This is a genomic window from Streptomyces sp. NPDC002690, from assembly GCF_053592415.1.
Window position 1 is genome coordinate 1 of the sequence record NZ_JBSFVR010000017.1, and the last position, 50,456, is coordinate 50,456.

40 protein-coding genes, 2 pseudogenes and 1 CRISPR repeat array are annotated in these 50,456 nt (G+C 69.1%); of the genes and pseudogenes, 27 read left to right on the plus strand and 15 right to left on the minus strand.

Features of this window, described 5'->3' with window-relative positions:
- The first annotated feature begins 95 nt into the window (after positions 1–95).
- Complete coding sequence (locus ACWD3D_RS04355) at positions 96–1,574, plus strand: extracellular catalytic domain type 1 short-chain-length polyhydroxyalkanoate depolymerase (protein WP_451459407.1); 1,479 nt, start codon at positions 96–98, stop codon at positions 1,572–1,574.
- A 51-nt stretch (positions 1,575–1,625) separates the two neighbouring features.
- On the opposite strand, the gene ACWD3D_RS04360 is transcribed toward ACWD3D_RS04355, so the two are convergent.
- Together ACWD3D_RS04360 and ACWD3D_RS04365 are read right to left on the minus strand one after the other, a co-directional pair.
- Positions 1,626–4,568, minus strand: coding sequence for an FAD-binding and (Fe-S)-binding domain-containing protein (locus ACWD3D_RS04360; RefSeq protein ID WP_451459408.1), 2,943 nt, complete (start codon positions 4,566–4,568; stop codon positions 1,626–1,628).
- A gap of 163 nt (positions 4,569–4,731) precedes the next feature.
- Positions 4,732–5,175, minus strand: coding sequence for a MarR family winged helix-turn-helix transcriptional regulator (locus tag ACWD3D_RS04365; protein WP_451459409.1), 444 nt, complete (start codon positions 5,173–5,175; stop codon positions 4,732–4,734).
- Between the two features lie 270 nt (positions 5,176–5,445).
- On the opposite strand from ACWD3D_RS04365, the gene ACWD3D_RS04370 reads away from it, so the two are divergent.
- Both ACWD3D_RS04370 and mltG read left to right on the plus strand, forming a co-directional pair.
- Positions 5,446–7,251 (plus strand): ABC transporter ATP-binding protein, encoded by a 1,806-nt coding sequence (locus ACWD3D_RS04370; protein WP_451459410.1) that lies wholly within the window; start codon positions 5,446–5,448, stop codon positions 7,249–7,251.
- Positions 7,252–7,506: 255 nt separating this feature from the next.
- Positions 7,507–8,373 carry an endolytic transglycosylase MltG gene (gene mltG / locus ACWD3D_RS04375; RefSeq protein ID WP_451459411.1) on the plus strand — a complete coding sequence of 289 codons (867 nt, stop codon included), beginning with the start codon at positions 7,507–7,509 and terminating at the stop codon, positions 8,371–8,373.
- 37 nt (positions 8,374–8,410) lie between these two features.
- On the opposite strand, the gene ACWD3D_RS04380 is transcribed toward mltG, so the two are convergent.
- Positions 8,411–9,520 carry an NAD(P)-binding domain-containing protein gene (locus ACWD3D_RS04380; RefSeq protein ID WP_451459443.1) on the minus strand — a complete coding sequence of 370 codons (1,110 nt, stop codon included), beginning with the start codon at positions 9,518–9,520 and terminating at the stop codon, positions 8,411–8,413.
- A gap of 141 nt (positions 9,521–9,661) precedes the next feature.
- On the opposite strand from ACWD3D_RS04380, the gene ACWD3D_RS04385 reads away from it, so the two are divergent.
- The 3 genes and pseudogenes from ACWD3D_RS04385 (at position 9,662) to ACWD3D_RS04395 (ending at position 11,081) form a co-directional block, all read left to right on the plus strand.
- On the plus strand, positions 9,662–10,084 hold the full coding sequence (locus ACWD3D_RS04385) for a secondary thiamine-phosphate synthase enzyme YjbQ (protein WP_451459412.1): 423 nt from the start codon (positions 9,662–9,664) through the stop codon (positions 10,082–10,084).
- A 42-nt stretch (positions 10,085–10,126) separates the two neighbouring features.
- Positions 10,127–10,594: pseudogene (locus ACWD3D_RS04390) on the plus strand (recombinase family protein); the annotation flags it as partial.
- A gap of 325 nt (positions 10,595–10,919) precedes the next feature.
- On the plus strand, positions 10,920–11,081 hold the full coding sequence (locus ACWD3D_RS04395) for a hypothetical protein (protein ID WP_451459445.1): 162 nt from the start codon (positions 10,920–10,922) through the stop codon (positions 11,079–11,081).
- A gap of 271 nt (positions 11,082–11,352) precedes the next feature.
- Here ACWD3D_RS04395 and ACWD3D_RS04400 read toward each other — a convergent pair whose 3' ends face one another.
- A complete protein-coding gene (locus ACWD3D_RS04400) occupies positions 11,353–13,962 on the minus strand; it encodes a beta-glucosidase (RefSeq protein ID WP_451459413.1) in 2,610 nt (869 codons plus the stop codon).
- 502 nt (positions 13,963–14,464) lie between these two features.
- On the opposite strand from ACWD3D_RS04400, the gene ACWD3D_RS04405 reads away from it, so the two are divergent.
- Positions 14,465–14,929 (plus strand): MarR family winged helix-turn-helix transcriptional regulator, encoded by a 465-nt coding sequence (locus tag ACWD3D_RS04405; RefSeq protein WP_451459414.1) that lies wholly within the window; start codon positions 14,465–14,467, stop codon positions 14,927–14,929.
- A gap of 24 nt (positions 14,930–14,953) precedes the next feature.
- Positions 14,954–15,358: a PPOX class F420-dependent oxidoreductase gene (locus ACWD3D_RS04410; protein ID WP_451459415.1), complete on the plus strand. Its 405-nt coding sequence runs from the start codon at positions 14,954–14,956 to the stop codon at positions 15,356–15,358.
- A gap of 497 nt (positions 15,359–15,855) precedes the next feature.
- Here ACWD3D_RS04410 and ACWD3D_RS04415 read toward each other — a convergent pair whose 3' ends face one another.
- Positions 15,856–16,305, minus strand: a complete 450-nt coding sequence (locus ACWD3D_RS04415) for a MarR family winged helix-turn-helix transcriptional regulator (RefSeq protein ID WP_451459416.1) — start codon at positions 16,303–16,305, stop codon at positions 15,856–15,858.
- Between the two features lie 175 nt (positions 16,306–16,480).
- On the opposite strand from ACWD3D_RS04415, the gene ACWD3D_RS04420 reads away from it, so the two are divergent.
- Together ACWD3D_RS04420 and ACWD3D_RS04425 are read left to right on the plus strand one after the other, a co-directional pair.
- Positions 16,481–17,437, plus strand: a complete 957-nt coding sequence (locus ACWD3D_RS04420) for an ABC transporter permease (RefSeq protein ID WP_451459417.1) — start codon at positions 16,481–16,483, stop codon at positions 17,435–17,437.
- A 124-nt stretch (positions 17,438–17,561) separates the two neighbouring features.
- Complete coding sequence (locus ACWD3D_RS04425) at positions 17,562–18,437, plus strand: LLM class flavin-dependent oxidoreductase (RefSeq protein WP_451459418.1); 876 nt, start codon at positions 17,562–17,564, stop codon at positions 18,435–18,437.
- Positions 18,438–18,534: 97 nt separating this feature from the next.
- Here the strand turns inward: ACWD3D_RS04425 and ACWD3D_RS04430 are convergent, their stop codons facing one another.
- Positions 18,535–19,338, minus strand: coding sequence for an SDR family NAD(P)-dependent oxidoreductase (locus ACWD3D_RS04430; RefSeq protein ID WP_451459419.1), 804 nt, complete (start codon positions 19,336–19,338; stop codon positions 18,535–18,537).
- A gap of 243 nt (positions 19,339–19,581) precedes the next feature.
- On the opposite strand from ACWD3D_RS04430, the gene ACWD3D_RS04435 reads away from it, so the two are divergent.
- From ACWD3D_RS04435 to ACWD3D_RS04445, 3 genes are all read left to right on the plus strand, one after another.
- Positions 19,582–20,655 (plus strand): alkene reductase, encoded by a 1,074-nt coding sequence (locus ACWD3D_RS04435; RefSeq protein ID WP_451459420.1) that lies wholly within the window; start codon positions 19,582–19,584, stop codon positions 20,653–20,655.
- 149 nt (positions 20,656–20,804) lie between these two features.
- Positions 20,805–21,320 carry a MarR family winged helix-turn-helix transcriptional regulator gene (locus ACWD3D_RS04440; protein WP_451459421.1) on the plus strand — a complete coding sequence of 172 codons (516 nt, stop codon included), beginning with the start codon at positions 20,805–20,807 and terminating at the stop codon, positions 21,318–21,320.
- 66 nt (positions 21,321–21,386) lie between these two features.
- The gene (locus ACWD3D_RS04445; protein WP_451459422.1) at positions 21,387–22,040 is read left to right on the plus strand and encodes a TetR/AcrR family transcriptional regulator; all 654 of its coding nucleotides are present in this window, start codon (positions 21,387–21,389) and stop codon (positions 22,038–22,040) included.
- 75 nt (positions 22,041–22,115) lie between these two features.
- Here the strand turns inward: ACWD3D_RS04445 and ACWD3D_RS04450 are convergent, their stop codons facing one another.
- The gene (locus ACWD3D_RS04450) at positions 22,116–22,571 is read right to left on the minus strand and encodes an SRPBCC family protein (protein WP_451459423.1); all 456 of its coding nucleotides are present in this window, start codon (positions 22,569–22,571) and stop codon (positions 22,116–22,118) included.
- A gap of 540 nt (positions 22,572–23,111) precedes the next feature.
- Here ACWD3D_RS04450 and ACWD3D_RS04455 point away from each other — a divergent pair.
- Together ACWD3D_RS04455 and ACWD3D_RS04460 are read left to right on the plus strand one after the other, a co-directional pair.
- Positions 23,112–24,641: an MFS transporter gene (locus ACWD3D_RS04455; protein WP_451459424.1), complete on the plus strand. Its 1,530-nt coding sequence runs from the start codon at positions 23,112–23,114 to the stop codon at positions 24,639–24,641.
- A 29-nt stretch (positions 24,642–24,670) separates the two neighbouring features.
- Positions 24,671–25,522 carry a pirin family protein gene (locus ACWD3D_RS04460; RefSeq protein WP_451459425.1) on the plus strand — a complete coding sequence of 284 codons (852 nt, stop codon included), beginning with the start codon at positions 24,671–24,673 and terminating at the stop codon, positions 25,520–25,522.
- A gap of 196 nt (positions 25,523–25,718) precedes the next feature.
- Here the strand turns inward: ACWD3D_RS04460 and ACWD3D_RS04465 are convergent, their stop codons facing one another.
- From ACWD3D_RS04465 to ACWD3D_RS04475, 3 genes are all read right to left on the minus strand, one after another.
- Positions 25,719–26,048 carry an esterase gene (locus ACWD3D_RS04465; RefSeq protein ID WP_451459426.1) on the minus strand — a complete coding sequence of 110 codons (330 nt, stop codon included), beginning with the start codon at positions 26,046–26,048 and terminating at the stop codon, positions 25,719–25,721.
- 89 nt (positions 26,049–26,137) lie between these two features.
- Entirely contained in the window at positions 26,138–26,362 is a 225-nt protein-coding gene (locus tag ACWD3D_RS04470) for a hypothetical protein (RefSeq protein ID WP_451459427.1), read from the minus strand.
- 35 nt (positions 26,363–26,397) lie between these two features.
- Positions 26,398–26,643, minus strand: coding sequence for a hypothetical protein (locus ACWD3D_RS04475; protein WP_451459428.1), 246 nt, complete (start codon positions 26,641–26,643; stop codon positions 26,398–26,400).
- 430 nt (positions 26,644–27,073) lie between these two features.
- Here ACWD3D_RS04475 and ACWD3D_RS04480 point away from each other — a divergent pair, with 430 nt between their 5' ends.
- The 3 genes from ACWD3D_RS04480 to ACWD3D_RS04490 all read left to right on the plus strand — a co-directional run bounded on the left by ACWD3D_RS04480 (position 27,074) and on the right by ACWD3D_RS04490 (position 29,574).
- Positions 27,074–28,324, plus strand: coding sequence for an IS256 family transposase (locus ACWD3D_RS04480; protein WP_451459429.1), 1,251 nt, complete (start codon positions 27,074–27,076; stop codon positions 28,322–28,324).
- On the plus strand, positions 28,321–28,716 hold the full coding sequence (locus ACWD3D_RS04485; RefSeq protein WP_451459430.1) for a hypothetical protein: 396 nt from the start codon (positions 28,321–28,323) through the stop codon (positions 28,714–28,716). Before ACWD3D_RS04480 ends, ACWD3D_RS04485 begins: the two co-directional genes overlap by 4 nt.
- A 111-nt stretch (positions 28,717–28,827) precedes the next feature.
- The gene (locus tag ACWD3D_RS04490) at positions 28,828–29,574 is read left to right on the plus strand and encodes a DNA-methyltransferase (protein ID WP_451459431.1); all 747 of its coding nucleotides are present in this window, start codon (positions 28,828–28,830) and stop codon (positions 29,572–29,574) included.
- Positions 29,575–29,670: 96 nt separating this feature from the next.
- Here the strand turns inward: ACWD3D_RS04490 and ACWD3D_RS04495 are convergent, their stop codons facing one another.
- On the minus strand, positions 29,671–30,441 hold the full coding sequence (locus tag ACWD3D_RS04495) for a DUF5655 domain-containing protein (protein ID WP_451459432.1): 771 nt from the start codon (positions 30,439–30,441) through the stop codon (positions 29,671–29,673).
- A 161-nt stretch (positions 30,442–30,602) separates the two neighbouring features.
- Here ACWD3D_RS04495 and ACWD3D_RS04500 point away from each other — a divergent pair, with 161 nt between their 5' ends.
- The gene (locus ACWD3D_RS04500; RefSeq protein ID WP_451459433.1) at positions 30,603–34,256 is read left to right on the plus strand and encodes a tetratricopeptide repeat protein; all 3,654 of its coding nucleotides are present in this window, start codon (positions 30,603–30,605) and stop codon (positions 34,254–34,256) included.
- Positions 34,257–34,283: 27 nt separating this feature from the next.
- Positions 34,284–34,664, plus strand: coding sequence for a hypothetical protein (locus ACWD3D_RS04505; RefSeq protein ID WP_451459434.1), 381 nt, complete (start codon positions 34,284–34,286; stop codon positions 34,662–34,664).
- A gap of 170 nt (positions 34,665–34,834) precedes the next feature.
- On the opposite strand, the gene ACWD3D_RS04510 is transcribed toward ACWD3D_RS04505, so the two are convergent.
- The 4 genes and pseudogenes from ACWD3D_RS04510 to ACWD3D_RS04525 all read right to left on the minus strand — a co-directional run.
- A complete protein-coding gene (locus tag ACWD3D_RS04510; protein ID WP_451459435.1) occupies positions 34,835–35,431 on the minus strand; it encodes a DUF6262 family protein in 597 nt (198 codons plus the stop codon).
- Positions 35,428–38,052 carry a tyrosine-type recombinase/integrase gene (locus ACWD3D_RS04515; protein WP_451459436.1) on the minus strand — a complete coding sequence of 875 codons (2,625 nt, stop codon included), beginning with the start codon at positions 38,050–38,052 and terminating at the stop codon, positions 35,428–35,430. The genes ACWD3D_RS04510 and ACWD3D_RS04515 overlap by 4 nt, the downstream gene beginning before the upstream one ends.
- Positions 38,049–39,227: a tyrosine-type recombinase/integrase gene (locus ACWD3D_RS04520; RefSeq protein ID WP_451459437.1), complete on the minus strand. Its 1,179-nt coding sequence runs from the start codon at positions 39,225–39,227 to the stop codon at positions 38,049–38,051. The genes ACWD3D_RS04515 and ACWD3D_RS04520 overlap by 4 nt, the downstream gene beginning before the upstream one ends.
- A gap of 120 nt (positions 39,228–39,347) precedes the next feature.
- Positions 39,348–39,575, minus strand: a pseudogene (locus ACWD3D_RS04525) (hypothetical protein); the annotation flags it as partial.
- Positions 39,576–40,917: 1,342 nt separating this feature from the next.
- On the opposite strand from ACWD3D_RS04525, the gene cas3 reads away from it, so the two are divergent.
- The 7 genes from cas3 to cas2 all read left to right on the plus strand — a co-directional run bounded on the left by cas3 (position 40,918) and on the right by cas2 (position 48,768).
- Positions 40,918–43,134 (plus strand): CRISPR-associated helicase Cas3', encoded by a 2,217-nt coding sequence (cas3, locus tag ACWD3D_RS04530; protein WP_451459438.1) that lies wholly within the window; start codon positions 40,918–40,920, stop codon positions 43,132–43,134.
- 151 nt (positions 43,135–43,285) lie between these two features.
- Positions 43,286–44,047, plus strand: coding sequence for a type I-C CRISPR-associated protein Cas5c (gene cas5c, locus ACWD3D_RS04535; protein WP_451013770.1), 762 nt, complete (start codon positions 43,286–43,288; stop codon positions 44,045–44,047).
- A gap of 2 nt (positions 44,048–44,049) precedes the next feature.
- Positions 44,050–45,810, plus strand: coding sequence for a type I-C CRISPR-associated protein Cas8c/Csd1 (gene cas8c, locus ACWD3D_RS04540; protein ID WP_451459439.1), 1,761 nt, complete (start codon positions 44,050–44,052; stop codon positions 45,808–45,810).
- A gap of 69 nt (positions 45,811–45,879) precedes the next feature.
- Complete coding sequence (gene cas7c, locus ACWD3D_RS04545) at positions 45,880–46,788, plus strand: type I-C CRISPR-associated protein Cas7/Csd2 (RefSeq protein ID WP_451459440.1); 909 nt, start codon at positions 45,880–45,882, stop codon at positions 46,786–46,788.
- Positions 46,785–47,447, plus strand: a complete 663-nt coding sequence (cas4, locus tag ACWD3D_RS04550) for a CRISPR-associated protein Cas4 (protein ID WP_451459441.1) — start codon at positions 46,785–46,787, stop codon at positions 47,445–47,447. Before cas7c ends, cas4 begins: the two co-directional genes overlap by 4 nt.
- Positions 47,444–48,478 carry a type I-C CRISPR-associated endonuclease Cas1c gene (cas1c, locus tag ACWD3D_RS04555; RefSeq protein ID WP_451459442.1) on the plus strand — a complete coding sequence of 345 codons (1,035 nt, stop codon included), beginning with the start codon at positions 47,444–47,446 and terminating at the stop codon, positions 48,476–48,478. The genes cas4 and cas1c overlap by 4 nt, the downstream gene beginning before the upstream one ends.
- Positions 48,478–48,768, plus strand: a complete 291-nt coding sequence (gene cas2 / locus ACWD3D_RS04560) for a CRISPR-associated endonuclease Cas2 (RefSeq protein ID WP_451459444.1) — start codon at positions 48,478–48,480, stop codon at positions 48,766–48,768. The genes cas1c and cas2 overlap by 1 nt, the downstream gene beginning before the upstream one ends.
- A gap of 133 nt (positions 48,769–48,901) precedes the next feature.
- Positions 48,902–50,398: direct repeats of the CRISPR family, unit length 37 nt; unit sequence GTGGCGGTCGCCCTTCGGGACGACCGAGGATCGCAAC.
- Positions 50,399–50,456 lie beyond the last annotated feature (58 nt).

The following is a 50,456-nucleotide window of genomic DNA, read 5'->3' on the forward strand; positions in this document are numbered from 1 at the left end:
CTCCAACGGCGGTTGCGACCTGATCGCGGAGTACGCGATGCTGCTGCCCGTCCGGGTCCTCGCCAGCGACGGCTCGCGCCCCCCGGAGGTACTCCGTGCGCCGCCCCACACTTCTCGGCCGCCTCGCGCGGCGGATCGGACGCCTCGCCGTCTCCGGTCTGCTCCTCGCAGCCGCCGGAACCACCGTCCTCACCCACCCGGCCGCCGCCGCCGGCCTGACACCGGTCACCGGCTTCGGCTCCAACCCGGGCAACCTGTCCATGTACACCTACGTCCCGGCGGGCCTTCCGTCCGGTGCGCCCCTCGTCGTCGCCCTGCACGGCTGCGCCCAGACCGCCAACGACTACTACGCCAACAGCGGTTGGACCAAGCTCGCCGACACCTACCACTTCGCCGTGGTGTTCCCGCAGACCAGCTCGGCCAACAACCAGCTCTCCTGCTTCACCTGGTTCAGCCCCTCCGACACCTCGCGCGGCCAGGGTGAGGCGGCCTCCCTCGCCCAGATGGTCACCAAGGCCGAGTCGCTGTACGGCTCGGACGCGGACCGGGTGTACGTCACCGGTCTGTCGGCCGGCGGCGGCATGGCGGCGAACATGCTCGCCGCGTACCCGGACGTGTTCGCGGGCGGCTCCGTCGCCTCCGGTCTGCCCGCGCAGTGCGCCACCAGCCAGACCGCCGCGTCCACCTGCCAGTACGGCAGCCTCAACCTCACCCCGGCCCAGTGGGGCGACAAGGTCCGCGCCCAGTACCCGGGTTACGCCGGACCGTGGCCGCGCGTCGCGATCTGGCAGGGGACGTCCGACTACACCGTCTATCCGGTCAACGCGACCGAGCTGCGCGACCAGTGGACCAACGTTCACGGCATCTCGCAGACCGCGTCCAGCACCACGACTCTCCCCGGCTCCACCACGCTGACCAGCTACGACGACGCCTCCGGGAAGCCCGCCGTGCAGCTCTACCAGATCAGCGGAATGGGCCACGGTCTCGCCGTGGACCCGGGCTCCGGCGCCGAACAGTGCGGTACGGCGGCCGCGTACTTCCTCGACACCATCTGCTCCAGCTACTACACGGCCAAGTTCTGGGGGCTCGACCAGCAGGGCGGCGGCGGAACCGACCCGGGCGAGGGCGGCGAGAAGCTGCCCGCACCGGCCGGACTCGCGGCCGGCACGACGACCGGCACCACGGTCCCGCTGACCTGGTCCGCCGTCCAGGGCGCGGCGTCGTACCGCGTCTACCGGGGTGGTACACAGGTCGGCACGCCCACCACGACCTCGTTCACGGACACCGGACTGACGTCGGCGACTTCGTACACGTACACCGTCGCCGCGGTCGCCGCCGACGGTACGGTCGGCACCTCCTCCGCGGCGGTCACCGCCACCACCTCGGGATACACCCCGACATGCACCACCGCCAGCAACTACGCCCACGTGACGGCGGGCCGGGCCCACACCAGCGGCGGGTACACCTACGCCAACGGTTCGAACCAGAACATGGGGCTGTACAACCTCTTCGTCACGCACACGCTGAAGCAGACGGCCGCGGGCACCTACGTCATCGCCGACTCCGGCTGCTGACCCCGCGCGCCCGTCCGGCCGACCCGCCCGGAGCCCGCGAGGCCCCAGAGGTCAGCCGGACGGGCGCGTCGCCCGCTCCAACTCCGCCAGGACGGAGCGGTACGGGTGCCCGGTGGCCCGGGTCATGCCGATCTCGCACATCCGGTTGGCGGAGACGTAGGCGTCGTGACTTCGGCCGTCGACTTCGGCGGCCTCCTTGGCCGTCGCCGAGTCGGTCAGCTCCTTGTGCAGCATCCCGCGGTCCCCGGCGAACCCGCAGCACTTCGCGTCGTCCGGCAGGAACACCTCCTCCGCGCACGCCCCGGCGAGCGTACGCAGCCGGTCGACCAGTTCCAGATGCTCCATCGAACATGTCGGGTGCACGACGGCCGACCCGGTCCTGCGCTCCACCGTGAGCCGGGGGAGCAGCTCGTCGGCGGCCCAGACGAGGGAGTCCACGACCGTCAACTCCCGGTGCAGGGAGCGGTTTTCACCGGTGAGGTACGGGACGATCTCCCGCGCGATGCCGAGGGTGCAGGAGGTGGCGTCGACCACCAGCGGCAGAGCGCCGCCGCCCGTCCAGCCCCACGCCGCCTCCACGACGCGGTTGGCCATCACGGCGTTGGCGGCGTCATACCCCTTGGAGTGCCAGATCGTCGCGCAACAGGTCCCGGCCACGTCGTCCGGAATCCACACCGGCTTGCCCGCGCGGGCGGAAAGGGCGACGAGGAAGTGCGCCAGTGACGGCTCCCGCTCCCCGGCCGGGCCGGCGAAGATGCGGTTCACGCAGGCCGGGAAGTACACCGCGTGCGCCCCTGCGCGCACGGTGGGCGGCAGCCTGCGGGAGGCCGCCGGCGGGATCTCGGGCAGCCATTCGGGCACCAGGTCCGGGCGGACCGCCTTGCGGGCGAGCCGGGTCACCGCCGTCAGCAGCGGGTCCCGCATCCGGTCTCCGAGCCCGTCCGCCGCTGCTACGGCCAGACGGGCGACGGACTCCACCACCCGGAAGTGCCGAGCCGTCAGCGTCGCGATCCGCTCCTCACGGGGCGAATGCCGCAGCGAGCGGAAACCCTTCATCATCGCGCCGGTGTCGATGCCGACCGGGCACGCCAGCATGCAGGTGGAGTCGCCCGCGCAGGTGTCGACCGCGTCGTAGCCGTACGCGTCGAGCAGGGCGTCCTCGACGGGGGAGCCGTCGGGCTGGCGCAGCATCTCCCGCCGCAGCACGATCCGCTGGCGCGGGGTGGTGGTGAGGTCCTGGCTGGGGCAGGTGGGTTCGCAGAAGCCGCACTCGATGCACGGGTCCGCGACCGCCTCCACGGAGGGGATCGTCTTCAGACCGCGCAGATGCGCCCGGGGATCTCGGTCGAGGACCACCCGGGGTGCCAGCACCCCGTCCGGATCGATCAGTCTCTTCGTACGCCACATCAGCTCGGTCGCCCGAGGGCCCCATTCGCGCTCCAGGAAGGGGGCGATGTTGCGGCCGGTGGCGTGCTCGGCCTTCAGCGAACCGTCGAACCGGTCCACCACCAGCGTGCAGAACTCGTCCATGAACGCGGCGTACCGCTCGACGTCGGAGGGGACACCCGCGTCGAAGGCGAGGAGGAAGTGGAGGTTGCCGTGGGCCGCGTGACCGGCCACCGCCGCGTCGAAGCCGTGGCGCGCCTGGAGTTCCAGCAGCGCCTCGCAGGCCTCCGCAAGCCGGGACGGCGGGACCGCGAAGTCCTCCGTGATCAGTGTGGTGCCGGCCGGGCGCGAGCCGCCCACGGCCGTCACGAAGGCCTTGCGGGCCTTCCAGTACCCGTTGATCGTCCCCGGGTCGCGGGTGAACGCGTTGGTGACCGACGCCGCCGGGGCGACCAGGGGGAGCCCCGCCACCACCTCGGCCGCCGCGCGCTCGTACGCCTCCTGGGCCGCCTCGTCGGGGGCCCGGAACTCGACCAGCAGGGCCGTCGTCTCCCGGGGGAGCGCCGACCAGTCGGCGGGCACGCCCCGCACGCTGACCGAGGCGCGCAGGGTGTTGCCGTCCATCAGCTCCACGGCGAGCGCTCCCGCCGCGTTGAACAGCGGTACGGCGGTGGCGGCGGCGGTCAGTGAGGGGAAGAAGAGCAGCGCCGTGGAGGTCCGCCGGTCGAGCGGCAGCGTGTCGAAGACGATCTCCGAGAGAAAGCCGAAGGTGCCCTCGGAGCCGACCATCAGCCCGCGCAGGATCTCCACCGGCGTCGCACCGTCCAGGAACGCGTCCAGCCGGTAGCCGTTGGTGTTCTTGATCTCGTACTTGGCGCGGATGCGCGCGGTCAGTGCCTCGTCCGCCCCGATCTCCGCCTTCAGCGCCATCAGGCCCGCGCAGAGGTGGGGCTCCGCGTGCGCGAGGAGCTCGTCGGCGGCCGGGTCGGCGGTGTCGACCATCGTGCCGCCCGGCAGGACGAAGGAGAGGGAGGAGACCGTCCGGTAGGAGTTCCGGGTGGTGCCGGCGGTCATCCCGGAGGCGTTGTTGGCGACGACACCGCCGACCGTGCAGGCGATGGCACTGGCCGGGTCGGGGCCGAGCACCCGGCCGTACCGGGCAAGGGTGGCGTTGGCCCGGGCGATCGTGGTGCCGGGGCGGATCCTTGCCCGCGCGCCGCCGTCCAGGACCGTCACTCCGGACCAGTGGCGGCGGACGTCGACCAGGATGTCCTCGCCCTGGGCCTGGCCGTTCAGACTGGTGCCGGCGGCCCGGAAGACGACGTTCCGCCCTTTGCCGTGCGCGTACGACAGCACCGCCGAGACGTCGTCCACGTCCTCGGCGACCACCACGACCCGGGGCAGGAAGCGGTACGGGCTGGCGTCCGAGGCGTACTTCACCAGGTCGGAGACCTTCCAGAGCACCTTCCCCGCCCCCAGCAGAGCGGTCAGCTCCGAGCGCAGAGGCTCGGGGGTGCCCGCCGCACTCCGGTCGGAGACGCGGTCGGGGGCCGCCCCGCGTGTCCCGCCCGGGCGGAGGGCCTCCGGGTCCGGCTCCAGCAGCGGCATCCGGGGCATCCCTTCGAACGGCCGGACACGGTCCTCCCGTGTCCGGGTACGGCGACGGCTGGGCAGCGACGGGGATCAGTGCCGACACCGCTCGGCGCCGACGAATCCGCGTCGACACGGCTCGGCGCCGACGAATCAGCAGCGACGCCCCGGCGCCGACGAATCAGCAGCGACGCCCCGGCAGTCCGTCGACCAAGGCGGTCAGCAGCCCGCCGAGCACCTCGCGCTGTTCGGCGGTCAACGGTGCCAGGATCTCCTCCGCGGCGGCTCGGCGCGCGTCGCGCAGCGACCCGAGGGTGGCCCGGCCCGTGTCGGTGATCTCGATGCGGACCACGCGACGGTTCGCCGGATCGGGCGCCCTGCGCACCTGGCCGACCGACTCCAGACCGTCCACCAGGCTGGTCACGGCACGCGGGACGACCTCCAGCCGCTGGGCGAGATCGGCCATCCGGGGTGCGGAGTCGTACATCGCGACCGCGCGCAGCAGACGGAACTGCGCGGGCGTGATGCCGATCGGCTCCAGCTGGCGGCTCTGGATGCGGTTGAGCCGGCGGGTGAGCCGCAGGAGCTGCTCGGCGAGGTGGCCGTCCGATTCGGGGGAGTCCATGCCGGAACAATATCAGGACCTGGTTCATTGTGAGTATAGGTAACAGTGAGGTACGCTCTTCGTGGTTCGGAATCGCCGCCCTGTGGTGGCGCCCGTCCCGCCCTCGCTCGCCTGCTCGCCCGTCCGTGTGTCCGGGGACCTACGGACGGCCGTCCCTCCGCTCCCGCGGAGGCCGGGTCCGCGCCCGCCGGTACGCCACGCGGGGGCCGCCCGTCCCTCTGTGCGCGCCCTCCCCTCCCTCCGTACCGCCGCACCCCCGTGAAGGAGCCCATGAAACCCGACGGACCCACCTGGACGCCCCCGCCCAAGGACGGCAGTCAGCCGCCCGCCGAAGTGGGCCGCATCCTCCGCCTTTTCCGCCCCTACCGAGGCCGTCTCGCGCTGGTCGGGCTGCTGGTCGGCGCCTCCTCGCTGGTGTCGGTCGCCTCCCCCTTCCTGCTCCGCGAGATCCTCGACACCGCCATACCGCAGGGGCGCACCGGCCTGCTCACACTGCTGGCGCTCGGGATGATCGCCACCGCCGTGATGAACAGTGTCTTCGGCGTCCTCCAGACCCTGATCTCGACCACGGTCGGCCAGCGCGTCATGCACGACCTGCGCACCGGCGTCTACACGCAGCTCCAGCGCATGCCCCTGGCCTTCTTCACCAGGACGCGTACCGGTGAGGTGCAGTCCCGCATCGCCAACGACATCGGCGGGATGCAGGCGACCGTCACCTCCACCGCCACGTCCCTGGTCTCGAATCTGACCGCCGTCGTCGCCACCGTCGTCGCGATGATCGCGCTCGACTGGCGGCTCACCCTCGTCTCGCTGCTCCTGATGCCCGTCTTCGTCTGGATCAGCCGCCGTGTCGGAAGCGAGCGGAAGAAGATCACCACTCAGCGGCAGCGCCAGATGGCCGCGATGGCGGCGACCGTCACCGAATCCCTCTCCGTCAGCGGCATCCTGCTCGGCCGCACGATGGGTCGTTCCGACTCGCTGATCAAGGGCTTCGCGGAGGAGTCGGAGCAGCTGGTGGACCTGGAGGTCCGCGCCAACATGGCGGGACGCTGGCGTATGTCGACCATCGGCATCGTCATGGCCGCCATGCCCGCCGTCATCTACTGGGCGGCCGGCCTGACCCTGAGCTCCGGCAGCACGGCCGTCTCCATCGGCACCCTCGTCGCTTTCGTCTCGCTCCAGCAGGGGCTCTTCCGGCCCGCGGTGAGCCTGCTCGCCACGGGCGTCCAGATGCAGACGTCCCTCGCGCTCTTCCAGCGCATCTTCGAGTACCTGGATCTCAAGGTCGACATCACGGAGCCCGCGAACCCCGTGCGGCTGGAACGCATCCGCGGGGAGGTCGCCTTCGAGCACGTCGACTTCGGCTACGACGAGAAGAGCGGGCCCACCCTCGACGACATCGACGTGAAGGTGCCCGCGGGCAGCAGCCTGGCGGTGGTCGGCCCCACCGGATCCGGCAAATCCACCCTGAGCTACCTCGTGCCCAGGCTGTACGACGTCACCGCCGGCCGTGTGACGATCGACGGCGTCGACGTACGGGACCTCGACTTCGACTCCCTCGCGAGAGCGGTCGGAGTGGTCTCGCAGGAGACCTACCTCTTCCATGCCTCCGTCGCCGAAAACCTCCGCTTCGCCAAGCCCGACGCCACCGACGAGGAGATCGAGGCGGCGGCGCGTGCCGCGCAGATCCACGACCACATCGCGTCACTCCCCGACGGCTACGACACCCTCGTCGGCGAGCGCGGCTACCGCTTCTCCGGCGGCGAGAAGCAGCGCCTCGCCATCGCCCGCACCATCCTGAGAGACCCTCCGATCCTGGTGCTCGACGAGGCGACCAGCGCCCTCGACACCCGCACGGAGCACGCCGTCCAGGAGGCGATCGACGCCCTCTCGGCCGGCCGCACCACGCTCACCATCGCGCACCGCCTCTCCACCATCCGGGACGCGGACCAGATCGTCGTACTGGAGGGCGGCCGGACCGTCGAGCGAGGTACACACGAGGAACTCCTCGCGCGGGACGGCCGCTACGCCGCCCTCATCCGCCGTGACACCCGACTGGCACCCGCGGCGGGCTGACCCGCCCGCGCCGGGTTCCGGCCGCCTCGGGTTGCGGGCGTACGGCGTTCCGCCTGTCCGGGGGCGCCGGGCGCGGACGGGTTCCGGCCGTCCTGGACTCCATCGCGGGTGGTGGCCTCACGCCGCCCCGGATTCGGCCGCGGGCGGATTCCCGGCCATCCTGGAAGGTGGTCGCCCATCACCCGGCAGCAGGGTTACCGGGTGTCGAGCGCCGATCCCGCGGAGCCGAGGCATTTGTACGGTTATCGTGCCCGCATGGTGAACGAGCCCGGTACTTTCCGGCACCGCCGGAGGCTGCGCCCCACACGACGGGGCAAGGCGGTGTTGCTCCTCGCAGGCGCGCTCGTGGCCGCCGCCACGGTCGCGGCCCCCTTGCTGGTTCTGAAGGACGGTCCGGAGGAGGGCGTCGAGGAGGCCGCCTCCCTGGTGATTCCCGAGGGGTGGCGGGCCGGCCAGGTCTACGCGGCCGTCGACCACGCTCTCGCAGTTCCGCCGGGCACCACCGAGAAGGCGGTGCCCGGGGCGGGACTGCCGCTGCCGGCGGCCGCTCACGGCAATCCGGAGGGGTACCTCTTCCCGGCCACCTATCCCATCCGCTCCGACACGACCCCACGGAGTCTGCTCCGCTACATGGTGGCCACGGCGTCCCAGCGTTTCGGGAACGACCGGATCGCTGCCGGAGCGCCTCACAACGGCATCTCCGCCTACCAGGCGGTGACGCTCGCCAGCGTCATCCAGGCGGAGGCGGACACCACCGTGGACATGGGGAAGGTGGGCAGGGTCGTCTACAACCGCCTGCGCCGGGACATGCCCCTGCAGATGGACTCGACGCTCAACTACGCCCTGCGGCGCTCCACGCTGGACACCACCAGCGAGGACACCAGGATCGACAGCCCCTACAACACCTATCGGCGCAAGGGGCTCCCGCCCACCCCCATCGGCAACCCCGGCGAACAGGCGATGCGGGCCGCCATCGGTCCTGCCCCCGGTCCATGGCTGTATTTCGTGACGGTCGGACCGGGGGACACGCGCTTCACCGAGAACTACGCGCAGCATCAGCGGAACGTCGTCGAGTTCAACCGGAACCGGGAGAACCGGGAGAGCGCCGCATCCGCCGGATGACGGTCCGAGGCAGCCCGTCACGGCGCTCAGGCCCGGCTCAGGCCGCACTGCCCGTGACGACGGGCGTCGCCGCGGGACTCCCCGCCAGCAGCCGCACGACCGAACGCACCGCGGTGCGCCCGGCGCGATTGGCGCCGATGGTGCTGGCGGAGGGGCCGTAGCCCACCAGATGGACCCGCCCGTCCCGTACCGCCCGCGTGTTCTCCACCCGGATGCCGCCGCCGGGCTCCCGCAGCCCCAGCGGTGCCAAGTGGTCGACGGCGGGCCGGAATCCGGTCGCCCAGAGGATCACGTCGGCGTCGACGTCGGCGATCCGTCCGTCGTCCCAGGCCACCCCGGTCGGGGTGATGCGGTCGAACATCGGCAGCCGGTCGAGAATCCCGCGCGCCCGCGCTTCGCGGACGGCGTCGTTGAGCGGCAGGCCGGTCACACTCACCACGCTCCGGGGTGCCAGCCCCCGGCGTACCCGCTCCTCCACCAACGCGACGGCGGCACGGCCCTGCTCAGGTCCGAACGGACCCTCGCGGAAGACGGGCTCGCGCCGGGTCACCCAGTACGTGGCCGCCGCTGAGTCGGCGATCTCCATCAGGTGCTGCGTACCGGAAGCCCCGCCGCCGACCACCACCACCCGCAGCCCGGCGAACCCCTCCGGTCCTGGGTAGCCGGACGTGTGGAGCTGGCGCCCGAGGAACGTCTCCTGCCCCGGGTAGCGCGGCCAGAACGGCCGGTCCCAGGTACCGGTCGCGTTGATCAGCGCCCGTGTCGCGTACGTCCCTTCGGACGTCTCGACCAGCAGCCGCCCCCCGCCGCCCTCATCGGTCGCCTCCCTGACCGCTCTGACGTCCACCGGCCGGTGCACCCTGAGCCCGAAGCGGCGCTCGTACGCGTCGAAGTACGCGCCGATCACCTCGGAGGAGGGCCGGTCCGGGTCGGCACCGGTCAGTTCCATGCCCGGAAGTGAGTGCATCCCGTGCACCTTGCCGTACGTCAGAGAAGGCCAGCGGAACTGCCAGGCGCCACCCGGACGCGGTGCGTGGTCGAGCACGACGAAATCGCGGTCCGGCTCCAAGCCGACCCGCGCCAGGTGGTGGGCGGCAGCCAGCCCGGCCTGCCCCGCGCCGATCACCACCACGTCCGTCGCCCGCACCATCCCGGAATCGTTCACGCTTCTACCAACTCCGGAGGTGCGCATCCTCTTCCCGCTTCTCCCGGAGCGGGCGACGCCCGCCCGGGGCCGCCGACCGACCGCCATGGGGCGCCCGGCGGCCCCGGGCGGGAGGATGGCACCATGCCTGATTCCTTCACCACGCACGTCCTGCACCTCACGACCGGGAACACGGAGACGGTCACCGACCTGACCCACGACTGCGAACAGTTCCTGTCCCGTGCCGCCGCCGGCCGGGACGGGCTGCTCAACATCTTCGTGCCCCACGCGACGGCCGGAATCGCAGTCCTGGAGACCGGCGCGGGCAGCGACGAAGACCTGCTGGCGGCCCTGCACACCCTGCTCCCCGCCGACGACCGCTGGCAGCACCGCCACGGCACCCCGGGCCACGGCCGCGACCACGTCCTCCCCGCCCTCGTACCGCCCCACGCGACCCTGCCGGTGATCGCCGGCCGCCTGGAACTGGGGACCTGGCAGTCGGTGTGCCTGGTGGACACCAACATCGCTAATTACAACCGTCAGGTTCGTCTGAGCTTCCTGGGCTGACCAAGATCGCTTCCAGGGGTGCTGCCGCCGATTCTCCGTACCATGCGTGCGCGAACGGAGAGAATCTTGCACGGTACGACCCCGCCTGTGATCGAACGTCCCTACGACGGATGTGGCAAATGCCTGCTCGGAGTGCGGCGTCTGTCGCGCGTAAAGCTGGCGATCTCGTCCCCTGAGCGCCAGCGGGAGGATGTGCTTGCGGCTGCCGCATCCGTGGGCGCGCACATCATCGGCTGGGCAGACGACTGGGAAGTTTCGGGCGCGACCGACCCCATGACCCGTCCGAGGCTCGGTCCTTGGCTCCGTGACGAAAGGGGCCCCTACGACGGGCTCGTTTCAGCCGCCGTCGACCGGCTGGGCCGAAGCGTCGTCGACTGCCTGAACACCGGTTACAAGATGCGGGACGAGAAGCGGATGCTCGTCACGTACGGGCACGACGGCCCGTGGGAGTTGGACGACCCGGCTGACGAGAACCGTTTCACCATGGAGGCGTGGGGCGCGCAGATGGAACTGCGTGCGATCCAGCGCCGCAACCGTGACGCCACGGTCAAGATCAGGGCAGCAGGCCGGCCGAAAGGCAAGCCGTCCCACGGCTTCCAGTACGTGCGGAAGGTCATGGGGGGCAAAGTCGATCACGTCGAGCCGCACCCGCATGCCTCGGAGGTATTGCAAGAGGTTGCGCGTCGTATCCTGGCCGATCCCGAGAAGGTCACCGTCAGCAGCCGAGGCGGCGCGTCTCAATCGTGCGGGGGAGCCTTCGCCCGCAGACCACCTGGCCACGATGTATGGCAAGCCGGCCGGAGGCCGGCCGTGGTCCCCGCAGAGTCTGAAGAACATGCTCCTGTCCGAGGCCACGCTCGGCTACCTGATGCACCAGCACAAGCCGGTGCTCGGCAAGGACGGGAACCCCGTACGGCTGTGCGAGGGGCTGTGGGACCGCGCGACCCACGAAGCGCTGAAGAAGGCGATACTGAATCGGCGGCCGTCGCGACGGTAGCCGGAGCCGGTCGCGACGATGACGGTCTGGCGTGTTGGACGGTGCCAGCCGCGTCGGTCAGGAGCTTGACGGGCTGGCCGGTGAGGTCGACGGCGCTTATGTCGCCGTTGATCATTTGTGCGTCGAACTTCTCAGCCTGGGTCCGCATCCTGCTCATCAGGTCGGGCCGTCGGGGAAGCCGGGAAAGTCTCGACCTCGGTGGTGGTGCCTGTGCATGACGGCGGAGTTCTCCCTGGGTGGCTGTGAGGCAGGGAGAACTCCGCCGGGCTGGCTATCGGCCGGTGCCGGTCAGTCGGATGTCGCGGGACGAGGCTCCGACGTAGATGTTTCGGCGGCCGGTGGTGCGGACCCAGTGGGAGCGGGCGGTGTCCCAGTAGGAGAGCTGCCGCGCGGTCGCCTTGAGGGTGATGCGGCGGGAGGCGCCGGGGGCGAGGTCGATCCAGTCGAAGGCGGCCAGGGCGCGTACGGGGAGTTCGACGGGTGCGCCCTGGGGTGAGCCCAGGTAGAGCTGGGGAACCTCGGCCCCTCTGGTCCGGCCTTCGTTGGTGAGGGTGAAGGAGATACTCAGGCCGCCGTCCCGGGTGGATTCCACGGAGAGGTGGCTGTACCCGAAGCGGGTGTAGGACAGGCCGTGGCCGAAGGGCATGAGCGGGGTGATGCCGGCCTTGTCGAAGCCCCGGTAGCCGGTGAAGACGCCTTCGCTGTAGGTGACGACGTTGTCGATGCCCTGGTAGCGCTCCGGGTGGGCGGGGTCGTGGACGGGGTGGTCGGTCAGTTTGTTCGGGTAGGTGACGATGACGCGTCCGCTGGGGTTGGCCCGGCCGAGGAGGAGGTCGGCGACGGCCCAGCCGCCTTCCTGGCCGGTGTATCCGGCGTGCAGGATCGCGGCGACCTTCTTGCGCCAGGGCAGTTCCACGGGGCCGCCCACGGTGAGGACGACGACGGTGCGGGGGTTGGCGTTCGCCACGGCCGTGATCAGGTCGTCCTGGTGGGAGGGAAGGGCGAGCGATCCGGTTTCGGCGGCAGAGCCGAAGGAGCCTCCGGTTCCGTTGAAGGCGAAGACGACGGGGGTGTGGGCCCGGCGGGCGAGGGCGACGGCGGCCTTGACGTCGGCGGCGGCCTGCTCGGGGGTGACCCAGGCGAACCGGACCTGGACCGGACCCCGGTCGGTGACGGTCTCGGCCCATGCCGTCGCGGTGATCTTCACCTGGTAGGAGCGGCCGCCGGTGAGGACGCCGGTGGTCTGGCCGTTGTCCAGGCCGTCGGTGGTGGGCACGATGCTGGACCACTTGCGGGTGAACGCGTCGCGGACCGAGGCGGCGGTGGCGATCTGGGTACCGTCGAGCGAGAGCGACAGGGAGGCGCCCCAGCCCTGGATCTTGAGGGCGTACTCGCCGGTGGACGGGGGCACCAGGGTGCCGGTCCAGGTGGCGGTGGTACCCGCGTCGAAGGCGTGTGCGCCGGTGAAGTCGACGGTGTGGTCGGTGGACGTGGCGCCGGAGGCGTCCGTACGGGTCAGGCCCGAGGGGAACGCCGAGGCGGGGACGGCTCTGCCGGTGAGGTCCAGACCGACCTCGTAACCGATCCGGGCGTTGCGGGCGGTACGGCGCAGGGCGTCCAGGGGGCCGACCATCCGGTCCTCGAAGCCGTAGGCGCGCTCGCCCGCGACGGTGACGGCGACCTGCCCGGCGGTCGGTCCGATGAGCGCCAGGTTCGCCAGCGCGGCTCCGCTCAGCGGGAGTCCGCCGTTGTTGGTGAGCAGGACGGCGCCCTGGGTGGCGACCTCGCGGGCGACGCGGGCGCCCTCCGCCACGTCGACGGCCTTCGGCGCCTTCTTGCGGCTGCCGTCCAGCAGCCCGAAGGCGTCGTAGCGGCCGAGCAGCCTGCCGACCGCCGTGTCGACGGCGGACTCGGGGATGCTGCCGTTCAGCACGGCCGCCTTGAGCGGGTCGCCGAAGTAACTGCCGTTGGGCATCTGCATGTCGAGGCCGGCCGCGATCGACGTGCTGTGGGTGGCGCCCCAGTCGGAGGTGACGAAGCCCTCGAAGCCCAGCTCGCCGCGGAGGATGTCGGTGAGGGTTGTGGCGTTGGAGCCGTTCCACTCGCCGTTGATGTGGTTGTACGCGGCCATCACCGAGGCGACACCGGCCTGGATCACGGCCTCCCAGGCGGGCAGGTAGATCTCGTGCAGGGTGCGCTCGTCGATGACGAAGTCGGAGGTGTTCTGCCCGACGGACTGGTTGTTGGCGAGGAAGTGCTTCGCCTGGGCGAACATGCCCTGCGCCTGGATGCCCTGGACCTGTGCGGCGCCGATGACGCCGTTGAGGTACGGGTCCTCGCCGGACTGGTCCTTGTTGCGGCTCCACAGCGGCGAGCGGGACAGCTCGATCTGCGGGGCGAGCAGTACGTCCATGCTCAGTGCCCGGCCCTCGCGGCCCATCACTGCGCCGTACTCCTGGGCGAGTTCGCGGTTGAAGGTGGCCCCGAGCGTGGAGACCGGGGGCAGCCCGGTCGCGGACCGTGCCACGTTGACCCCGGCGGGCCCGTCGGTGAGGCGCAGCTCGGGGATGCCCAGGCGGCTGATGCCCGGCAGGTAGCCGGCCTGTCCGAGGCGCTGGGGGTCCGTCGCGCCGTGGACGAGGGAGAGCTTCTCGTCCAGCGTGAGCTTGCGCAGCAGTGCCGCGACGCGGTTGTCGCGGGTGCGGGAAGCGCCGGTGGTGGGCGATGCCGCTGCGGCGGGGGAGGAGGAGAGCGGGCCCGCGGCGGCGATGAAGGCGAAGGCGGCGGCGGTACCGCCCAGCCTCTGCAGGATGGCGCGGCGGGTGTGCTCGGCGGTGGTGGGCCGGGACTCGGACGGGGTGAGGAGCGGGTCGCCTGACATGGCTGTGGCCCTTCCGGTGAGGGTTCGCCACGCGCCTCGGGAGTGCGGGTCTCCCGGCGGACGCGGCGTGGAAAGCCGGGTCCCGCAACCCGGCCTTGGACGCACCGCACCGAGCGGGATCGCGACACCGGCCCTGACGTGCCGGTGTTGCTCTTCGCTTCGATGCGAGTACGGCGTGAGTCTCAGCCGGTGCCGCATATGCCGTCAAGACTTCGGTGCACAGGTCTTTTTCGTACACCTTCGAGTTCACTACTTGAAGGACCGCAGCCCGGAGGCAACCGTGTGTGTGCGCTGTGAGTCGCCTGTGAGAGATGCCGCGGCCCGGAGTGATGCCGGGAGGATGCGTCGTGATCGTTGCCGTGCCCGCACCTGTTTCGCGCGGCTGCGCCGCAGGTTGGCCGGGGGTGAACTCATCGGTGGCGGGTCTCGCGTAACTGCTGCCTAGGCAGTACTTTGGTCGTGGTGGGAGCCGTCCCGCCGCTTCGTTCGGAAGGGTGGTCGTGTGCCGGGACTGACGACGCCGGAGGACAGCCCTGGCTTTCTTCTGAACCAAGCGGTCCTCGCGCTCAACGGCGCCCATGAGAAGGCTCTGGCACCGCTGGGTGTCACCGGTGCGCAGTGGGCAGTGATCTACCTGCTGCACGAGGGGCGCGCGCGGACGGTCGGGGAGATCGCGAGGGCGATCGGCGTGGACGGCGGAGCGACCTCACGCCTGGTGGGCCGCCTCGTCGAAAAGGGTCTGGTGGTCCGCGTCGGCGAGCCGGGTGCCGGCAGGCGGGCTCCGCTCGCGCTGAGCGACCAGGCGATGCGCGGCTACTCCGACATGCGGCTCACGGTCGCCCGCACACTGGCTGAGCTGACCGCGGGCATTCCGCAGGAGAGCCTGGCCCACCTCAGCCGCACCTTGCAGATGCTCATCGAGAACGCCAGTGCCCGGCCCCCGGCCGAAGAGCAGAAGCAGTCGTGACGATCGCCTGAGAAGGGAACCACCATGAGCGTGTTCACCGAAGCCGAGCAGTCCTACCTCGACAGTCAGCCTCTTGGCCGGCTGTCGACCCTCGGGCCGGACAAGGGCCCGCAGACACGTCCGGTCGGGTTCTCCTACAACCGTGAACTGGACACCATCGACGTGGGTGGTCGCAACCTGTCGGCCAGTCAGAAGTTCCGCAACATTCAGGCCGACGGGCGCGTCTCGATCGTGATCGACGACCTCGCCTCCGTCGACCCCTGGAGCCCGCGGGGCATCGAGATCCGAGGAGTCGCGGAGGTCCTCACGGCGGATCCGCTGCGGCCCGGGTTCACCCCGGATCGCATTCGCATCCGCCCGGCCCGCGTGCTGGCATGGGGCCTGGACACGGACGCCTACGCCCCGCCTCACGCCCGCAACGTGCAGTAGGGGGCCCGGGCCGGCGGGCGGCCCCACCCGTTCCCGAGCGGATTCCACCGGAGACAGCCCGCCTGGGTCAGGGTGGACGGGACGTTCGTGATCCGCGCGTGCGGCGAGCCGCCGTCCTGAGGCGCCCGGCGGCTGCGGGTGTGCGACAGCCGCCCGATTGTCGCCGGGGTGACGCCATTGGGCATGCGGTCGCGGAGAAGACCGAGGGGGAAGCTTTCATCGGTCACCGGCCGCGACCGCCGCGGCGTTCATGGGTGCCGCGACCATCGACCCCGCCGACCGGGCACCCGCTGCCTTCGGCGCCCGGCAGAGTTCCCCGGCCTGGGCCTTGCGTGAGCGCCGCCTCGCTGCTGTGGCGCAGGCATCGGTACTGTCGAGATCACCCTGCCCACCCTGCGCCCCCGAGTGGGCATCAGTCGGCGGCCGTGCTGGTGGAGTACCGGTGGACGCGTCCGGGTCCTTGGCTCCGGCCGGCTCTCGCGCGGCTCGCTTTGCGGTCAGGCCGTGTGGTTGCCCATCGCTGACGGGTTGAGGGACTCCAGCAGTTTCAGCAGGGTCGAGTGGACCTGTTCCTGTTCCTGTGGCGTCAGCGCTTTCAGGGCTTCCGCGTGGGTGACGTCCAGGGCTTCCCTCGCCTCCGCGGCGAGCCGTTCTCCGGCCTCCGTGGCGTGCAGTCGTTGCGTGCGCCGGTCGGTGGGGGTGGTGCGACGTTCCAGCAGCCCGCGCTCGACCAGGCCGTTGACCGCGCTGCCCATGGACTGCGGGGTGATCGCCGCTCGCCGGGCCGCGGTCGCGCTGGAGACCCCCGGATCGAGCACGGCCTGGGCCAAGGCGCTGTTCTGCGCGAGGGTCAGATGGAAGGGACGCAGAGCGCGCTCGATCCGGGACGCCATGATCTGGCCGATCTGCCAGGCGACATAGCCGGTGCGCCGGTCGGGACGGTTCACGCGCAGACCCCTTTGGTAAGGCAACTGATTATGATGGTACAAATAATATCAGTTGCCTTCCAATCTAGGAATCACGTTGTCCCAGCACGTCACCACCCGCCCCCCTCATGAGCACACTCTGGACGAGTCCCCTCCGCGCCCCCGACCGGGAAATACGCGCGCCGTCCTGCTCCCCGTGGCAGTCGTCCTGCTGATCGGGACCGTGTTCGTCAGCGTCTACCTCGCCGCCTTCCACGCACCGCATCCCCACCAGCTCCGCGTGGGCACGACGGAGACCGGGACGCGGCAGGAGCAGTTGCGGCAGGAACTCGCGCGAGCCGTGCCGGGTGGCTTCAGCCTCACGACCTACCCCGACGAGACGTCCGCCCGTGACGCCGTGCAGGACAGGTCCGTGTACGCGGCCTACCTCGGCGAGGGAAACCTCCTCTACGGAAGTGCCAACGGGTCCGCCGTCACCGCGACGGTGACCACGGCCTTCGGAGCCGTGGCGCAGGCCGAGCACCAGGGCCTCGCACTCCGGGACGTGGCTCCGGCAGCGGCGGGCGACACCCGCGGCCTCTCCGTCTTCTACGCGGCGTTCGGCCTGGTGCTGGCCGGCTACCTGTTCGGGATGACGACGTACCAGCTCGCTCCCCGGCTCCAGTACCGCTGGCGCATGCTCAGCCTCGCCCTGTTCGGAGTCGTCGGCGGCATTCTGGTCCCCGCGATCGCCGGAGGAGCCGGCTTCGGTGCTCTGCCCGGCTCCTTCGTCCCCCTCGCCGTCGTCGTCGCCCTGATGGGTGCCGCCGTCGCCGCCACGACGATGGTGCTGCTGCGGGTCTTCGGGCCGGCGGGGGTCAGCCTCGCCTCGATACTCATGCTGATCCTCGGCAACAGCAGCAGCGGCGGCATCATGCCGGCGGCCTACCTCCCCGGCTGGCTGCGCCCGCTGTCGGACATCCTGCCCGTCGGGGTGGGTGTCCGCGCGATGCAAGGCATCTCCCGGTTCCAGGACGATGGTTTCGTCCGCGCCCTGGTGATCCTGCCGGTGTGGGTGCTCGGCGCCGCGCTGGTGCTGTACCTGAAGGACGTCTACCGCCGTATCCCCGCCGCACCCGTGGGGCCGGGCGAGGGGCTGCCTGCCGCCGGCTGAACCGGGCGCCCCGCGGCGAGCGCGCCTACGCTGGTCGGGTACGCGTGATGGTGGCGCGGCCGTGCGCCGCCTCGCGTCAGGACACTCGGACCGGTGCGCGCGAGCCGGCCAGCAGGGAGCCGCTGTGTCTCTTCCCGTGCTGTTCGGAGCCAACGTCGATCCGGTGTGGGCCGACCCGGGGCAGCCGCTCCGGGTGGCCCGGCAGGTCGAGGAGGCGGGACTCGACCTCGTCACCGTTCAGGACCATCCGTACCAGTCGGCCTTCTACGACGCGTGGACGCTGATCAGCTATCTGATCGGCGCCACGCGGAAGGTCGCCTTCGTGCCCACGGTCGCCAACCTGCCGCTGAGGCCGCCCGCGATACTCGCGAAGTCCGCGGCCAGCCTCGACGTCCTGGCTCCCGGGCGCATCCAACTCGGTCTGGGAACAGGGGCCTTCTGGGACGCGATCGCCGCCATGGGCGGCCCGCGCAGGGAGGCCGGGGATGCCGTGACCGCGCTCGACGAGGCGGTGGAGATCACCCGGCTGATGTGGAGCGGTGAGCGCTCGGTGCGTTTCGAGGGCGAGCACTACTCGGTCGCCGGACTCCACCCCGGGCCCGCGCCCTCGCCCGGACTCGGCATCTGGCTCGGCGCATACGGCCCCCGGATGCTGGCGCTCACCGGCCGCAAGGCGGACGGCTGGATTCCCTCGTACGGGTTTTTCGGCCTGGACCGCCTGGCGGACGCCGTCGCACGGATCGACGCGGCAGCACGGGACGCGGGCCGTGACCCGGCGGCACTGCGCAAGGTCTACAACCTCAACGGGATGATCGGGCCCGTCGAATCCGCCGAGCCGTTCCAGGGGAACGTGAGGCAGTGGGCCGACCGGATCATCGGCCTCGTGCGTGAGCACGGGATGAACGGATTCGTCTACTGGCCCGACGCGGACCACCTGCGCCAGTTGACCCGCTTCGCGCTGGAGGTCGTCCCGGCCGTGCGCGAGGAACTCGCGGGCTGAGCGTCCCGTCTGCGGTGACTCAGTGCTCGTTGCGTGAACGGCCTCGGTGCCGTGGGCCGGTGCCCACGGCGCCGAGGCCGTCGTGCGAGAGGTGGTGTCAGGCCGCGAGGTCTCCGCCGTCGACGGGCAGGACGATGCCGGTGACGAAGCCCGCGAGGTCGCTTGCGGCGAACAGCACGCCGCGCGCGATGTCGTCGGGGCGGCCCGTGCGGCCCAGCGGAAGACCGGCGCCGTACGCGTCGAGCACGTCGTCGAGCTTCTCGACCTGGCGCTTGTAGGCGACGCCGGGCGTCTCCGTGAGCGTGGGGGCGACGGCGACGGCGCGGATTCCGTACTGGCCCAGCTCGACCGCCAGGGACTTGGTCAGACCGGCGACGCCGTGCTTGCTGGCCACGTAGTGGGCGGGGTTGCCGCCGCCGACGGTGAACGCCGCGGTGGACGCGATGTTGACGATCACACCGGGACGCTTCGCGTCGATCATGCGGCGGGCCGCCTCGCGCGCACCGGTGAACGAGGCACGCAGGTTCAGTTCCAGAACGCGGTCCCACTGATCGTCGGTGATGTCCATCAGCGGGCTGGAGGGGTACGCGCCGGCGTTGTTGACCCAGATGTCGAGCGAGCCGAAGCGCTCGACCGCGAGGTCGGCGAGACCCACGACCTGCTGCGGGTCGGTGATGTCGGCGGCGGCGGCCTCGGCGCTCCAGCCCAGACCCCGCAGCTCCTCGGCGGTGGCCTTCGCGGCGACGTCGTCGCGGTCGGCGACGACGACGTTGGCGCCCGCTTCGGCCAGGCGGCGGGAGATGGCGGCGCCGACGCCCGCGGCGCCGCCGGTGACCACGGCGGTGCGGCCGGAGAGGGAGACGAGTTCCGCGATGGAGCGCTCGGTGTAGTCGGGAATCATGCGATCAGATCCTTGGTGCGGGGGAAAGCGGTGGAGCTCCGTGCGGAGTCCCACCCCGTAGAACTCAACGATTGTTGAGAAAAATTCCCTGATGGGTGGCGGCCTCGTCGGCGAGGCGGCGTGGTGACCGTCACGTTGGCGTGGGAACAGTAACCCGACTTTGCTTGTTCGAACAAGTAATGCTCTTATGGAGCTGCGGCCAACAGGCCGAACATGAGAATTTAGCCGAGCAAGGAGTGCTCCATGTCGAAGGCTTTCGAGTCCCACCAGCTGGGCGACGCGACGCTGAAGAACCGCATCGTGATGGCGCCGATGACCCGCAGCCGCGCCTACGGGGAGGGCCAGACGCCGACCGATCTGATGGCCACCTACTACGCGCAGCGGGCCGGTGCCGGACTGATCGTGTCCGAGGGCGCGCAGCCCTCCGCCGTCGGCCAGGGCTACCCCGACACCCCGGGCATCCACTCCGCCGAGCAGGTCGCCGCCTGGCGCAAGGTGACCGACGCGGTGCACGCCGAAGGCGGCGTGATCTACCTCCAGCTGATGCACACCGGGCGCGTCAGCCACCCGACCCTGATCGGACAGCAGCCGCTCGGCCCGTCCCCGGTCGCCGCGAAGGGGCAGGTCTACACCCACGAAGGCCCGCAGGACTTCGTCACCCCGCACGAGATGACCGACGTGGAAGTCAAGGAGACGGTCCAGGACTTCGCCACCGCCGCCCGCAACGCGATCGAAGCCGGCTTCGACGGCGTCGAGCTGCACGGCGCCAACGGCTACCTGATCCACCAGTTCCTCGCCCCGAACTCCAACCGGCGCACCGACGCCTGGGGCGGCTCGCCCGAGGCACGCACCCGGTTCGCCACCGAGGTCACCCAGGCCGTCGTCGACGCCATCGGCGCCGACAAGGTCGGCCTGCGCCTCTCCCCGGCCAACCCCTTCAACGACATCGACGAGAGCGACACCGCCGACGTCGAGGCCACCTACACCACCCTCGTACGCGCCCTCGCCCCCCTCGGTCTCGCCTACCTCCACGTCATGGAGGCCCCCGGGGCCCGCGACCTGGTCCTGCAGCTGCGCAAGGAGTGGACCGGCACCTTCATCCTCAACCCGTTCACCGGCCAGGAGCCGACCGGCCCCGACGCGCTGGCCCTCATCGAGGACGGCACCGCCGACCTCATCGCGTACGGAGCGCTCTTCCTGGCGAACCCCGACCTCCCCGCCCGCCTCGCCGCCGGCGGCCCCTTCAACACCCCCAACCGCGCCACCCTCTACGGCGGCGACGAGCGCGGCTACACCGACTACCCCACCCTCGGCTGACCCGGCCGCGACCACCCCGGGGCCGGGCGGCACGTCACGCGCCGCCCGGCCCCGCGGGCATGTCCTTGCAAACGCATAAAGTGAACGACCAGGAACGCCGCCGTGCGGTGGCACCCCTTGCCGCCCTCGGCACCCGACCCGGAGGAACGATGAACGACGACACCGGTGCGTCCACCGCGCCCACCGGCGGGGTGCCGTCGGCGGCACGCCGCGGGCCGATCAGTTACGCGATCTTCCGCGTGGCCCGCGCCCACCGGATGATCGCCGGCCACCTGCTGCGCGAAGTCGGCCTCCACCCCAGCCAGGAGCTGGTCATGATGGAGCTGTGGGAACACGGCGCCCTGCGCCAGGGCGACCTGGCCCGCCGCGTCGGATCCGATGCCCCCACCATGACCCGCAGCGTGAAAAGGCTCGAACAGGCCGGCTTCGTACGCCGTATCCCCTCCACCACCGACAAGCGCTCGGTGATAGTCGAGCCGACCCCCGCGAGCATCGCCCTGCGCCGCCAGGTCGAAGCCATCTGGGCCGAACTCGAACGCACGGCGGTCGGCGACTTCACCGAAGCCGAGAAGGACCAGGTCCTGGCTTCTCTGACCCGCCTGGAGAGGTCCTTGTCCCCGCACGCGGCGGCCTCCGCCGAACCGGAATGCACCGAAGGGCTGTGACGGGGGACACCGGCCCGTCCTTGTAGCATCGGCTGACGAACAGGAACGGCACGAAGGAGATGCGCGGTGGTTCCCTCCCCGGGCGGAGACAGCGCCACCGCCCGGCCCACGCGGACGAGCGGATCTCCAGTCGCCACCGAGCGCAAGGGTGAGCGAACCCGTAGACGCATCCTCCACGCGGCCCGGGGCAGGTTCGCCGAAGCCGGCTACGAACGCGCCACCATCCGGGCCATCGCCGCCGACGCCAACGTCGACAAGTCAGCCGTCATGCAGTACTTCGGCAGCAAGGAAGCGCTCTTCCGCGAAGCGGTCGCCTGGGACATCCCGATGGCCGAGATGTCGGTGGCCGACCCCGCCGCCAGCGTGCACAACTACTTGAGCGGCATGCTCGATGCCTGGGCCGCCGATCCCCACAGCCCCATGGCGGTCCTCCTGCGGACGAGCATGACCAGTCAGGACGCGGCAGAACTCCTGCGCACCCACATCACCGCGCAGGCCGTCGACCCCATGGCGGCCCGGATCGACGCCGACGACGCCCGCCTCCGCGCGGCCCTGGCCGGCGCCATGATGATGGGCATCGCCAGCCAGCGCTATCTGCTGGCGATGCCCGACCTGGCAGCCGCCTCCACCGAGGACATCCTTCGTCTGGCCGTCCCCGTGCTCAGCTCCCTGCTGGACACGGACGGGCAGTCGCCCCCCGGCCACGCCACCGGAGAGTAGCTCCCGACCGACGGCGACACGGCCGCGCCGGGAAATACGCCACCGCCCGTGGGCGGAGGGGACGGGCGCGGACGGCTACCGCTGGGACACAGAGGCGCGCACAGCGCGGAGAGTGGAATCCACGGCCTTGAGGTAATCGGCCTTCATGCCGTCGGCGAAGTCCTGCTCTTCCTGGGAGCCCGGCTCAACGCCGGTGACGACCAAGGCAAAACTGAAACGCAACCGGAGATCGTCGTCCTCGCCCTCGATCTCGTTGGCGATGACGCCCAGAACCGAGCCGGCCGTGCGGGTGAACACGACGCGGCTGGGTTCAAGGAGAGTGATCCGCTCCGTCTGAGGCTCTCCGAGCACCACGATGTCGCGATCGAAGACGGTGTCACTGAGCCGCTCGGTCACGGTGCACTCCGTCATGGCCGCCACGAAGGGCAACGCGTTGTTGGCCTTCTGGACGAGCCCCTCCCAGAGCTGGGCGCGGGTGACATGCACGTCAGTGCCGCTGTTGACGGGGAGCGAATGGGAAACGTAGATCATGCGTCCACTGTAGACCGAACTGCACATTAAGGACTAATCAGTTCAAATGGTTTGAATCGCCATGGCTCCCCCTCCGCCCATTCGCCCGCTGCCGTCGCGCAGTCAGCCGGCCGGGCCGGGGCAGGTCCGTCCGTCACCCGATCGGGACTGGCCGCGGCAATACCTCCCGCACGTCGCGCGGTCCCGCGCGCACGCGGCGGCTCGTTGGAGCAGGTCGTCACCCGAGCGCGGCCTGCCGCGAACCGTTCGCCATCGGCACCGGCGGCATCCCTCTCAAGCCCGGGCCGGAGACGCCCGACGTGCTGGGCGAGGACGTCCTGCCCGCGCCGCACGAGGAGTTCGTGACTGGCCGCCCGGCCGGCGCTTCCCCGTCCCTGTCCATCCATCCCTTTGTGCCCGCCGCCGGGACCGGAACGCGAAGGAGGGGCGCCGATGTTCGGGTGCGGTGGGCGCGGGCCTGGGGCCGATGAAGGAAAACCTCAACGCTTGTATATATTTTCTTCCGGCCGCTTCGGCCCAGCGTTGAACAAGGAGTTCTTCATGCCGACCGACAGCACGACCACCCCCGCGGACGCGGAGTCCGCCCTGCCGGGAGAGACGCCGCCCAAGCGCCACCTCGGCCTCGCCCTCGTCGTCATCGCCGCCGCGCAGCTGATGGTCGTGCTGGACGGCACCATCACCAACATCGCGCTCCCCAGCATCCAGACCGACCTCGACGTCTCGGCGTCCAACCTGGCCTGGATCGTCAACGCGTACGCGCTCGCCTTCGGCGGGCTCCTCCTGCTCGGCGGCCGGGCCGGGGACCTCTTCGGACGCCGCCGGATGTTCCGCATCGGCATAGCCCTGTTCACCCTCGCCTCCGTCCTCGGCGGACTCGCCGCGAACGAGGAACTCCTCATCGGTGCCCGCGTCCTCCAGGGCATCGGCGCGTCGATCGCCGCACCCACCGCGCTGTCCCTGATCGCCACCAACTTCCCCGAGGGCAAGGCCCGCAACAAGGCCATGGGCGTCTACGCCGCCATGGCCGGACTCGGCTCCACCGTCGGACTCCTCCTCGGCGGCGTCCTCACCGACTACCTCGACTGGCGCTGGGTCTTCTTCGTCAACATCCCCATCGGCATCGCCGTCCTCGCCGGAACGAAGATCCTCGCCGAAGGCGAGCGCAACACCGGACGCCTCGACATCCCCGGAGCGATCACCGGCACCGGCGGCCTCATCGCCCTCGTCTACGCCATCACCCGCGGCGGCCAGAACGGCTGGAACGACACACTCACCCTGGTCCTCTTCGGCGTCGCCGTCGTCCTGCTCGCACTCTTCATCGCCCTCCAGATGAGGACCACGCACCCCATGCTGCCGCTGCGCCTCTTCCAGGACCGCAGCCGCGCGGGGTCCTACGCGACCATGCTGTTCCTGGGCGCGGGCATGTTCGCCACCTTCTACTTCCTCACGCTGTACATGCAGCAGATCCTCGGCTACAGCCCCGTCAAGACCGGGTTCGCCTATCTGCCGTTCAGCTTCGGCATGGGCATGGCCGCCGGGATCAGCTCCAAGCTGGTCGCCAAGCTGGCACCCCGGCAGATCGCCGGACCCGGTCTGGTCATCGGCGCGGCGGGCATGTTCTGGTTCAGCACCCTCGAACCCGGATCCTCCTACGCCGCCCACCTGATGCCCGCCATGTTCATCACCGCACTCGGACTCGGCATGAGCTTCGTTCCCATGACACTCGGCGCGGTCAGCGGCGTACGCGACCAGGACGCAGGCATCGCCTCCGCCCTGCTCAACACCGCCCAGCAGATCGGTGGAGCCTTGGGCCTGGCCGTCCTCACCACCATCTCGACCTCGGCGGCCGACAACCGGCTGCCCGAAGCGGCGAACACCTTCTACCGCGCCATCGCCACGAAGGACTTCCCCCTGGTCGCCAAGGCCGGTGACGCCCTCACCCACGGATACACCACCGCCTTCACCGTCGCCGGGTCCCTGTTCGTGGCCGGCCTGCTGATCACCCTGTTCGCCATCAACGCCAAGAAGCAGGAAGACGGCGAGCCCGCCCCGGCCGTCCACGCCGGCTGACCTGCCACCACGAATCGAAGGAGCACGCCATGAAGACGCCCCGCGTTCTGTCCACCGTGATGGAGATCGACACCCACGAACGGGGAACACTGTTCTCCGCACGCGGGGCGCGCTTCGCGGTCGACCTCGACCCGTTCCTCAACACCGACCTGTTCCGGATGACCGGCCCGGTCTTCGAGCCACACCCCCACGCCGGATTCTCCGCCGTCACCTACCTGTTCGACGACTCCACCACCCGCTTCCGCAACCGGGACAGCCTCGGCGACAAGAGCATGATCGAACCCGGCGGCGTCCACTGGACCGTCGCGGGCTCCGGCATCGTCCACGACGAAGTCGTCGAAGAAGTCGGACGCCTCGGCCACGGCGCCCAGATTTTCGTACGGCTCCCCGAGACCGTCGAACGCGACGACCCGTACGGCATGCACTTCACCCCCCAGGAACTCCCCACGGACAACCCGGCCGAGGGCGTCACCCTCCGCGTGGTCGCCGGAGAGGCATTCGGCCTGCGCTCACCCGTGCGCGAAGCATCCGGGTCCCACGTCTACGACCTGACACTGGCACCCGGCACCCGCCTGGAGGTCCCCGTCGAAGCCGACTTCCGCGGCTTCGTCATGACCGTCGAAGGCAACGGCCGCATCGCGACCACCGCGAATCGGGGCGAACTCGGCCCCGCCGGCCTCGCCGTCTTCGAACAAGGAACAGGATCCGTCGAACTGGAAGCCGGAGAGCGCGGCGCACAATTCCTCTTCGGAGCGGGCCGGCCACTGCGCACCCCCGCGTACATGTACGGCGGCTTCTGCCTCTCCAGCCAGGAGCACGTCGTCGAAGCCATCGAACGCTACCGGACAGGCGCCATGCACGGACTTCTGACAGCACCCTGACCAGGAACCCACTGTCTGCATGCTCACCGACACCGGCTACTCCTCCGCGTCAGCTGACCTCTCCTCACACAGGTACCGCAGTAAGCCGCCTCCCGACCGCTCCCGGCCACCATGCAGGTCTTCGGAAGAGGAGATATCTGGGTTGCCGAGGAGAATGGACAGCATCGAACCCTGTCCATCAATGCAGTTCGGTCAGTCAGACCTCGGCGAGGCGGTTCGAGACGGTGAGGGCAGCTGTGGCGACGGAGAGGGCGGCGGTGAGGCCGAGGACCTCGTGAAGGGTCGGGCGGACGATCTGGGGCCAGTGGTTCGAGGCGGAGGGCCAGGAGGCGAGGTGTACCTCGCTGGTGGCCAGGGCGAGATGGGCGGTGACGTCCCAGCCCCCGAGGGAAGCGGGCTCCCAGCGCAGGACGATTCGTCCCATGGGAAGTCTCGGGGCGGTGGCGGGGAGCCAGGCGATGTCGAGCGGTCCGTCCGTCCGGACGGAGACGCGCTGCACCACCGCGCCGCGGACTTCGGTCGGCATGGGCCGCACGGCGAGACCCTGCAGCGGAAGAGTGCGAAGGGGAGGAGTGGTGATGGCGGCCTCCGGTGGGCGTAGAGGGGCGGCGGACATCAGACCCAGCCGAGGGCGTGGCTGACGTCCCGCGGGAGGTAGTCCTCTTGGCCGTCGTCGGCGAGGTACGCCGTGCCGTCGAGGACGACGACGTCGGCGCCCAGGTAGTGGGCGAACGGGAAGTCCGGGTTGACGGCCAAGCGGACTGGGAGGCTGGGGTCGAGGTCCTGGAGCTGGCGCTGGAGGTGGCCGACGGTGAGGTGAGCGGGCATCGAGACCTTCAAGAGAGCATGGTGGGAGAGGTTGGGCCTGGGCCTCGTCAGGACCGGGTCGTCAAGGCGGCTTCGGCTTCCTCCGCGTGCTGGGCGAGGTGCCGTCGTCGGCGCTCGGCCACGTAGCCCTTGCCGGACTGGCGCAGCTCCCAGCCGCAGGAGCAGACGGCCTGGGAGTACGCGCGCCCGGGGCATTCGGGGAGGAGGGGTTTGCCGGAGACGGAGTGCTTGTGGGAGGCCGGGCAGTCGGTGCCGTCGGCGTGGTGGTTGGTGAGCGGGGCGCGGAAGGGCATACGGATTTCCTTTGCGGGACCGGTGCGGAAGACGGAGGGGCGTTGTCGGCTGTTCGGTGAAGTCGGCTTCCTAGAAACGTCGTTCGGTGAACCGAGCAGCTCGGCGGCGTACCCGGTTCGAGCCGCGTCCGTACCGTCGGGGGACGTAGAAGCACGTGCAGCGTCGGCGAGCGTGGGCGTACCTGCGGCGGTAGCCGGGGCGGGTGGCCAGGAGCATGCGCACGGACGGAAGTCCTCGCGGGGCGGGGCGGCCCGGAGCCCAGTGCCCCCTGAGTGAGGGCATCGGGCACCGGGCCGTAGGTCCGAGGGAGCAATGCTCAGGACTTGTGGATCGCTTCCGGGAGGAACGCGGAGGGCGTACCTTCCCGAATGATCCTTTGAAGGTCTCCGAGTAGGCCCGCGTTGCGGCGCGGGTTGGGAAGGCACGCCCGTGCTCAGCGTAGTAAATGCCGACGGTTCGACGGAGTCCGGCTCCCTGATTGATGAGATCGTCCGCGAGGGCGCCCGGAGGATGCTGGCCGCCGCGTTGGAGGCGGAAGTCAACCAGTACATAGCCGAGTTGGCGGCGGAGACCGACAAGCTGGGGCACCGCCTGGTGGTCCGCAACGGCCGTCACCGGCCCCGCACCGTGGCCACCGCCGCCGGGCCGGTCGAGGTCACCGCGCCGCGGGTGAACGACCGCCGTGTCGACGAGGTCACCGGCGAGCGCAAGCGGTTCTCCTCGAAGATCCTGGCCCCGTGGTGCCGCAAGTCGCCCAAGGTGAGCGAGGTACTGCCGCTGCTCTACCTCCACGGGCTGTCGTCGGGGGACTTCGTGCCGGCGCTGGAGCAGTTCCTCGGCTCGGCCGCCGGGCTGTCGCCGGCCACGGTGACCCGGCTGACGAAGCAGTGGGGCGATGCCCACGCCGCTTTCCAGAGCCGGGACCTGTCGGACCGGGACTTCGTCTACGTGTGGGCCGACGGGGTGCACCCGAAGGTCCGGCTCGGCCAGGCCCACTCGTGTGTGCTGGTCCTGCTCGGGGTGCGGCTGGACGGGACCAAGGAGCTGATCGCGCTGGCGGAGGGGCTGCGGGAATCGACGGAGTCGTGGGCGGACCTGCTGCGGGACTGCCGCCGACGCGGCATGCGCGACCCCGAACTCGTCGTCGGCGACGGCGCGATGGGACTGTGGCGGGCTCTGGCCGAGGTGTTCCCCACAGCCCGGCACCAGAGATGCTGGGTCCACAAATCTAGGAATGTCACGAACGCCCTGCCGAAGTCCGCCCAGCCCGGCGCGTTGAAGGCGATGCAGGAGATCTACAACGCCGAGGACCGCGCGCACGCCGAGAGGGCGATCGAGGCGTTCGCGCGCACCTACGGCGCGAAGTTCCCGAAGGCCGTTGCGAAGATCACCGACGACGCCGAGGAGCTGCTGGCGTTCTACGACTTCCCGGCCGAGCACTGGGTCCACCTGCGGACCACGAACCCGATCGAGTCGACGTTCTCCACCGTCAAGCTCCGCACCAAGGTCACCCGCGGCGCGGGCAGCCCGGCTGCGGCTCTCGCGATGGTGTTCAAGCTCGTCGAGTCCGCCCAGGAACGCTGGCGCGCGATCACCGGAGCGCACCTCGTTGCCCTGGTCCGCTCCGGCGCCTGCTTCGAGAACGGCGTCCTGGTCGAACGCGCCGAGGCGGCGGCATGACCAAGCTCCGCACCCCCGGCAGCCACGTGGCCGAGGTGGAACTGGCGATCGATCAGGTCACCATCGTGAACCCGGCCGAGGCCACCGCCACCGTGCGCTGCATGCTCGGGCCGGTTCGCCGCGGCGCCCGGTTCGACCGTATCCGCGACTCGGCAGAAGCCATCGACCTGGAACTGACGCAGATCCTTGCTTACCGTCGTTCGGTCGAGGAACTCGACCCCGTCCACACCGCGCTCGTGACCCTCCGAGGCACAGGAGTCCAACTCCTGACGTCAGCCACCCCGCACTCCGGCTGGCAGGTCATCCAGGGAACCAACCCGCCGCCGCGACCAAGCCATCCACAGGTATTGACTATTGCTCCTGAACCTCGGCACCCGTCGGTCCTGCGTTAGGTGCCACCGGGAATCGCGGCTAACGTCCCGGTCAACCCCGTTCCGATCAGGCGCCGTTGCGCTTCTCGTGGAGCGGGGTCCGGATCCACGTGCACTGAAAGAGGCCCGCGCATGAGCTACACGCTGCACCAGGGCGACGCCCTCACCGTCCTGAAGACCCTCCCGGACGAGAGCGTCAACGCCGTCATCACCGACCCCCCGTACAACAGCGGCGGACGCACCAGCGCGGACCGCACCGGCCGTACCGCTCGCGCCAAGTACGTCACCAGCAACAGCACCCACGACCTCGCCAACTTCCCCGGTGAGAACCGCGACCAGCGCTCCTACCGTTCCTGGCTCACCGAACTGCTCACCGAGTCGTACCGCGCGGCCACCGAGCACGCGGTCGTCATGGTGTTTACCGACTGGCGCCAGGAACCGACGACCACGGACGCCCTGCAGATGGCGGGCTGGACCTGGTCCGGGACGATCTCGTGGATCAAGCCCGCGAGCCGGCCACGGAAGGGCGGCCCGAAGCAGGACAGCGAGTTCATCGTCTGGGGGGTCAAGGGCACCCTCGACAACACCCGCGATCTCTACCTCCCCGGCCACTACATCGCCTCCCAGCCCCGCAAGGACCGCGTCCACATCACCCAGAAGCCCGTCGAGATCATGCAGCAGCTCGTCCAGGTCTGCCCCGAAGGCGGCACCGTCCTCGACCCGTTCACCGGAAGCGGCTCCACCGGAGTTGCCGCCCTGCGCGAGGGCCGCAACTTCGTCGGCGTTGAACTGTCCGAGCACTACGCAGAGGTGGCCGAGCAGAGGCTCCGTGCGGAGCTGACACAGGACGACTTCGTCCTCGCGGGACCGGCCGAATGACCACGAGAACACAGAGCCCGGCGCCGGGGCCCCGCAGACGTCAAAAGGGCGGCTGGAGCATCGAATGACGATGCTCCAGCCGCCCTTCCGGCTGTGTCAGGCCGCCTCGTACGCTCTCCGGATCAACGGCCCCGCCTTCTCCAGCGTGGCCGCCGAACCGACGCGTACCTCTAGGTCGCCGGTCCCGAGGTGCCCGACGCCGCGCATGTCCCGGGTGAAGCCCTCCTCCAGCGTGACGGTATCCGGGTCCAGCCGCAGGTAGACCAAGATCACCTTGTGCGACGGCCGGAAGAGCACCGACGCCACGTTCACCAGCCGCCGGTAGGCGATGTAGTGCCGAAGCTGCGCCACCTCGACCTCGCCCCACGCCGTGAGAGCCTCGTCCAGCTCTCCGTACAGATCACGCAGGCACTCCGGCACGAGACCTGGCTCCGCCAGCGCGGGAACCGGCGAAGCGGCCGAAGCGCTATCCTGCGCAGCCTCCCGTCCTTTGGCACGGCGGGTCGGAGCGACGCTCGGCATGCCGGGCGAGGAGTCCACGAGCTGCAAGGTCAACAGACCGCCCTCGAAGACGCGGTAGCGCACCAGGTCGATCCGCTCGGGCAACTGCTGGACAGCCACCAGGTCATGAACGGAATAGCCGGCCGCTATGCAGACCATCCGCGGACGGCGCCAGTCGACGGACTCAGCGACCTCCGCGCCCAACACCTCTCGCACGAGGGCCTCGAACTCGATCCGCGCCGATTTCAGCCAGGACAAGTAGAAGAGCGCTTGCGACACCACACCGCTGTCCGAGCCCCTCTTGTACTCGACTTTACCGACCGCAGGAGCTCGGATACCGGCTCTGAACTGCGACGATACATACACTACATGTCCGTGACGCCGGGTCTGGGTCGTTACCGTACCCCGTCCGGGGGCTCTCCGGGGAGGGCCCGTCCATCCGGGTGGCTACTCCGTGGCACTGAACTTTAACTAGGCTGCGCTCCACAGAGAGACCGTATGTTGGCGCCTAACGGGGGGGGTGGGCCGTGGTTGGACGGTTGATTGTGGACTTTGACGCCGAAGGTCGGGTTTCGGTGTCGGAGTGGCGGTCAGGGGAAGCCTTTCCTGCTCTGGTTGGAACGCCGCAGCAGTTGGCGTGGCCATTGGACGTCGATACGTTATGCGACCTGCGCTGGTATCTAGAGCATTATCTGCGCGCGCCGTTCGGCGTCTACGGCGAGCGGGGGCCGCGGATCGCTGACCAGTTGCCGGCCTGGGGCGCCCGGGTGTTCGAGGCTCTCTTCGCTTCGGGACCTCCACGGGAGGCGTATGTGCGGGCGCGGGCCCGTGGCGGCCAGTTGGAGGTTGTACTGCGGTCCTCTGTGGCATCGGTTTTGGGGTTGCCGTGGGAATTGATGGCCGATCCGAGTTGTTCGGCGCCGCTGGCGCTCGATGGTGTTTCGGTGACGCGTAGCTTGCCGAGCGCAGAGCTGGGTGAGGTGTTCACGGTCCGGGGCGAGCGGCTGCGGGCGCTTATGGTCATCTCCCGTCCGCGCGGGGCCGAGGACGTGAGCTACCAGATGATTGCCCGGCCGTTGCTGCGTCGGCTGGAAGCGGTACGCGGCGCGGTAGAGCTGGTGGTGCTGCGTCCGCCAACGCTGGAGAGGCTGGGCGAGGTGCTCCAGGAGGCGCGGGCGGCGGGTGAGCCGTTTCAAATTGTGCACTTCGACGGGCATGGCGTTTTCACTGTGCCTGGGGGCCCGGTCCCGGCTGGGGAGCCGTTGACGTTTCAGGGGCCGGGTCCGAGAGGGATGCTGCATTTTGAGAAGCCAGGAGGGGGAGCAGATCAGGTGCCAGCCGAGCGAGTGGCACAGGTGCTCGCCCAGGCCCAAGTACCGGTGGTGGTGCTAAATGCCTGCCAGTCGGGGATGATCGGCTCGCAGGTGGAGGCGGCGGTCGCTACCCGGTTGCTGCAGGCAGGCGCCGGCGCGGTGGTTGCGATGGCCTACAGCGTGTATGCAGTAGCGGCATCAGAATTCATGGCGGCGTTCTACGAGCGACTGTTTGCAGGCGATCAAGTGGCGGAGGCGGTAACGGCTGGACGCCAGCGTCTGGCGCAGCAGGACCGTCGGCCCTCGCCGAAAGGGATGTTACCGCTGGCAGACTGGATGGTTCCCGTACTATACAAGCGCAGCGAGGTGGCCTTCCCGGGCCTGCGCACCGAGCGGGCCGCAGGCGAATCGTTGGATGCGATCCTGGACAGGATCCGCGAGCAGTCTGAGAACAGTGACGCTGACAAACGGCACCCTGACGAGAGGCTGGCGTCGGAGGGGGAGTTCGTCGGACGTGACGGTCTGCTCTATACCCTCGACATAGCAGCACGGCTACAGCGCGTGGTGGTGCTGCATGGACCAGGCGGCACTGGAAAGACCGAACTGGCGAAGGCGTTTGGTCGCTGGTGCCGCGACAGCGGGGCAGTGGATAAGCCGGACTGGGTCTTCTGGCATTCCTTCGAGCCCGGTTTGGCCACCTTCGGTCTGGACGGTGTTGTCAACGTGGTCGGTCAACAGGTGTTTGGCACCCGCTTTTCCCGCCTTGACCCCCAACAGCGGCACGCAGCTGTAGAAGAGGCCCTCGCGACCCGGAGGCTGCTCCTTATCTGGGACAACTTCGAATCGGCGCATACAATGCCCGACCCCAGCGGCGCAACTCCACCCCTGGCAGAAGAGGAACGAGACGCCCTGCGCGCCTTTCTCCAACGAGTTATGCAGAAGGGCCGGAGCTCGGTGGTCGTTACCAGCCGCACCCCGGAAACCTGGCTCGGCGACGTACGCCGAATCGAGGTACCTGGCCTCGAACTTGAGGAAGCAACCGCGTACGCCGAGCAACTCCTTGCCCCCTACCCGAATGCGGGTCGGCGGCGCGAGCAGCGAGCCTTCGGCGAGCTGATGCAAACGCTGGACGGGCACCCGCTCAGCATGCGTCTGGTCCTCCCACACCTGGACAGGCACGACCCGCAAGAACTCCTAAATGGGCTCCAGCGGGGTGAGGCATCCCTGCTGGGCCGTGCAGATGGCGCACGGAGCACGTCGCTGTTCGCGAGCATTACCTACTCCTTCACCTACCTGCCCGCTGCTGACCAGCAGGCATTAATTGCCCTCAGCCTGTTTCACGACGTCGTTCTCAGTGACGTGCTCGGAGTCTTTTCGCGGGTGCCGACGGTTCCCGAACACTTCCGCGAGCGCACTGCCGAAGAATGGGAGCAGCTACTGCAGCGGACGGCGAGTATCGGGCTCCTCACCGAACTAGCGGAGGGCGTATATCGGATTCATCCTGCCTTGCCGCCCTACCTCACCGCCATGTGGCGGAGACACGATCCCGATAGATACGCCGATCAGTACGGGGCAGCACTGTTGGCACTGCTCCACGCTCAGGTCACCTTCTGTAGATGGGTCTATGCGCAGTTGAAGAGCGGGAATACCGCACTCGCCTTCGCGCTCATCCATGTTCAACGGCGGACTTTGGGAAGCATGCTCGGCTATGCCCTGAACCAAGGCTTGTGGGCACTGGCAGAATCCCTCGTGCGGCCACTAAACGACTATTGGGAAGGCCAGGGCCTCATCCAGGAGGTACGCGGCTGGGTCGACCGCGCACGGCTCGCCCTCGAAGATATTGACGGCAACCCGCCCAGCCTTGATACCACCGCAGGTTCGCTTTGGCTGCTCCTAGTCGGCCGTGAAGCGCACCAACAAGTACTAGCACGTCAACTTAGCCAAGCCGAGCGCACTTACCAGGAAATCCACCATGCCCTGCAAAGTTACCCCGCCACGACCTGGCAACGCGGCCGCCTAGCGACAGTTTATAGCCAGCTTGGCTTGGTGGCCCAGCTGCGGGGGAAATTCAGGAAGTCGGAGGAGTGGTATCAGAGTTCCCTGTCTATCAGGGAGGATCTAGGTGATCGTTCGGGGATGGCCAGCAGCTATCACCAGCTTGGCCTCGTGGCTCAAGATGAGAAACGGTTGGAAGATGCAGAGAAGTGGCATCAGCGGTGCTTGGCCATCGAAAAGGAACTAAAGGACCGGCAGGGTATGGCCAGCAGCTATCACGAACTCGGCATTGTGGCGCATGAGCGAGGCGAGTTTGAGGATTCGGAGAGGTGGTGCCAGAGCGCTCTGGCGATTGATGAGGAACTACAAGACCGGCCTGGGATGGCCAGCAGCTACCAGCAACTGGGCATGTTGGCTCAGGGGCGAGGAAATTTCGAGGATGCAGAGAGGTGGTACCTGAGTTCCCTGGCCATCTGGGAGGAGCTAGGTGATCAGCCTGGGATGGCCAGGATTTACCACGAACTCGGCATGCTGGCCCGGCACCGGAAACTATTGGAGGAAGCGGAGGAGTGGTACGGACGCTCCTTGGCAATCAGAGAGAGGCTGGAGGACCTGCCTTCAATGGCCGCCATTTATCGCCAGTTTGTCATACTGGCTGAGACACGCGGCCGCCCTCTTGAATCCTTGACCTGGACGATCAAATGCCTGGCATGTTTCGAGGAGTTCCCTCATCCAGCGACCGCCCAAGTCCTTGACTTTCTCAAGCATTCGAGTTCATTGCTCGGGGTGCAGGCTCTGGAACAAACCTGGCGAACTGTGACGGGTGAAACACTGCCCGACGTCGTGCGTGCCTACGCACTAAGTGAACTGTAGAACATCAAGCGACAAGGAGATCTACTCATGACTAACCCGATCGAAATGGGTGCCAGGGCCGCAGCCCAACGTGTCACGACACAGCACACACCTACCCTTGTCGCCGACGTGGAGGTTGCAATCCACGCCCGCGAAACCACCAGCCGCCCTAATCAGTACCTTGATCCGATTTCCCTTGGATCCCTCATCGTAAGCATCGCAACCCTCGCCTGGACGATGTACAAGGACAGCAAGAAGGATGGCTCGGCTCCTCGCACGGAAGTGATTACGCGTCGCGTCCGCATCCAACTCCAGAACGCCGATGCGCCTGGAACAGAACTCGGCTCAGCAGAGCAGGCCCGGATCATCGAGGCCACGGTCGAAGAGACCCTCAACGCCGCACAAGCCGACCAAAGCCTTGAAGACTAGATAATGCCCAAATTCCTGGCTTAGCTTCGCCGTTTCGGTTGGGCACGGCGGCTGGTGAGGCGAAAACGTGAAAGTGCCTTCCTGACCTGGGACGATGAGCCTTGCTGAAGGGTTCTGTCGGTCCCAGCGGAGGGCACTTTCTACGTGAAGCCGTTTTCACCGGGGCAGAATCATGTTCCTGCCCCTGCCCCTGCCCCTGATTCGGCGAGTCGGGCTTCGAGGTCAGCGATGCGGCGGTCCTGGAAGCGGAGGTTGGAGCGGGCGGCCTGGAGGCGTTCGTCGAGGTGGCGGTTGTCGGCGGTGAGCTGCCGGACTCGTTGCTTGAGGGTGGTGTTCTGGGTGGTGATCCGCTGGATGGCCACCTCGGTCCACTCTGCTTCCAAGACACGGATCTGGCCGAGGAGTTCACCAATGGAAATGCGCTGGGTGCGGATTTCGGCGTGGGCGGCCTTGAGAGCCTCCTCTCCGTTCAGCGCCCGTTCGCGCCACGTTGCCTCGCGTTCGTCATCCTGCTCGACGAGCATCCTCGACCGTCGTTCGCCGGCGGCCTCCGTCATTGCCGAAGCAATGGCGGCCCGGGCATCGGGGTTGTCATAAAGGAAGGTGCGCGAGACGCCCGCACGCCGAGCGACGGCGGCGACGCTGACCTGGGCCTTCTCGCGCCGCAATCGAGCGATGGCCTCGTGGACGCGCTGCAGGGCGGCACCGGTCTTCTGACGACGGGCTGCCAGGGCCGCGGCCGTGCGCGGTGCGGGAGCGGTGGTCATGCGACGTCCTGTTCGTGGTCGGTGTCCTCGGCTGAGCGCGTATCGCTGTACTCGCTCTCCTCCTCGATGCCCGCGTCAGCGAGGTCGGCGGTCCGGAAGGCCGTGGACCACACGCGGTGGAAGTAGTCCTGGGGTTTGCGCAGGTCCAGGGCGAGGGCGTCATCGAGGAGACCGAGGCCGGCCAGGGCCTTCTCCAGGCCGTCGATGGCGCGGGCGGTGGGCTCGAAGTAGCGGTGCAGGTAGTCGGCAGTGGCATCGTCCGGGGCGCCCTCGGCCAGCAGTCGCCACTGCTCGCGCTTGCGCCGCCAGTAGAGCAGGTCGGCGCCGGACAGGACGAACTTGTCGCAGTTGTGGCAGTCGAGGCTGAAGGGGCAGGCGCCGCCGTCGACGACGGGCTGGAAGGTGCAGAACCCGCCCTCGGCGGGGGTGCCGCGGCGGGACAGGTCGATGGCCAGAGCCTGGGCCTGTTCGCGGGCGAGCGGGGTGGTGTCGCTGGTGAGGAGTTCACCGGGATGCGTGGTGCCTGGTCCGGCGACCCAGACGTGCTGAAGGACGTTCTCCAGGTCGGCGCTGGTCAGGTGGACGTAGTGCTCGGCCATGCGGTCGGAGACCTGGCCGAGGTAGCGGCGGATGTGCGTCAGACTTGCGCCGTGCCGCAGCAGCCGGGTGGCCAGCGTGTGCCGGGCCTGGTGGGCGACGTAGTGACCGCCGAGGTCAAGGTCGGCGAGCCAGCTGCGGAAGCCGGTGTGGAACCAGGTGTAGGACAGAGCACGGCGTCCGTCGGGGTTGAGGATGTCGGTGGGGAACAAGGCCAGATGGGCGCGTTCGGCGGCAGTGGGCGGGCGGCCGGCATGGTGGTCGGCGAACCGGGACAGGGTCTTGCGGCGGCGTTCTTCGAGCCGGTCCAGAAGTGGTTCGGGGATACGGACGGCCGCGTTCAGGTTGCCGACCTTGGTCTGGTCGTGCCAGAGCAGTGGCAGCCCGCCGTAGCGGCCGACGCAGTCCAGGCGGAGCTGGATGACCTCGCGGGCTCGTCGGCCGGTGACGATGATGCTCTCCCACATGTCCCTCAGGCCGCGGTCGTGCGGGTCATAGCGGTCGGCGAGTTGCTGCAGATTGGCCTCGTCCGCAAGCGCCTGGGCGACCTGGTCGGGGAAGGGGGTGCGGCTGCGGGGCTTGCCCGGGCCGCCGACCGGCATGGCTGCGATGAATCCGCGGTCCAGCCCGCTCTGCTCGGCGCTGCCGCGGTCCAGCGCGCCGCGCAGCAGGCCCCGGCCGTAGTTGAACACCATCCGGCGCGAGTTCTCGGTGACCGTCGCCTTCTTGCCGTCGAGACGGGCCTGACCGCGAAAGGCCAAGCCGAGGCGTTCGCGGTTGCGCAGGTCCGCGACGAAGCGGTGGATGTGCTCGCCGCGCAGCACGGTGGGGTCGTGGCCGCCGCCGGGCGCCTCGGCCTCGAGAAACGCGGACAGTTCGGCGCCGGCGCGGCGCACGAAGTCCACCGGCTGGGCGGTGCGCGGGCAGGTGGGCGATCGCAGCACCTCGGCGATGTGGTCCCACAATAGGTCGCGCAGCCACCGCTGGGTGATGCAGGTCAGGTCGACGTAGCTGGAGCGGTAGGGGAAGCGCACCCCGAAATGCTCGGTCTCGATGTAGCCGGCATCCCGGGTCTCGGAGGGGGTGAAATAGATCTTCCGCAGGGCCTGCTGCATCTCCAGGACCATCCGCTGGTGGTAGGCGCGGCGGAAGACGGACGCATCCAGGCCGGCCAGGGACGCCACGTCGCGGCGCTGGCACTCGTCCGCGAGTGACTGTACCCACGTCAGATGCCACACGGCGACGGGCTGCAGGCCGTGGACATACATGCCCCACTGCACCTCCGCCTGCAGCAAGGGCCGCAGCCCGCGCAGGTTGACCGTTCCGGTGCGGTGCACCGGCAGCTGTGCGCGGCACCAGGCGCGGAAGGCGACCTGGTCCTCGCAGGTCACCGGGACAGGGCGATCACGGCGCTCGTGGGTGGCGAAGTAGTTCTTCGGCAGCATCGCCCCGCCCGGCCGCCCGGCCCGGATGTAGCCGCGCTCGTGCGCGCCGCACAATCCCAGTGGCGAGGCGGCCAGCTCGTCGCACACGTCCGCTCGGCACTCACTGTAGCCCGGCAGCGACGGCTGGTCGGCCAACCACCGTTCGAACTCCGCCTCGCCCCCGCCGGGGTGCCGCTTCAGGTGGCTCAGCCATCGGTTGCGGTGCCGGAAGCACAGCACCAGTTGCAGGCTGAACGCCGGCCGCTGTGGGCAGATCCGGCACATCATCGCCTCCGGCATCTCCGTGGCTGGCAGCGGCTCCGCGGTCCGCAGGTACTGAGCCCGGCTCATACCGCGCGCCTCCGCCTCCTGCCACTGCTCGACATGCACTGAGCACATCGCGTAGCGCCGCCAGCGGGGTCGCGCGCAGTCGACGACCGTGCAGCTCCACGGATAGACCGAGTGGGTCGGCGGGATCTTCAGCACTCCGCCGCGCAGCGCCGGGTCGAACTCGGGCCCGTTGATCAGCGCGGTGAGCACCTCCAGCCGGTCCCGTCGCATACGGGCATCCTGCTGCGGCAGCAGCAACGACTCCGTCACTTCGGCTCACCCCAGACCGTGCGCAGGGCGGCGTCGAAGACCGGGTCGTGGACGTCGACGTGTCCGTAGACCTCATCCACCATCGCCGCCGAGGCCCAGCCGCCGGCGTCGCGGGCGATCAACAGGTTGCCGTCGGCGGCGTCGAGAACCGCGGAAGTGAACGAGTGCCGGAAGGCATGGGGTTTCACGATCCCGAGTCCGGCGCGTTTCCCGGCCCGGCCGAGCATCCGCCGGGCGCCGACCGGCGCCCATGGCTGTCCGGTATCGGCGCCGTGGAGCTGGACCAGGAGCATGCCGTGCCCTGCGCCGCGGGGGTACTCGGTGGTGAGGTACTCGAAGTAGGTGTGCACCATCGCGGGGCTGACCCGTTTGATCAGCCCGCCGGTCACGATGCCGTGCTCGACCCGCCAGGGGTGCTTGCTTTTTGCCTCGGCCCGGTTCGGATTGCCGGGCCGGTGGCAGACGTGCAGGTGAGGGCCGCGGCACTCGCCGCAGGCCGCGTTCTCGCGCAGGTGCAGGTCGACCAGGTGGAGTCCGCAGAGCTCGCCGATGCGAAGCCCGCCGTCGGCGAGCCAGGTGACCACCAGCCGGTCCCGGGCGGCGTTCACCGTCTCCAGCAGCCTCTCCCTCGCCCCGTCCGGAAGCATCTTCGGATGCCGGCGGTGCGGCCCCTTCGGCGCCAGTGGGTTGGTGGGCAGCGACGGCTTGACATGCCCGAGGAACGAACGGCGCCGGTCCACCCGCGACGGCAGCCGCGACTTATCGAGCTTCTTGCCGAGTTCGCCGTTGATTCCGAGGGAGGACTGATACAGGTAGAAGCCCTTCAGACAAGCCGCCGCGGTCGACAGCGCGGAGTGGCCGTAGGGGCGCTTGCCGACACGCCACGGCTCGCCGAGCGGCATGCGGACCTCGGCACCGATGATGCCCATGTACCGTTCCATGTCCCGCAGTTGGACCTCGGCGAAGGTCAGGCACTCTCGCTCCAGCCACCGCAGATGGTCCACCAGCAGATACGCGTACGTCCTCTGCGTTCCCGAACCATCATGCAGACGCAGGAACCGGTCCGCCTCCGTGTGCACCGTCCCCTCGGGCCACACGATCGTCCATGACCGCCGCCCGTCCTTCCGCTCGATCTGCTGGACCCTCAGGTCCCCGACCACCACGTGCCGTGCCACTCGTCCTCCGTACCGACTCCAGAACATGACAGACGTCCCGGACACGGTCGGTAAACAAGCCTGGGACGTGCTGGTCACAGTCCCAGACGGACATCATGGGCAGGACTACCTGCGGTCGGTAAACTCGATCACCACGGGAGTGTTGTTCTCGTCCAGCCCCAGCGTGTCGATCCGCCCCCGGTGCCACGGACCAGTCGGGTACTCCGACGCCAGGAACCGAATCCCGAGCATCGACTCCATCCCCGCCTCGACCCGCCGCTGCAGCTCCACCTCCAGCGCAACCGTCGAACCGGGCAACTCGATGTCGCGCCCATCAGCGTCCCGCCGGAACACCATCAGCTCGGCCACCAGTACGTCCCCCTCCCATGATCCCTGCACGAGAACCAATCGCTCGGACGACCCAGGTATTCCGGACCCGAGTAGCCGAGTACAGGCCACAGACCTGAGGGCGACACGACGCCTGTGAGAAGAACTGTTGAGAGTACGACAAAGGCCAAACGATCGAGCCTGACCGCGTACGCTGCCAGTCAGTGGCCCGGATAGGCGATCGCGCCACGCCGGGCTGTGAGGCGCACCGGTGGACAGCCGGTGGACAGACGCCTTTGGACGGTGCAGCACGACGAAGGACGGGCCAGACTCACGCACCCGTGCTGATCAGGCAAAACGCGATGGAGCGGCAGCACGAGTCACACGGCAACATGATCGCTCATGGTCTTGTAATGCGTAGATCGTTGGTTCGATGCAGCAGGGGATTCCTGGGAAACCCCCAGTCACGCATCCTGTACCTGGGCTCCTTTGGCGGCTCGCTCCGAGTCCATCAACTTTAGGTTGACTCTGAACGATCTTTCGCTGCAGGGGCGTCTGGGCGACTTCCACCACGACCCGGGGTTCCGGCTCCGCACTGCGCTGGAGCTGTGATCCTTGGCCGCCCCGGAGAGCGACCGCCACCACCCGGCGTCACGTCGCCCGGCAACAGCCCGTCGTCGTTGCGATTCTCGGCCGCCCCGGAGGGCGACCGCCACCAGGACCCGCACGTCTGTGACGGCGTCTCCGACTCGTTGCGATCCTCGGCCGCCTCAGAGGGCGACCGCCACGACGGTGCGAGGCAGAGGGTGCCGTCGGGGTCGGTGTTGCGATCCTCGGCCGCCCCGGAGGGCGACCGCCACGTCCCGGAAGAGTCGCGGCGTCTTGGGCCACTCACGGTTGCGATCCTCGGCCGCCTCGGAGGGCGACCGCCACCCGGGTCGACGCAGGACGCGGCGATCAGCGCCCGAGGGTTGCGATCCTCGGCCGCCCCGGAGGGCGACCGCCACAAGCCATCGCCACGGGCAACCGCCCACGGCACGGAGTTGCGATCCTCGGCCGCCCCGGAGGGCGACCGCCACTCCGCCCGGACCGCATGACCCCCGTCCCGTCGCAGGTTGCGATCCTCGGCCGCCCCGGAGGGCGACGGCCACCTTGGGGTCCCGAACCTGCTGACGGCCTTCACGTCGTCCGGGCGTGGAACGGGTGAGTGCCGATGATGCAGCATCAGCAGGCCCTATACCTGCATGTGTGACTTTTTCCTTTGGCTGTCAGTGGGCTCGTGTAGTTTCTGCCTACTGGGCGAATCGGGGAGGTTCGTGCTGGCTATGGGGGTTCTGTGTCTTCAGGGAAGTTATACGCGCATAGTCGTAGTTCGGTCTCGGGTGTGCGGCATGAGCTGACGGACCACCTGCGTGGATCGGCGGCTCTCGCGCGTAGGTTCGGAGACGTTTTCGGGGCTGGGGACCTAGCGGAGTACCTCGCTCTGGTGCATGACGTCGGCAAGGGTTGCTGCTCCTGGCAGGACGGCTTGCTGCAGCGCGCTGAGCCGGAGGGAAAGCCGGTGGGGGTCCCGCACAAGGAGGCCGGCACCCGTCTGGCCGCCGAGTATGCGGGCCTGCCGTTCGCCGCCGCGGTGCAGGGGCATCACGGTGGTCTGCCAGACCAGCAGAAGATCAAGGACGTGCTGACCGCGCTCCGGGGCAGCGGGCCGGACGCCGCGGCTGCGCGTGAGGCTACTCGGCGAGTTGCCGAACTGGTTCCGGAGATCGTCCGCACGGGTCCGGTGGCGTTGCCGCCGTGGGTCTCGGCCCTACGGGGGGCGGTTGCCCGGACGGAGCTGGACCTGCTGGTGCGCATGGTCTTCAGCTGCCTGGTGGACGCCGACTTCCTCGACACCAGCGCGCACTTCGACGGCCTCGCGGCGCCACGGCTCGCCCCGGCGAGGGACATGGGCCTCTTGTCCCAGAGGTTCGAGGACAGGCGGGCCGCGTTCCTGGCGGAGAGGCCGGAGTCCCCGGTGGACGAGATCCGCGGACGGGTTTTCGCCGAGGCGGTGGCCGCTGCCTCGCGCGAGCCTGGTATGTATGTCCTGCATGCGCCGACCGGAGGGGCGAAGACGATTGCTGCCGGCGGCTTCGCTCTTCGCCATGCTGCCGCACACGGGATGCGGCGGGTCGTGTTCGCCGTGCCCTTCATCAGCATCACGCAGCAGAACGCGGCGGTGTACCGGTCGCTCCTCGATCCTCTGGAGGAGGACGCGGATCGTGAATCGGTGGTTCTGGAGCACCACAGTTCCGTCAGTCTGGATGAAGACAGCGACGAGGGTGCTTGGGCGCGTCTGGCCGCCGAGAACTGGGACGCTCCGGTCGTCGTGACGACCATGGTTCAGTTTTTCCAGTCGCTGTTCTCCGCGAAGCCCTCCGCCATGCGCAAGCTGCACCGGTTGGCGGGATCGGTCATCGTGCTGGACGAGGTACAGGCGCTTCCCGACCGGCTGTTGAACCCGATCCTGAGTGTGCTGAGGGGGCTGGTCGAGCGTTACGGGGCGACGGTCGTCCTGGCCTCGGCGACGCAGCCGGACTTCTGGTCGCTGTCGAAACTGGACGGGGTGCCGCGCCACGGCATGCTGGAGGACGTGCCTGGCTTGTTCGACGAGCTGAGGCGTGTGACGTACGAGTGGCAGCTCGGCGACGACGTGACCTGGCAGAGCGTGGCCGAGGACATCGAGGAGCGAGCAGGCGATCAGGTCCTCGCGGTGGTCAACACCACCCGGGACGCGGCGCGCCTGCACCGCCTTCTCACCGAGGATTCGTCGGCGCCCGGTCCGGTCCTGCACTTGTCGACGCGGATGACCGCGGAGCACCGCCGTGAGGTGATCGACCAGGTCCGTATCCGTCTGAAGGAGGGCCTTCCGGTACGGGTCGTGTCGACCTCCCTGATCGAGGCCGGTGTCGATGTCGACTTCCCGTCGGTGTACCGCGCGTGGGCACCGGCGGAGTCGTTGCAGCAGGCTGCGGGGCGATGCAACCGCGACTCGCGGATGGAAGAGCCGGGCACGGTGGTCGTGTTCCGGCCTTCCGACGGCGGGACTCCGAAAGATCTGTCCTACCTCGCCGCCCTTGAAGCTACCGCTGAGTTCTTCGGCCCGTATCCGCTGGCCGATCCCGACGACCTGGAGGCCCTGGCCGGTTACTACGCCAAGCGCTATGCGCTCCAGGGCGAGGACCACGCCATGGGCGAGCGTATCGAGGAACTGCGCCGGGCCTGGGACTTCCCCCAGGTCGCTCGCGAGTTCCGCATGATCGACGACGTCTACGGTCAGTCCGTCGTGGTGGTCCGGTCCCAGAAGACGGCTGAGGAGCAAGACGCGATCTGGGCGGACATCCACCGGCTGCGCGCCCCCTACCCCAGCGGGCCCGAGTGCCTGCGCCGCCTGCAGCCGCACACTGCGACCCTGCCACGCCACGAGGTCGCCGAAGCGCTGCGGTCCGGGCTGGCGGAGCCCGTCGTGGGAGACCTCGTCGTATGGCGCGGCCACTACGACGAGGTCAGAGGGCTCGATCCCGAGGACCGCGAGGACAGCTCCGCCTTCCTCGTCTGACACCGCACCCCTGTCCGACGCCTTTCTCTGCCGTGCCGGCGCTCCCGCTCGGCTGATCTTGCCGTCGCCGACCCCGTGTTCCGGCACGGCACCCCCGTTCTCTTCGGCCCGGAGCCGACAGCACACCGAAGGAGCCCTTTCCTTGAGTACCGTGACCACCAGCCCACGCCGAGAAGCGCGCGGCAACGACGGATGGGCCTTTCCTGATCTCGTCGTCGAGACCTGGGGCGATCTCGCCTGCTTCACCCGACCCGAGTTGAAAGCGGAACGGGTCAGCTATCAGGTGATGACGCCATCTGCGGCGAACGGCCTGCTCCAAGCCATCTTCTGGAAGCCACAGTTCCAGTACGTGATCCGCCGCATCGAGGTTCTGGCACCGATCCGGTGGACACGGCTACGACGCAACGAGGTCGGCTCCGTGATCACCGGACCCGACTACCGCAACCTCCGCCAGGGAAAGGGCCGCCGGTACGACGTCGAGGAGGACCGCGACCAGCGCAGCACCATGTGCCTGCGCGACGTCCGCTACCGCATCCACGCCCAGATCGTGGTCGCCGCCCACGCCCTCAAGGGCTCGGCCGCTCATCCGCCGGCCTCCGAGGAGAAGTTCCGCGAGCAGCTGCGCCGACGGGTGGAGCGGGGCGCCTGTTTCTCCCAGCCGTTCTTCGGGTGCCGGGAGTTCACCGCGTTCTTCGGCCCCGCCAACCCGGACCACGACCATCTACGACTCGATCACACCGAAGAGCTCGGGGTGATGCTCCACTCCATCGCCTACACGGAGGCGGGCGAACGCTACCGCTGGTTCAGGGCCAGCCTCCTCGACGGAGTTCTCGAGGTACCCCTGCAGCCCTTGGGCGAGGAGTCCGTCGACATGCCCCGGGGCCCGTGGCGCGCGGACACGAAGGAGAACTGACCGTGCTGCTGCAACGGCTTACCGAGTACGCCGACCGGCTCGGCGGTGTCCTGCCAGCCGAGTACTACCGCACCAAACAGATCCACTGGGTTCTCGACCTCGGCACGGACGGCACTGCCACGCTGAGGGACTTGAGGGTCTCGGCGAAGAATCGCGACCAGGCCCGCACCATGCCGGTGCCCTACGTACAGCGGTCCGGCACCAAAGTGCCGCCCTACCTGCTCGTCGACACCGCCGAGTTCGTCCTGGGCGTTCCCAAGGCCGACAAGACGAACCCGCCCACGGACAAAGCCCGGGAGGAAGCCGACCGCCGCCACGCTGCCTACCGCGACTTAGCCCTGCTCTGGGCCCAGGGCAAAAGGGACGACCCCGGCGCCACGGCTCTGCGCTCGTACTTCACGGGCGGCGGCCTGGCCGGCCTGGACATCCCCGACGAGGTACAGGCCAAGGACACCGTTGCGGTGATGGCCGCAACGCGCTGGCTGCACGAGGAACCCACCGCCCAGTCCACCTGGGCGTCCGTCGTACGGGAACGCAAGGGCGGCGCCGACGACAAGCCCGGCCTGTGCCTCGTCTGCGGCACCACCGCCCCCCTGCTGGCCACCATCCCGGAACCGGTGAAGAAGGGGGCCGTCCCCACCAGCGGCGGCAGCAACGAAGGGCAGCTCGTCAGCATCAACAAGGCCGCCCAGGGGAGGGACGGCAAGACCCAGCTGGTGAACACCCCTATCTGCCACCGCTGCGGCGGCCGGGCCATGGCCGTCCTCAACCACCTGCTCGCCACCGACACCCACAGCCGGCGCTTCCGCGACGACGGCGTCATGGTGTGGTGGACCCGCCAGGCAGGCGACGACTCCGCGATGGCACTCCTCTTCGGCAACGCCCCCGAACCGGCCGACATCGCCCACCTCATCGACTCCCTCGACAACACCCCCACGCCCCACACCGCGCAACGGGTCGACGACGACGAGTTCCACGCACTGACCCTCGGCCTCAACAACGCCCGCCTCGTGGTCCGTGACTGGATCGACATCCCCCTCACCGACCTCAAGGCCACCGTCGCCGCCTGGTACACGGACCACGGCGTCTACGACGGATGGAAAGGCACCACCCGCTACGTCCCCCTCTGGCTCCTGGCCCTGTGCTGCGGACGCGCCCAGGACGGCCGCTACGCCAAAGACAGCGCACCCCACGGCCTGGAAGCCGAACTCGTCCACAGCGCCCTGCGCCGCACCCCGCCACCCGCCCGGACACTGCCGCTGCTCCTGCAGCGCATCCACGCCGACCAGCACCTCGACACCGCGCGGATCGCGCTGCTGCGCCTCATCCTCAACCGCTCCAGCGATCCCAAGGACCACGTCACCATGACCCTGGACGCCGACTGCCGCGATGCCTCCTACCTGTGCGGACGTCTCTTCGCCGTCCTCGAGGACATCCAGACCACCGCGCTGCCCAACCTCAACACCACCCTGCGCGACAAGTACTTCCGCACCGCGGCCACCGCCCCAGGCACCACCCTCACCAACCTCCGAGTCGGTGCCAACGCCCATCTCAAGCGCCTGCGCCGGGACAAGAAGGGGGCTGTCGCATCGCTGGAACGCCGGCTCAGCGAACTCTTCGGCCTGTTCAACGACGACATGCCCCGCCACCTCACCCCCCTCCAGCAGGGCCGCTTCGTCATGGGATACGAGCACGAACGAGCCGCCAAATGGGACCGGATCCGGCGCGCGAAGGAAAAGGGCGAGACCAGCCCGGAGGAGTGATCCTCCGCAGCGCCCGCCACCCGCCCCACAACCCTCAACTGAGCCCGCACCTCAAGGAGTAGCGAGAACATGACCGCACCGCACCTGGACCCGGCCCGCAAGCACGACTTCGTCTTCCTGATCGAAGCCACCGACTCCAACCCCAACGGCGATCCCGACAACGGCGGCCTGCCCCGCACCGATCCCGTGACCGGCCAGGGTCTGATCACCGACGTCGCCCTCAAGCGGAAGATCCGCAACACGGTCTCGCTGATCAACGAAATCGACAAGAAGCCTGGCTACGAGATCTACGTCGAGGCCGGCGTCGCTCTCAACGCCCAGCACGAACGCGCCTACGCCGGCGGCGACCAGGGCGGCAACGCCACCAACCAGGCCACCGCGCAAAAGTGGATGTGCCAGAACTTCTTCGACGTCCGCATGTTCGGCGCCGTCATGTCCACCGGCAAGGCCGACCGCAAAGCCGGCCGGGTCCAGGGGCCGGTCCAGATCGGCTTCGCCCGCTCCATCGACCCCGTCACCCCCTTCGACATCGGCATCACCCGCGTCACCCCGACCCGGCAAGAAGACGTCGAGGCGTGGAACAACCCCGAGGAAGGCAAAAACAAGGGCAAGGAGACCGAGATGGGCTCCAAGCACATCGTCCCCTACGGCCTCTACAAGGGCGCCGGCCACTTCAGCGCCCCCCTCGCCTCCCGCACCGGCGTCACCTCGAACGACCTCGCCGTCCTCTGGCGCGCCTTCACCCACATGTTCGAGCACGATCGCGCAGCAGCCCGCGCCGGCCTCGCCCTGCGCGGCCTCTACGTCTTCACCCACGCGGACGCCTTCGGCAGCACCCCCGCGCACGAACTCATCGACCGCATCACGGTGAAACCCCTCGGCGAGGCCACCGCCCGCAACTTCGCCGACTACGGAAGCATCGACGTGCGCGACGCCGACCTGCCCGACAGCGTCACCATCACGAGGCTCGTCGGGTGACCACGCCGCACCAGCCCACGACAGGAGAGGGAGACCTCACCCAGGTCTCCCTCTCCTCTCTGGAGCACTACGCCTACTGCCCACGCCAGGCCGGCCTCATCCTCCTCGAACAGACGTGGACCGACGACGCCGCCACCGTCCGCGGCACCCTTCTCCACCAGCGCGTCGACACCCCCGGAAACCACGGACGCGGCACCATCCGCACCCTCCACGCCCTCCCCGTATGGAACGACCAACACGGGCTCACCGGCGTATGCGACACCGTCGAACTCCACGCGGACGGCCGCATCCTGCCCATCGAACACAAGTCCGGCCGCTACCTACCGGGAGGCCCGGCCGATCTCCAAGCCGCAGCACAAGCCATGTGCCTGGAAGAGATGTTCAGCCGCCCCGTCCCTCAAGCCGCCATCTACTCCGGCACCGACCGCCGCCGCCACACCCTCACCATCGACCAAACACTGCGCTCCCGCGTCCTACAAACCACCCACCAAGTCCGACACCTGCTCAACCACGGCCAACTGCCCCACCCCGTCGCCGACAGCCGCTGCCGACGCTGCTCCCTGGCCACCGACTGCATGCCCAAACTCCTCACCGCAACCGGCCGCTACCAGCAAGCACTCACCCGCCTCTACCGCACCGACGACCAGGACGACGAGTGACCACCGAACTCCTCAACACCCTCTACGTACAGACCCAAGGAGCCGACCTCCGCCTCGAACAGGACAGCCTACGAGTCCACCTCCCCGAAACCCCCGGCCGAAAAATCCTCCCCCTGCGCCGCATCGACTCCCTCGTCCTCTACGGACACGTCAACCTCTCCACCGAACTCATCACACGCTGCGCCCAGGACCGACGTCCCGTCATCTGGATGACCCGAGGCGGCCGCTACCTCGCCCGCCTCGACGGAGCCGTAAAAGGCAACGTGCTCCTGCGCCACGCCCAGCACCAGATCCACGACGACGCTGCCGCCCGCCTCGACATCGCCCGAAACATGGTCGCCGGGAAGATCCGCAACAGCCGCTGGATCCTCCTTCGCGCCGCCCGTGACGCCGAACCCGCCGCACGGCTGAGGATCAGAACCCACGCCGACGAACTCGCCGCAGCCCTCATCACGACGCGCGACGCCGAGTCGCTCGACATCGCCATGGGCATCGAAGGCAACGCCGCCCGCGCCTACTTCACCGCTCTCAGCTATGCACTCCGTCCCTCCAAGGACATCCCACCCTTCACCCACCGCAACCGCCGACCACCCACAGACCCTGTCAACGCCTTGCTCTCCTTCACCTACGGACTGCTCAGGAGCCTCGTCCACGGAGCCGCCGAACAAGTCGGCCTCGACCCGCACATCGGCTACCTCCACGGCCTGCGTCCCGGGAAACCCGCACTCGCCCTTGACCTCATGGAGGAGTTCCGCCCCGTCCTCGCCGACCGGTTCCTTCTCACCCTGCTCAACCGCCGCCAGATCCGCGGCGAACACTTCGAGGTCCTGAGCGGAGGAGCCGTACGCCTCACCGACGAAGGCCGCACCACGGTCCTCGGTGCCTGGCAAGAATGGAAAGCCCAACCCTGGGAACACCCCATCGCCGGCCGGGACGTCCCCGCGGGCCTCCTCCCCGTCGTCCAGGCCCGCATCCTTGCCCGCCACCTCCGCGGCGACCTACCCGCTTACCTCCCCTGGACGGCAGCGTGATGGACCTTCTCCTGACCTACGACGTCGACACCACCACCCCCGAAGGCCGCCGCAGACTCCGCCGCGTTGCGAAACTCTGCGAAGGCCACGGGCTTCGAGTCCAGAAATCCGTCTTCGAGATCATCGCCAGCAACACAGATCTGCTTAAACTCACGGCATCGGTGAACGACATCATCAACCCGGACACCGACAGCGTGCGCCTCTACCGGCTGCCCTCCGAGGGCCTCGCCGACGTACAAACGCTCGGCACGGCCCAGATCGAAGCACACCGTCAGGACTTGGTGCTCTGACTGCTTCGGAACCTCAAGCACACACACAACACGCAGATCACGCCGAAGTGAAATGCCCTTATTTGGCGATTCTGTCGCTCGTTAGCTTCCCCGAGAACAGTTGCCGATATGCTGTTCCCGCTGGTCAAGCAGCGTGGCGGTCGCCCTTCGGGACGACCGAGGATCGCAACTCGAACTCCACGGTGATGGTCTCGTCGTCGCCGTCGTGGCGGTCGCCCTTCGGGACGACCGAGGATCGCAACCCCGGATTCGCGGGCTGACGTGCATCCCTTCGCGAGGTGGCGGTCGCCCTTCGGGACGACCGAGGATCGCAACCACGTAGTCGCTGCGGACGCCCGGAGCGATCTTGCGGGTGGCGGTCGCCCTTCGGGACGACCGAGGATCGCAACGATGTTCATCGGTTCCATCCGATGGAGGCGACGAGGTGGCGGTCGCCCTTCGGGACGACCGAGGATCGCAACCGAGGAGACGCAGTGCACACCACCATCCCGCTCCGCGTGGCGGTCGCCCTTCGGGACGACCGAGGATCGCAACGCCGTGGTCTTCCGCCAGACACGAACGGGGGTGTCCACGGTGGCGGTCGCCCTTCGGGACGACCGAGGATCGCAACGGGATGGACAGCTCCCGCATGACCGGCGCGGCGGCAGTGGCGGTCGCCCTTCGGGACGACCGAGGATCGCAACCTCCTCATCCATCGCGGGTGAAAATGAAGTGGCTGGGTGGCGGTCGCCCTTCGGGACGACCGAGGATCGCAACGCCCACCAGCGCGAGGGGACCCCCATCGGGGCAGAGTGGCGGTCGCCCTTCGGGACGACCGAGGATCGCAACTGCCGTTGGACCGGTGGACCATCCGCCTGTAGCGGCGTGGCGGTCGCCCTTCGGGACGACCGAGGATCGCAACTTCGCTGCGGTTGGCGTCAGCTTGTCCGGGCGCAGCGTGGCGGTCGCCCTTCGGGACGACCGAGGATCGCAACTCGACTGCGGACAGCGGCACGAACCAGCGGTAGGGTGGCGGTCGCCCTTCGGGACGACCGAGGATCGCAACCAGTTGTACGGGACGAGCGACAGCTTGTTCGACGAGAGGTGGCGGTCGCCCTTCGGGACGACCGAGGATCGCAACAAGCACACCAAGGCCAGGTGGGGCGGCACGCCGCTGGTGGCGGTCGCCCTTCGGGACGACCGAGGATCGCAACTCGGTGCGGTACCGGCTGCGGGCGTCCCGGAGGACGGTGGCGGTCGCCCTTCGGGACGACCGAGGATCGCAACTTCGCACCGGTCGCGGTGTTGTTGACGCGGAGGACGGGTGGCGGTCGCCCTTCGGGACGACCGAGGATCGCAACTCCGAGACGTCGTGTCAGGCCGCGTCCTCGATGGCGTGGCGGTCGCCCTTCGGGACGACCGAGGATCGCAACTATTACAAGATCGCATCATCCTGACCGTGTACAAACGTGGCGGTCGCCCTTCGGGACGACCGAGGATCGCAACGCCGGGGCTGCCGACCTCTTCACGCTCCTGGAGCGGTGGCGGTCGCCCTTCGGGACGACCGAGGATCGCAACGTGTCGTCGCGGACCAGGCGGAGGGCGGCCCGGACCGTGGCGGTCGCCCTTCGGGACGACCGAGGATCGCAACGTGTCGTCGCGGACCAGGCGGAGGGCGGCCCGGACCGTGGCGGTCGCCCTTCGGGACG

Coding starts and splice junctions, on each gene's coding strand:
- ACWD3D_RS04465 (WP_451459426.1), bottom strand. CDS start 26,048: ATGCCGACCGAAGTCCGCGGCGCGGTGGTGCAGCGCGTCTCCGTCCGG.
- ACWD3D_RS04385 (WP_451459412.1), top strand. CDS start 9,662: ATGCCTGATTCCTTCACCACGCACGTCCTGCACCTCACGACCGGGAAC.
- mltG (WP_451459411.1), top strand. CDS start 7,507: ATGGTGAACGAGCCCGGTACTTTCCGGCACCGCCGGAGGCTGCGCCCC.
- cas2 (WP_451459444.1), top strand. CDS start 48,478: ATGGACCTTCTCCTGACCTACGACGTCGACACCACCACCCCCGAAGGC.
- cas7c (WP_451459440.1), top strand. CDS start 45,880: ATGACCGCACCGCACCTGGACCCGGCCCGCAAGCACGACTTCGTCTTC.
- ACWD3D_RS04440 (WP_451459421.1), top strand. CDS start 20,805: ATGAACGACGACACCGGTGCGTCCACCGCGCCCACCGGCGGGGTGCCG.
- ACWD3D_RS04455 (WP_451459424.1), top strand. CDS start 23,112: ATGCCGACCGACAGCACGACCACCCCCGCGGACGCGGAGTCCGCCCTG.
- ACWD3D_RS04450 (WP_451459423.1), bottom strand. CDS start 22,571: ATGATCTACGTTTCCCATTCGCTCCCCGTCAACAGCGGCACTGACGTG.
- ACWD3D_RS04410 (WP_451459415.1), top strand. CDS start 14,954: ATGAGCGTGTTCACCGAAGCCGAGCAGTCCTACCTCGACAGTCAGCCT.
- ACWD3D_RS04400 (WP_451459413.1), bottom strand. CDS start 13,962: ATGTCAGGCGACCCGCTCCTCACCCCGTCCGAGTCCCGGCCCACCACC.
- ACWD3D_RS04510 (WP_451459435.1), bottom strand. CDS start 35,431: ATGACCACCGCTCCCGCACCGCGCACGGCCGCGGCCCTGGCAGCCCGT.
- ACWD3D_RS04360 (WP_451459408.1), bottom strand. CDS start 4,568: ATGCCGCTGCTGGAGCCGGACCCGGAGGCCCTCCGCCCGGGCGGGACA.
- ACWD3D_RS04435 (WP_451459420.1), top strand. CDS start 19,582: ATGTCGAAGGCTTTCGAGTCCCACCAGCTGGGCGACGCGACGCTGAAG.
- ACWD3D_RS04370 (WP_451459410.1), top strand. CDS start 5,446: ATGAAACCCGACGGACCCACCTGGACGCCCCCGCCCAAGGACGGCAGT.
- ACWD3D_RS04460 (WP_451459425.1), top strand. CDS start 24,671: ATGAAGACGCCCCGCGTTCTGTCCACCGTGATGGAGATCGACACCCAC.
- ACWD3D_RS04505 (WP_451459434.1), top strand. CDS start 34,284: ATGACTAACCCGATCGAAATGGGTGCCAGGGCCGCAGCCCAACGTGTC.
- ACWD3D_RS04485 (WP_451459430.1), top strand. CDS start 28,321: ATGACCAAGCTCCGCACCCCCGGCAGCCACGTGGCCGAGGTGGAACTG.
- ACWD3D_RS04475 (WP_451459428.1), bottom strand. CDS start 26,643: ATGCCCTTCCGCGCCCCGCTCACCAACCACCACGCCGACGGCACCGAC.
- ACWD3D_RS04430 (WP_451459419.1), bottom strand. CDS start 19,338: ATGATTCCCGACTACACCGAGCGCTCCATCGCGGAACTCGTCTCCCTC.
- ACWD3D_RS04365 (WP_451459409.1), bottom strand. CDS start 5,175: ATGGACTCCCCCGAATCGGACGGCCACCTCGCCGAGCAGCTCCTGCGG.
- ACWD3D_RS04395 (WP_451459445.1), top strand. CDS start 10,920: ATGCTCCTGTCCGAGGCCACGCTCGGCTACCTGATGCACCAGCACAAG.
- ACWD3D_RS04490 (WP_451459431.1), top strand. CDS start 28,828: ATGAGCTACACGCTGCACCAGGGCGACGCCCTCACCGTCCTGAAGACC.